The 57,671-nt window shown below is 72.2% G+C and carries 46 protein-coding genes (1 of these 46 running past the window's edge); 31 read left to right on the top strand and 15 right to left on the bottom strand.

What is annotated here, in order from left to right:
* The 5 genes in view from ACIBG4_RS34570 to ACIBG4_RS34550 are tightly spaced (each overlapping or abutting the next) and all read left to right on the top strand, a layout consistent with a single transcriptional unit that may run on beyond the window.
* A protein-coding gene (locus ACIBG4_RS34570; RefSeq protein ID WP_397205800.1) for an ABC transporter ATP-binding protein crosses the window boundary here: on the top strand, window positions 1–1,236 show its 3' portion. It extends 450 nt beyond the left edge of the window; the window shows 1,236 of its 1,686 coding nt (coding positions 451–1,686); the start codon falls outside the window, past its left edge; it ends in the stop codon at window positions 1,234–1,236.
* On the top strand, window positions 1,236–2,375 hold the full coding sequence (locus ACIBG4_RS34565; RefSeq protein WP_397205798.1) for an ABC transporter permease: 1,140 nt from the start codon (window positions 1,236–1,238) through the stop codon (window positions 2,373–2,375). The genes ACIBG4_RS34570 and ACIBG4_RS34565 overlap by 1 nt, the downstream gene beginning before the upstream one ends.
* Complete coding sequence (locus ACIBG4_RS34560) at window positions 2,372–3,670, top strand: ABC transporter permease (RefSeq protein ID WP_397205796.1); 1,299 nt, start codon at window positions 2,372–2,374, stop codon at window positions 3,668–3,670. Before ACIBG4_RS34565 ends, ACIBG4_RS34560 begins: the two co-directional genes overlap by 4 nt.
* Window positions 3,670–4,077: a cytidine deaminase gene (locus ACIBG4_RS34555; protein ID WP_397205794.1), complete on the top strand. Its 408-nt coding sequence runs from the start codon at window positions 3,670–3,672 to the stop codon at window positions 4,075–4,077. Before ACIBG4_RS34560 ends, ACIBG4_RS34555 begins: the two co-directional genes overlap by 1 nt.
* Window positions 4,077–5,351, top strand: a complete 1,275-nt coding sequence (locus ACIBG4_RS34550) for a thymidine phosphorylase (protein WP_397205792.1) — start codon at window positions 4,077–4,079, stop codon at window positions 5,349–5,351. Before ACIBG4_RS34555 ends, ACIBG4_RS34550 begins: the two co-directional genes overlap by 1 nt.
* A gap of 43 nt (window positions 5,352–5,394) precedes the next feature.
* Here ACIBG4_RS34550 and ACIBG4_RS34545 read toward each other — a convergent pair whose 3' ends face one another.
* Window positions 5,395–5,781 (bottom strand): MarR family winged helix-turn-helix transcriptional regulator, encoded by a 387-nt coding sequence (locus tag ACIBG4_RS34545; protein ID WP_397205790.1) that lies wholly within the window; start codon window positions 5,779–5,781, stop codon window positions 5,395–5,397.
* Window positions 5,782–5,916: 135 nt separating this feature from the next.
* Between ACIBG4_RS34545 and ACIBG4_RS34540 the strand changes: the two genes are divergently transcribed.
* The 10 genes from ACIBG4_RS34540 (at window position 5,917) to ACIBG4_RS34495 (ending at window position 15,043) form a co-directional block, all read left to right on the top strand.
* The gene (locus ACIBG4_RS34540; protein ID WP_310708332.1) at window positions 5,917–7,278 is read left to right on the top strand and encodes an MFS transporter; all 1,362 of its coding nucleotides are present in this window, start codon (window positions 5,917–5,919) and stop codon (window positions 7,276–7,278) included.
* Window positions 7,279–7,333: 55 nt separating this feature from the next.
* Window positions 7,334–8,140, top strand: coding sequence for a hypothetical protein (locus ACIBG4_RS34535; RefSeq protein WP_397205788.1), 807 nt, complete (start codon window positions 7,334–7,336; stop codon window positions 8,138–8,140).
* A gap of 4 nt (window positions 8,141–8,144) precedes the next feature.
* The gene (locus ACIBG4_RS34530; protein ID WP_397205786.1) at window positions 8,145–8,495 is read left to right on the top strand and encodes a cupin domain-containing protein; all 351 of its coding nucleotides are present in this window, start codon (window positions 8,145–8,147) and stop codon (window positions 8,493–8,495) included.
* Window positions 8,496–8,573: 78 nt separating this feature from the next.
* Entirely contained in the window at window positions 8,574–9,647 is a 1,074-nt protein-coding gene (locus ACIBG4_RS34525; protein ID WP_310708329.1) for an adenosine deaminase, read from the top strand.
* The gene (locus ACIBG4_RS34520) at window positions 9,644–10,252 is read left to right on the top strand and encodes a hypothetical protein (protein ID WP_397205784.1); all 609 of its coding nucleotides are present in this window, start codon (window positions 9,644–9,646) and stop codon (window positions 10,250–10,252) included. The genes ACIBG4_RS34525 and ACIBG4_RS34520 overlap by 4 nt, the downstream gene beginning before the upstream one ends.
* A 67-nt stretch (window positions 10,253–10,319) precedes the next feature.
* Window positions 10,320–11,177, top strand: coding sequence for a MerR family transcriptional regulator (locus tag ACIBG4_RS34515; RefSeq protein ID WP_397205782.1), 858 nt, complete (start codon window positions 10,320–10,322; stop codon window positions 11,175–11,177).
* A gap of 17 nt (window positions 11,178–11,194) precedes the next feature.
* On the top strand, window positions 11,195–12,085 hold the full coding sequence (locus ACIBG4_RS34510) for an RNA polymerase subunit sigma-70 (protein WP_397205913.1): 891 nt from the start codon (window positions 11,195–11,197) through the stop codon (window positions 12,083–12,085).
* Between the two features lie 29 nt (window positions 12,086–12,114).
* On the top strand, window positions 12,115–12,609 hold the full coding sequence (locus ACIBG4_RS34505; RefSeq protein WP_397205780.1) for a GyrI-like domain-containing protein: 495 nt from the start codon (window positions 12,115–12,117) through the stop codon (window positions 12,607–12,609).
* Window positions 12,610–12,811: 202 nt separating this feature from the next.
* Window positions 12,812–13,867 carry a protein kinase family protein gene (locus tag ACIBG4_RS34500; RefSeq protein WP_397205778.1) on the top strand — a complete coding sequence of 352 codons (1,056 nt, stop codon included), beginning with the start codon at window positions 12,812–12,814 and terminating at the stop codon, window positions 13,865–13,867.
* Between the two features lie 171 nt (window positions 13,868–14,038).
* The gene (locus tag ACIBG4_RS34495) at window positions 14,039–15,043 is read left to right on the top strand and encodes a tetratricopeptide repeat protein (protein ID WP_397205776.1); all 1,005 of its coding nucleotides are present in this window, start codon (window positions 14,039–14,041) and stop codon (window positions 15,041–15,043) included.
* An 85-nt stretch (window positions 15,044–15,128) separates the two neighbouring features.
* On the opposite strand, the gene ACIBG4_RS34490 is transcribed toward ACIBG4_RS34495, so the two are convergent.
* From ACIBG4_RS34490 to ACIBG4_RS34475, 4 genes are read right to left on the bottom strand one after another with little or no spacing between them, the layout of a single operon-like run.
* Window positions 15,129–16,883: a phospho-sugar mutase gene (locus ACIBG4_RS34490; RefSeq protein WP_397205774.1), complete on the bottom strand. Its 1,755-nt coding sequence runs from the start codon at window positions 16,881–16,883 to the stop codon at window positions 15,129–15,131.
* Window positions 16,880–17,683: a purine-nucleoside phosphorylase gene (locus ACIBG4_RS34485; RefSeq protein WP_310708322.1), complete on the bottom strand. Its 804-nt coding sequence runs from the start codon at window positions 17,681–17,683 to the stop codon at window positions 16,880–16,882. Before ACIBG4_RS34485 ends, ACIBG4_RS34490 begins: the two co-directional genes overlap by 4 nt.
* A gap of 1 nt (window position 17,684) precedes the next feature.
* Window positions 17,685–19,025 carry a M20/M25/M40 family metallo-hydrolase gene (locus tag ACIBG4_RS34480; protein WP_397205772.1) on the bottom strand — a complete coding sequence of 447 codons (1,341 nt, stop codon included), beginning with the start codon at window positions 19,023–19,025 and terminating at the stop codon, window positions 17,685–17,687.
* Window positions 19,022–20,002, bottom strand: coding sequence for an Lrp/AsnC family transcriptional regulator (locus ACIBG4_RS34475; RefSeq protein ID WP_397205770.1), 981 nt, complete (start codon window positions 20,000–20,002; stop codon window positions 19,022–19,024). Before ACIBG4_RS34475 ends, ACIBG4_RS34480 begins: the two co-directional genes overlap by 4 nt.
* Before the next feature lie 109 nt (window positions 20,003–20,111).
* Between ACIBG4_RS34475 and ACIBG4_RS34470 the strand changes: the two genes are divergently transcribed.
* On the top strand, window positions 20,112–21,413 hold the full coding sequence (locus ACIBG4_RS34470; RefSeq protein WP_397205768.1) for an MFS transporter: 1,302 nt from the start codon (window positions 20,112–20,114) through the stop codon (window positions 21,411–21,413).
* Window position 21,414: 1 nt separating this feature from the next.
* On the opposite strand, the gene ACIBG4_RS34465 is transcribed toward ACIBG4_RS34470, so the two are convergent.
* Window positions 21,415–21,867, bottom strand: coding sequence for a gamma-glutamylcyclotransferase (locus ACIBG4_RS34465; protein ID WP_310708318.1), 453 nt, complete (start codon window positions 21,865–21,867; stop codon window positions 21,415–21,417).
* 72 nt (window positions 21,868–21,939) lie between these two features.
* Between ACIBG4_RS34465 and ACIBG4_RS34460 the strand changes: the two genes are divergently transcribed.
* On the top strand, window positions 21,940–23,334 hold the full coding sequence (locus ACIBG4_RS34460) for an NAD(P)H-quinone dehydrogenase (protein ID WP_310708317.1): 1,395 nt from the start codon (window positions 21,940–21,942) through the stop codon (window positions 23,332–23,334).
* Here the strand turns inward: ACIBG4_RS34460 and ACIBG4_RS34455 are convergent.
* Window positions 23,331–24,506, bottom strand: coding sequence for a MalY/PatB family protein (locus tag ACIBG4_RS34455; RefSeq protein ID WP_397205766.1), 1,176 nt, complete (start codon window positions 24,504–24,506; stop codon window positions 23,331–23,333). The two genes, ACIBG4_RS34460 and ACIBG4_RS34455, sit on opposite strands and share 4 nt — an antisense overlap.
* A complete protein-coding gene (locus tag ACIBG4_RS34450; protein WP_397205764.1) occupies window positions 24,503–24,982 on the bottom strand; it encodes a DinB family protein in 480 nt (159 codons plus the stop codon). The genes ACIBG4_RS34455 and ACIBG4_RS34450 overlap by 4 nt, the downstream gene beginning before the upstream one ends.
* 83 nt (window positions 24,983–25,065) lie before the next feature.
* Between ACIBG4_RS34450 and ACIBG4_RS34445 the strand changes: the two genes are divergently transcribed.
* The 7 genes from ACIBG4_RS34445 to ACIBG4_RS34415 all read left to right on the top strand — a co-directional run bounded on the left by ACIBG4_RS34445 (window position 25,066) and on the right by ACIBG4_RS34415 (window position 36,809).
* Window positions 25,066–25,617, top strand: coding sequence for a CGNR zinc finger domain-containing protein (locus ACIBG4_RS34445; protein ID WP_397205762.1), 552 nt, complete (start codon window positions 25,066–25,068; stop codon window positions 25,615–25,617).
* 129 nt (window positions 25,618–25,746) lie between these two features.
* Window positions 25,747–28,044: a TIM-barrel domain-containing protein gene (locus ACIBG4_RS34440; RefSeq protein ID WP_397205760.1), complete on the top strand. Its 2,298-nt coding sequence runs from the start codon at window positions 25,747–25,749 to the stop codon at window positions 28,042–28,044.
* Entirely contained in the window at window positions 28,041–29,354 is a 1,314-nt protein-coding gene (locus tag ACIBG4_RS34435) for an ABC transporter substrate-binding protein (protein ID WP_397205758.1), read from the top strand. Before ACIBG4_RS34440 ends, ACIBG4_RS34435 begins: the two co-directional genes overlap by 4 nt.
* Complete coding sequence (locus ACIBG4_RS34430; protein ID WP_397205756.1) at window positions 29,355–30,218, top strand: carbohydrate ABC transporter permease; 864 nt, start codon at window positions 29,355–29,357, stop codon at window positions 30,216–30,218.
* Window positions 30,215–31,039, top strand: coding sequence for a carbohydrate ABC transporter permease (locus ACIBG4_RS34425; protein ID WP_310708310.1), 825 nt, complete (start codon window positions 30,215–30,217; stop codon window positions 31,037–31,039). The genes ACIBG4_RS34430 and ACIBG4_RS34425 overlap by 4 nt, the downstream gene beginning before the upstream one ends.
* Window positions 31,040–31,060: 21 nt before the next feature.
* Entirely contained in the window at window positions 31,061–33,952 is a 2,892-nt protein-coding gene (locus ACIBG4_RS34420; RefSeq protein WP_397205754.1) for a glycoside hydrolase family 3 C-terminal domain-containing protein, read from the top strand.
* Window positions 33,953–34,124: 172 nt separating this feature from the next.
* Entirely contained in the window at window positions 34,125–36,809 is a 2,685-nt protein-coding gene (locus tag ACIBG4_RS34415) for a cellulose binding domain-containing protein (protein WP_397205752.1), read from the top strand.
* A gap of 28 nt (window positions 36,810–36,837) precedes the next feature.
* On the opposite strand, the gene ACIBG4_RS34410 is transcribed toward ACIBG4_RS34415, so the two are convergent.
* Genes ACIBG4_RS34410 through ACIBG4_RS34400 form a run of 3 tightly spaced genes read right to left on the bottom strand, consistent with a single transcriptional unit; the run spans window position 36,838 to window position 40,410 of the window.
* Window positions 36,838–37,734, bottom strand: a complete 897-nt coding sequence (locus tag ACIBG4_RS34410; protein ID WP_397205750.1) for a carbohydrate ABC transporter permease — start codon at window positions 37,732–37,734, stop codon at window positions 36,838–36,840.
* Window positions 37,731–38,738: an ABC transporter permease gene (locus ACIBG4_RS34405; RefSeq protein WP_397205748.1), complete on the bottom strand. Its 1,008-nt coding sequence runs from the start codon at window positions 38,736–38,738 to the stop codon at window positions 37,731–37,733. The genes ACIBG4_RS34410 and ACIBG4_RS34405 overlap by 4 nt, the downstream gene beginning before the upstream one ends.
* Window positions 38,731–40,410, bottom strand: a complete 1,680-nt coding sequence (locus ACIBG4_RS34400) for an extracellular solute-binding protein (RefSeq protein ID WP_397205746.1) — start codon at window positions 40,408–40,410, stop codon at window positions 38,731–38,733. The genes ACIBG4_RS34405 and ACIBG4_RS34400 overlap by 8 nt, the downstream gene beginning before the upstream one ends.
* Window positions 40,411–40,602: 192 nt before the next feature.
* Here ACIBG4_RS34400 and ACIBG4_RS34395 point away from each other — a divergent pair, with 192 nt between their 5' ends.
* From ACIBG4_RS34395 to ACIBG4_RS34385, 3 genes are all read left to right on the top strand, one after another.
* Complete coding sequence (locus ACIBG4_RS34395) at window positions 40,603–41,814, top strand: ROK family protein (protein ID WP_397205744.1); 1,212 nt, start codon at window positions 40,603–40,605, stop codon at window positions 41,812–41,814.
* Window positions 41,815–41,929: 115 nt separating this feature from the next.
* A complete protein-coding gene (locus ACIBG4_RS34390) occupies window positions 41,930–44,791 on the top strand; it encodes a glycoside hydrolase family 3 C-terminal domain-containing protein (protein WP_397205742.1) in 2,862 nt (953 codons plus the stop codon).
* Window positions 44,788–45,792, top strand: a complete 1,005-nt coding sequence (locus ACIBG4_RS34385; RefSeq protein WP_397205740.1) for a LacI family DNA-binding transcriptional regulator — start codon at window positions 44,788–44,790, stop codon at window positions 45,790–45,792. Before ACIBG4_RS34390 ends, ACIBG4_RS34385 begins: the two co-directional genes overlap by 4 nt.
* A 67-nt stretch (window positions 45,793–45,859) precedes the next feature.
* On the opposite strand, the gene abc-f is transcribed toward ACIBG4_RS34385, so the two are convergent.
* Together abc-f and ACIBG4_RS34375 are read right to left on the bottom strand one after the other, a co-directional pair.
* Entirely contained in the window at window positions 45,860–47,596 is a 1,737-nt protein-coding gene (gene abc-f / locus ACIBG4_RS34380; RefSeq protein WP_397205738.1) for a ribosomal protection-like ABC-F family protein, read from the bottom strand.
* A 74-nt stretch (window positions 47,597–47,670) separates the two neighbouring features.
* On the bottom strand, window positions 47,671–48,492 hold the full coding sequence (locus ACIBG4_RS34375) for an SDR family NAD(P)-dependent oxidoreductase (protein ID WP_397205736.1): 822 nt from the start codon (window positions 48,490–48,492) through the stop codon (window positions 47,671–47,673).
* 117 nt (window positions 48,493–48,609) lie between these two features.
* Between ACIBG4_RS34375 and ACIBG4_RS34370 the strand changes: the two genes are divergently transcribed.
* Window positions 48,610–49,206 carry a TetR/AcrR family transcriptional regulator gene (locus tag ACIBG4_RS34370; protein ID WP_397205734.1) on the top strand — a complete coding sequence of 199 codons (597 nt, stop codon included), beginning with the start codon at window positions 48,610–48,612 and terminating at the stop codon, window positions 49,204–49,206.
* A gap of 218 nt (window positions 49,207–49,424) precedes the next feature.
* Window positions 49,425–51,149 (top strand): sensor histidine kinase, encoded by a 1,725-nt coding sequence (locus tag ACIBG4_RS34365; RefSeq protein ID WP_397205732.1) that lies wholly within the window; start codon window positions 49,425–49,427, stop codon window positions 51,147–51,149.
* Between the two features lie 119 nt (window positions 51,150–51,268).
* On the opposite strand, the gene ACIBG4_RS34360 is transcribed toward ACIBG4_RS34365, so the two are convergent.
* Together ACIBG4_RS34360 and ACIBG4_RS34355 are read right to left on the bottom strand one after the other, a co-directional pair.
* Window positions 51,269–52,660 carry a hypothetical protein gene (locus ACIBG4_RS34360; protein WP_397205730.1) on the bottom strand — a complete coding sequence of 464 codons (1,392 nt, stop codon included), beginning with the start codon at window positions 52,658–52,660 and terminating at the stop codon, window positions 51,269–51,271.
* 139 nt (window positions 52,661–52,799) lie between these two features.
* A complete protein-coding gene (locus ACIBG4_RS34355; protein ID WP_397205728.1) occupies window positions 52,800–54,548 on the bottom strand; it encodes an acetyl/propionyl/methylcrotonyl-CoA carboxylase subunit alpha in 1,749 nt (582 codons plus the stop codon).
* A gap of 194 nt (window positions 54,549–54,742) precedes the next feature.
* On the opposite strand from ACIBG4_RS34355, the gene ACIBG4_RS34350 reads away from it, so the two are divergent.
* On the top strand, window positions 54,743–55,015 hold the full coding sequence (locus tag ACIBG4_RS34350; RefSeq protein ID WP_397205726.1) for a WXG100 family type VII secretion target: 273 nt from the start codon (window positions 54,743–54,745) through the stop codon (window positions 55,013–55,015).
* 352 nt (window positions 55,016–55,367) lie between these two features.
* The gene (locus ACIBG4_RS34345) at window positions 55,368–57,566 is read left to right on the top strand and encodes a serine/threonine protein kinase (protein ID WP_397205724.1); all 2,199 of its coding nucleotides are present in this window, start codon (window positions 55,368–55,370) and stop codon (window positions 57,564–57,566) included.
* The last annotated feature ends 105 nt before the right edge of the window (window positions 57,567–57,671 follow it).

Here is a 57,671-nt window from a genome sequence, read left to right as displayed (position 1 = left end):
GTCGGCGACCGGCAGCGCGTGGAGATCCTCAAGGTGCTCTACCGGGGCGCCCGCATCCTCATCCTCGACGAGCCCACCGCGGTCCTCGTGCCGCAGGAGGTGGACGAGCTCTTCGAGAACCTGCGCGAGCTCAAGGCCGGCGGGCTGACCGTCCTGTTCATCTCGCACAAGCTCGACGAGGTGCTGAGCATCGCCGACGCGATCACCGTGATCCGGCGCGGCACCACGGTCGCCAGCGCCGACCCGCGCGAGGTGACCGCCCGGCAGCTGGCCGAGCTGATGGTCGGCAGCGAGCTGCCCACGCCCGAGACGCGCGAGTCCACGGTGACCGACACCGTCGCCCTGAGCGTGTCGGAGCTGACCATGGAGGCCGACGGGTTCCGGCCCCTGCCGAAGGGCGCCTCGGTCGCCGACTACACCGCGCTCCTTCGCGCGGAGGGCCGCCGGCTGCTCCTCGACGACGTGTCGTTCGACATCCACCGGGGCGAGATCCTCGGCATCGCGGGCGTGGAGGGCAACGGCCAGACGGAGCTGATCGAGGCCGTCATGGGCATGCGGGCCGTGCACGGCACGGTCGAGCTGACCGGCCGTGACATCAGCTCCTGGAGCACGCTGAAGCGGCGCGAGGCCGGCATCGGCTACATCCCCGAGGACCGCCACCGGCAGGGTCTGCTGCTGGAGGCGTCGCTGTGGGAGAACCGGGTGCTGGGCCACCAGACGCGCAAGCCCGCCCGCAGGGGCGTCTGGATCGACCGGCGCGCCGCCAAGGCCGACACCCGGCGCATCATCGACGACTACGACGTCCGCACACCCGGCGTGGACACGCTGGCCCTAGCCCTGTCGGGCGGCAACCAGCAGAAGCTGATCGTCGGCCGCGAGATGAGCGGCGAGCCGGTGTTCCTCATCGCCGCGCACCCCACGCGGGGCGTGGACGTGGGCGCCCAGGCCGCCATCTGGGACCACCTGCGCGCCGCCCGCGCCGCCGGACTGGCCGTGCTGCTGATCTCGGCCGACCTCGACGAGCTGATCGGCCTGTCCGACACGCTGCACGTGATCTACCGCGGGCGGCTCGTCGCCCGGCTCGACCCGTCCGACGTCACCCCCGAGCGGCTGGGCGGCTACATGACCGGCGCGATCAGCGGTGAGACGCGGACCGCCGGGGCCGAGAACGACATCGAGACGCGTACCGACGCGCGTACTGACGCCGGCACCCTTGCCGGCGCTGAGGAGGCGTGATGCCCGCGGGGCTCTACCGGGCGCTGCTCACCGTCGTCGGCGCCGTCGCCGCGATCGTGCTGGCGGTGGCCATCTCCAGCGTCGCGATCATCGCGGCGGGCGCGAGCCCGGAGGCGGCGTTCGCGGCGTTCTTCAACTTCGGCGAGACCGAGCGCGCGGTGGTGAACGGCATCACCACCATGATCAACCGCTCGGTGCCGCTGTTCATCGCCGGCCTGGCCGTGGCGGTCGGCTTCCGGATGAACCTTTTCAACATCGGCGTCGAGGGCCAGTACCGGATCGCGGCCATCTGCGCCGCGTTCGTCGGCTCCCAGTTCGCCGCGCCCGCCCCGATCCAGATCCTCGTGATCATCGTGGTCGCGGCGGCCGTCGGCGGCCTGTACGCGCTGATCCCGGCCGTGATGAAGGTCACCCGCGGCGTGAACGAGGTCATCTCGACCATCATGCTCAACTACATCGCCATCAACCTGGCGGCGTTCCTCGTCCGCGGCCCGTTCACCGGCGAGCGCGCCAAGGGGCAGCTCACGACGAGCACGCCCACACTGCCGGAATCGGCCTGGTTCCCCAACCTCAACGGGATCTTCGAGCTGCTCGGGCTGCCCGCGCCGCGCGGCGGCGGCCTGTGGGGCTTCCTGATCGTGGCGATCCTGCTCGGCGTGGCCGTCTGGGTGGTGCTGGAGCGGACCGGGTTCGGCTTCGACGTCAAGGCGAGCGGCCTCAACCCGTCGGCCGCGCTGGCCTCGGGCGTCAATCCGAAGAAGATGGTCATCGCCGCGATGGTGCTGTCCGGCGCGATCGCGGGCCTGATCGGGCTGCCGGAGATCCTCGGCGACAAGCACAACTTCGGCTCGAACTTCACCCCCGGCCTCGGCTTCCTCGGCATCGCCGTCGCCCTGCTCGGCCGTAACCGGCCTGTGGGCATCGCGGTCGCCGCGCTGCTGTTCGGCTTCCTCGACCGGGCGCAGGGGCCGCTGCAGTTCGCCGACGTGCCGCCCTCGGTCATCGCGATCATGCAGGGCGCGATCGTGCTCCTGGTGGTCGTCGCCAACGAGATCACCAGCAGGATGGCGCTGCGGCGCGAGGAACGGCGGGCCGCGCGGCAGCTCGGCAGGAACACTCCGGTTGAGGTGGCAGCATGACGACCGTCGCGGGCTCGACCCGGATCCGCAAGTACCACCTGGCGCTCATCGGCGTCGCCGTCCTCGTCCTGCTCATGTCGCTCGTCCGGGTGATCTCCGGGCAGAACGACCTCACCTCCTCCGGCACGTTCGCCGCCGCGCTGATGCTGGCGGTGCCGATCGGGCTGGCCGGCCTCGGCGGACTGTGGGCCGAGCGGGCCGGCGTGGTCAACATCGGCCTCGAAGGCATGATGGTGCTCGGCACCTGGTTCGCCGGCTGGGCGGGCTACCAGTGGGGGCCGTGGGCCGCACTGGTAGCCGGTCTGCTCGCGGGCGCGCTCGGCGGGCTCATCCACGCGGTCGCGACCGTGACCTTCGGCGTCGACCACATCATCAGCGGCGTCGCCATCAACCTGCTCGGCCCCGGCATCACCCGCTTCCTGTCGGAGGTCTTCTTCAAGGAGGGCACCCTGGCGGCCGCGGCGGGTGCCGGCATCACCACCTCGCCGCCGCTGTCGTCGCAGGCGCCCACTCCGAGCCTGCCGCTGCTGTCCTCCGGCCCCGACTGGCTGGGCGGTCTGGAGCGCACCCACTGGTTCCTCGTGTCGGACGTGGCGGGGATCCTGCGCGGCCTGACGCACAATGTGAACGTGCTGGTCATCCTGGCCGTGCTGCTGCTGCCGCTGACGTTCTTCGTGCTCTGGCGCACGGCGTTCGGCCTGCGCCTGCGCTCGGCGGGCGAGAACCCGTGGGCCGCCGAGTCGCTGGGCGTCAACGTCTACCTCATCAAGTACGTCGCGGTCGTCATCTCCGGTGCCTTCGCCGGGCTCGGCGGCGTGTTCCTGGTCTTCATCAGCACCAAGTACGTCGAGGGGCAGACCCAGGGCCGCGGCTTCATCGGCCTGGCCGCCATGATCTTCGGCAACTGGCGGCCCGGCGGGCTCGCGGCCGGCGCCGCGCTGTTCGGCTACGCCGAGGGCCTGAAGCTGCGCAGCTCGGATGCCGTCACCTCGATCCTGCTGTTCGGCGCCATCCTGCTGCTGATCTACATCGGCATGCGGATCCGGGCCATGCTCGCACCTGTCCAGGCCGAGGTGGTCGTCACCCGGACGCCCAAGGACTACACGGTGCTGGCCGGTGCCGCGGTGGCGGCGGTCGTGCTCCTGTGGCTCTGGATCGTGGTCGACAAGCTGCCGAACGAGTTCGTCTTCATCACGCCACACGTGCTCACGCTGCTCGTGCTCCTGGTCGCCTCGCAGCGCCTGCGGATGCCCAAGGCAGACGGCGTGCGCTACCGCCGGGGGGAGCAACACTGATGGGTACCGACACGAGTTTCGACTGGGACGGGCTGCGGGCCGCCGCCACGGAGGCCATGCACCGGGCCTACGCCCCGTACTCCAAATTCCCCGTCGGGGCCGCGGCCCTGGTGGACGACGGCCGCGTCGTGACGGGCTGCAACGTGGAGAACGCCTCGTACGGGGTCGGCCTGTGCGCCGAGTGCGGCCTGGTGTCGGCGCTGCACGCCTCGGGCGGCGGCAGGCTGGTGGCCTTCACCTGCGTGGACGGCCACGGCGAGCTGCTGATGCCGTGCGGGCGCTGCCGGCAGCTACTGTTCGAATTCGGCGGCGAGAGCCTGCTGGTGGAGACCGTGGACGGACCGAAGCGGATGGACGAGATCCTGCCCTACGCGTTCGGCCCCGACGACCTGTCGCGCAGCTCCTGATGGACGCCATCGAGGTCATCGTCGCCAAGCGGGACGGCCGCGAGCTGACGACCGCGCAGATCGACTGGGTGATCGACGCCTACACCCGGGGCGAGGTCGCCGACGAGCAGATGTCGGCGCTGGCCATGGCGATCCTGCTCAACGGCATGGACCGCGGGGAGATCGCCGCCTGGACCCAGGCCATGATCCGCTCCGGCGAGCGCATGGACTGGTCCGGGCTCGACCGGCCGACCGCCGACAAGCACTCGACCGGCGGCGTCGGCGACAAGATCACGCTGCCACTGGCGCCGCTCGTGGCCGCGTGCGGCGCGTACGTGCCGCAGCTCTCGGGCCGCGGCCTCGGCCACACCGGCGGCACGCTCGACAAGCTGGAGTCGATCCCCGGCTGGCGGGCCTCGCTGTCCAACGACGAGATGCTGGCGGTCCTGCGCTCCGCCGGCGCGGTGGTGTGCGCGGCGGGCTCCGGCCTGGCGCCCGCCGACAAGAAGCTGTACGCGCTGCGCGACGTCACCGGCACGGTCGAGTCGATCCCGCTCATCGCCTCGTCCATCATGTCCAAGAAGATCGCCGAAGGCACGGGCTCGCTGGTGCTCGACGTGAAGGTCGGCTCCGGGGCGTTCATGAAGACCACGGAGCGGGCCCGCGAGCTGGCCGAGACGATGGTCGCGCTCGGCACCGGCGCGGGCGTGCGCACGGTGGCGCTGCTGACCGCCATGGACCGGCCGCTCGGCCTGGCCGTGGGCAACGCGCTGGAGGTCGAGGAGTCGGTCGAGGTGCTCGCAGGGGGCGGGCCGGCCGACGTCGTCGAGCTCACCGTACGGCTGGCGCGGGAGATGCTGGAGGGCGCCGGGATCGCCGGCAAGGACCCCGAGCAGGCGCTCAAGGACGGCTCGGCGATGGACCACTGGCGCCGCATGATCGTCGCCCAGGGCGGCGACCCCGACGCGCCGCTGCCCCGGGCGGCCGAGACCATGACCGTCGCGGCCCCCGCGTCAGGCGTGCTGGCCGGCCTCGACGCCTACGCGGTGGGTCTGGCCGCCTGGCGGCTCGGGGCGGGCCGGGCCCGCAAGGAGGACCCGGTGTCGGCCGGCGCCGGCGTCACCCTGCACGCCAAGCCGGGCGACGTGGTCCGTGAGGGGCAGCCGCTCATGACCCTGCACGCGGACGAGACCGCCCGCTTCGAGCGGGCCCTGGCGGCCCTGGAGGGCGGCTACGCGGTCGGTCCGGCGGCGGGGGAGCACCTGCCGCTGGTCATCGACCGCATCACGGCCTGACGCGACGCCCGCACGGGGTAGGCCCCGTCAGGGCCGCGGCGGCTCAGGCGACGGGGACGGCCGTGCCGGCGAAGACCTCGGCGAGGACCGCGCGGTGGGTCGGCAGCGCCGCCGCGTGGCGGGTGCGCCCCTCGTCGGTCAGGCACACGAACACGCCGCGCCGGTCGATGTCGCAGGCGCCGCGCAGGACGAGCCCGGCCTTCTCCAGCCGGGCGACCACGCGTGACAGCGCGCTCTGGCTGAGGTGGACCTCGTCGCACAGCTCCTGGAGCCGCAGCTTGCGCTCGTGACCGGCGAGCCGGTCGAGCACCTCGAACTCGCTGGCGCCGAGCCCGTGCTTGTCGCCCAGTGCGCGCTCCAGCATGCACATGGTCCTGGCGTGCTTGGCCAGGACGTCGTGCCAGATCCCGACGACGAACTCCTCGTCCATGACGCGGAGGTTACCACTTCGCTAAATCGTATGCAACGGAATTAAATTCCCTTGCATTAGATGCGGATGCATGTAATGTTCTGGCTCATGTCGTCTTCCTCATCTCGTTGGGGCGCGCTCGCCGTGCTCTGTGCTGTGATCTTCCTTGACGCTCTTGACGTGTCGATGGTCGGCGTGGCGTTGCCCTCCATCCAGCACGATCTGAACTTGTCCACGTCCTCGCTGCAGTGGGTGGTCAGCGGCTACGTGCTCGGCTACGGCGGGTTGCTGCTGCTCGGCGGCAGGACCGCCGACCTGCTCGGGCGGCGCAGGGTGTTCCTGGTCGCCCTGGGCGTCTTCGCCGTGGCCTCGCTGCTCGGCGGACTCGTGGACGACGGGACCTTGCTGATCGCGGCCCGGTTCGTGAAGGGCGTGGCCGCCGCCTTCACCGCCCCGGCCGCCTTGTCGATCATCACGACGACGTTCCCCGAGGGACCGGAGCGCAACAGGGCGTTGAGCATCTTCACCGCCTGCGGCGCCAGCGGCTACTCCCTCGGGCTGGTGATCTCCGGCCTGCTCACCGAGATCGGCTGGCGCTGGACCCTGCTGATGCCCGTGCCGATCGCGATCATCGCGCTCGTCGCGGCGTTGAAGCTGCTGCCCCGCGTCGCCGAGGACCGCGCCGAGGGCGGCCACGACCTGGTCGGCGCCGTGCTGATCACCGCCTCGATGCTGCTGCTCGTCTTCACCGTCGTGCAGGCGCCCGAGGCCGGCTGGGCCTCCGTCCGCACCATCGGCTCGCTCGTGGCCAGCGCCGCGCTGCTCGGCCTGTTCGTCCTCGCCGAGCTGCGGATGCGCCACCCGCTGGTGCGTCTCGGCATCCTGCGCTCCGGCTCGCTCGTCCGCGCCAACCTCGGCCTGCTCATCCTCATGGGCTCGTACGTGGCCTTCCAGTTCGTCGCCATGCAGTACTTCCAGAACCTGCTCGGCTGGTCCGCCCTCGGCACGGCCCTCGCCTTCCTGCCCGCCGGGCTGCTGGTCGCGGTGACCTCCACCAAGATGGGGGACTTCGCCGACCGGTTCGGCACCGGCAAGCTCATCGTCATCGGCGCCGCCGCGCTGGCCGGCGGCTACGCGATGTTCCTCGGCATCGACGAGCGGCCCAGCCTGGGCGGCCTGGTCATCCCGGGCATGCTGCTGCTGGGCGTGGCGTTCGCGCTGTCGTTCCCGTCGCTGAACATCCAGGCCACCAACGGCGTGGACGACGACGAGCAGGGCCTGGCCTCCGGCCTGCTCAACACCTCCGGCCAGGTCGGCGGCGCCATCGTGCTGGCCGTGGTCACCGCTGTCCTCACCTCCGGCCCGGCCGGCGGCCTGTCGATCGGGGCGCTGCGGTCCGCGATCGTGGTGTCGCTGGTCCTGGCCGTGATCGGGCTCGGGATCTCCGCCTTCGGACTGCGCCCCGCCAGGCCGGCCCTGGTGGAGGAGCCCGAGGTCAAGGCGTACGAGACGGTCTGACGGCCGAAGTGGCCCGGTGGGCTTCGCGGGGGCGCGGGCCGGGCATCCCCACGGTATGAGCACGTCATCCCCGGCCCGGCCGCGCCCGGCGGGAGAGCGCCGCCTGCCGGGTGTCCCCGGGCGGCTCCTCCCGCACCCCGTCCTGCGGCTCCTCCGGCGGCCCCTGCCGCGGCTCCTCCCGCGGTCCTCCCCACGGCCCCTCCTGCGGGTCCTCGGGGGGCTCGCGGTCCTGGCCGCCGTGGCGTCCTCGGCCGCCTGCGGCGCCGGCCCCGGAGGCGTCGCGACCGCGACCGTCTCGCCCGAGCCCGGCGCCCCCGTACGGCCCGGTGGGACCACCACGACCCCCGGCCGGGCCACCACCGGTGGCCCGGCGGCGGCCACCCCCGGCGCGTCCGCCGCCTCCGCGCGCCCCGACGAGCTCGCCGCCACGGCCCGCCCGACCGGCACCGCCCCCGTGGAGGTCGAGCGCGACCGGGGCGAGCCCACCCTGGTGACCGGCGTCCGCACCGGGCGCCACGACGGGTTCGACCGCGTCGTGGTGGACGTCAAGGGCGGCCTGCCCGGCTACACCGTCCGCTGGGTGGACGAGCTGCAGCAGGACGGCTCCGGCAAGCCGCTCGCCCTGCGCGGCCACCCCTGCCTGTACGTCCTGCTCACCCCCGCCGAGGCGCACACCGAGGACGGCGCCCCCACCTGGACCGGCACCCCGATCGACCAGCCGCTCGGCAACGTCACCGGAATCCTCAAGGCGGGCGACTTCGAGGGCCGGGTGAGCATCGGGATCGTCGCCGCGTCGAAGACCCCCTTCCGGGTACGCGAGTACACCCGTCCCGACCGCCTGGTCATCGACGTGGCACACTGACACGGTGGTGAGAAGGATCGAAGGACCCACGCGGATCCCGGTGCCCGGCGGCAAGCTCATCGACGAGCACGTCGGCCGGGTCAACAGCGGCGACGAGGCGGTCTCCATCGCCCACATGGTCGCCCCGCCCGGCTGGGAGGAGCCCGCGCAGACCCCGTCGTTCACCGAGTACACCGTCGTGCTGCGCGGCACCGTCCTCGTCGAGCACGCCGGGGGCGTCATCGAGGTGGCGGCCGGGCAGAGCCTGGTGTCGGAGCCGGGCGAGAAGATCCGCTACAGCGCCGGGCCCGAGGGCGCGGAGTACATCGCGGTCTGCCTGCCCGCCTTCAGCCCCGAGACGGCCGGCCGCGACTGAGGCCCGTGTCCCGCCCGCGTGGCGGGGCACGCCGTACGTGCTCCCTGAGGCGGGGGAGAGGCCACATATCATGGCCTGATGAGCCCCACGATTGACGAGATCCGCAGGGCGCCCAAGGTGCTGCTCCACGACCACCTCGACGGCGGCCTGCGGGCCGAGACGATCGTGGAGCTGGCGCGCGAGGCCGGTTACGGCGGGCTGCCCACGACCGACCCCGGCGAGCTGCGGCAGTGGTTCGAGGAGGCGTCCGACTCCGGTTCGCTGGAGCGCTACCTCACGACGTTCGACCACACGGTGGGCGTCATGCAGACCCGCGAGGCGCTGGTCCGCGTGGCCGCCGAGTGCGCCGAGGACCTGGCCGCCGACGGCGTCGTCTACGCCGAGGTGCGCTTCGCGCCCGAGCAGCACACCACCGCCGGGCTCAGCCTCGACCAGGTGGTGGAGGCGGTGCTGGAGGGGTTCCGGGAGGGCTCGCGGGGCCGCGGCATCCGCGTCGGCACGCTGCTGACCGCGATGCGCCACGCCGCCCGCTCGATGGAGATCGCCGAGCTGGCCGTGCGCTACCGCGACGTCGGCGTGGTCGGCTTCGACATCGCCGGCGCCGAGGCCGGCTACCCGCCCACCCGCCACCTCGACGCCTTCGAGTACCTCCAGCGGGAGAACGCCCACTTCACCATCCACGCCGGCGAGGCGTTCGGGCTGCCGTCGATCTGGCAGGCCATCCAGTGGTGCGGCGCCGACCGGCTGGGGCACGGCGTGCGGATCATCGACGACATCTCCGTGGCCGAGGACGGCACCGCCAAGCTGGGCCGCCTCGCCGCGTACGTGCGCGACAAGCGCATCCCGCTGGAGATGTGCCCCACCTCCAACCTGCAGACCGGCGCCGCCCGCTCGATCGCCGAGCACCCCATCGGGCTGCTGCGCCGCCTCTACTTCCGCGTCACCGTCAACACCGACAACCGGCTGATGAGCTCGACCTGCCTGTCCCAGGAGTTCGCCAAGCTGGCCGAGGCGTTCGGCTACGGCTGGGACGACCTCCAGTGGTTCACGGTCAACGCCATGAAGTCGGCGTTCCTGCCGTTCGACGAGCGGCTGGCGCTGATCAACGGCGTCATCAAGCCCGGCTTCGCGCGGCTGAAGTGGCAGCCGTGAGGCAGGCGTACCGGTCGAGGTCCGCGTTCATCCTCGGGTGGGTGTGGGTGGCGTTCGCCGCGCTGAACGTCTTCGACCTGATCGTCCGCTACAACGGCAAGGCGTCGCTGGTCGCGCTGGCCGTGCTCGCGGTGCTGACGGCGCTCGTGTACCTGGCCGCGCTCAGGCCGGTCACCCTCTTCACCGAGACCGCGCTCGTCGGCCGCAACCCGCTGCGCACGACCTCCCTGCCGTGGGCGTCGATCGAGGAGGCCACCGTCTCCCACTCCATCAACGTCCGCTACGACGGCCGGCTGCTGCGCCTGTGGACGCCGATCAGCGGCGCCCGCGAGCGGGCCAAGGCGCAGCGCCGGGGCGCGGCGCCGCCGCGGCGGGGCCGCTTCAGCACCGAGCCGGTGCTGAGCCCGGCGGAGCAGGCCGCGGCGCAGGCATTGGCCGGCAAGACCCACGCCGACTGGGTGGGGGAGCAGATCGCCGAGCGCGCCGAGTCCGCCAGACGGCGCGAGCAGGACGCGGGGCAGGTGCGCGTGTCGTGGGCGTTCGACTCGTTCGCGGCCCTCGCCGTCGCCCTGGTCATGGTGGTCGTCGCCGTGGTCGCGGGCTGACGGACCGCCCCACGGCCGCCCCGGCGTTGACCCTGACACCGTGTGAGGCCCTACACCTGGGGAGGTCATGTTCGGCATCGGAGACTTCGCCAGGCTCGGGCTCGTGTCGGTGCGCATGCTGCGCCACTACGACGCCCTCGGCCTGCTGCGGCCCGCGCACGTGGACCCGGTCACGGGCTACCGCTCCTACGAGGCGGTCCAGCTCTCCCGCCTCAACCGCGTCGTCGCGCTCAAGGACCTCGGCTTCACGCTGGAGCAGGTCAGGACGATCCTCGACGACGCGGTGAGCTCGGAGGAGTTGCACGGCATGGTGCGGTTGCGCCGCGCCGAGCTGGAGGCGCGCATCAGCGCCGACCGGGCCCGGCTGCGCGGCGTCGAGGCTAGGCTCCGCGCGATCGAGAAGGAGGGCGGCATGGGAGCCGTCGACGTGGTGGTCAAGAAGGTGCCCGCGACCAGGGTGGCGGAGCTGAGCGCGATCGCCGCGAGCTACGAGCCGGAGCACATCGGGCCGGTCATCAAGCCGCTCTACCGCGAGCTGGGCGCGCGGCTGGAGGCGGCGGGCGTCCCGGCGGCCGGCCCGGGCATCGCGTACTACCTCCCGGAGGAGGACGGCACGGTGCGGGTCCACGCCACGGTGCCCGTCGCGGCCGGGACCCCGACCGGTCATGATCTGCGGGTCGTCACCCTGCCGGGCGTCGGGACGGCGGCCACGGTCATCCACCACGGGTCCATGGACGGCGTGGGAGCGACGTTCCAGGCGCTGGCGCACTGGATCGAGGAGAACGGCTACCGGTCCCTGTCACTCGGCAGGGAGGTGTACCTGGACTGCCCGGAGGAGGAGGACGCGTGGGTGACGGAGCTCCAGATCGAGGTGACGGCGGCGGGCACGGCCCCGCGGACCTCGAACGCCACCGCGCCGAGCTGACCGGCCACTGCTACCGCATGCTCGGCTCCGGGTTCGAGGCCGAGGACGCGGTGCAGGAGACCCTGGTCAAGGCGTGGCGAAGCCTCGACCGCTACGACCCGGGCCGCGCCTCCCTGCGGTCCTGGCTGTTCGGCATCGCCACGAACGTCTGCCTCGACATGCTCCGCGGCCCCCAGCGGCGGGCTCGCGCCATGGACCTCGCCCCGGCGGCCGCGCCCGGCACGGGCCTGGGCGCGCCGCTGCCCGAGGAGCGGTGGGTCCTGCCCGTCCCCGACGGCCGCGTGCTGCCCGCCGACCCGGCCGAGCAGGCCGTCGCCAGGGAGACGGTGCGGCTGGCGTTCGTGGCCGCGCTGCAGCGCCTGCCGCCGCGGCAGCGGGCCGTGCTGATCCTGCGCGACGTGCTGCGCTGGCGCGCCGCGGAGGTGTCCGTCCTGCTCGGCGTGAGCGTCGCCGCGGTCAACAGCGCGCTGCAACGCGCCAGGGCCGTCCTGCCCGCCCCGCCGGACGGCTCGTCCGGGGAGGCGGACGGGGAGGTGGACGAGGAGCTGCTCGGCCGGTACGTGGACGCGTTCGAGCGGTACGACGTCGAGGCCCTCGTCGCGCTGCTGCACGAGGACGCCACGATGTCGATGCCGCCGTACACGTGGTGGCTGCGCGGCCGGGAGAGCGTCCGGGCGGTCATGCAGGCCGCGGGCGCGCCCTGCGGCGGCTCCCGGCTGGTCCCGGCGGGACGGGCCAACGGGGCGGCGGCCTTCGGCCAGTACCAGGAGGGGCGGCCGTTCGCGCTCCTTCTCGTCGAGACGTCGGGCGGCCTGGTCACGGGCACGACCACCTACCTCGGGGACAGGCTGTTCCCGCTTTTCGCGCTGCCGATGAGTTCGGCGCCTCCGCTCCGTACCAGTGGGTGAGAGCGACGAACAGCTGATAAGGAGCGACCATGCCCCATGTCGTGGAACACCCGGACCGTCCCTACGTCGGCGTGCGCAAGACCATCACCATGACGACCTTCGGCGAGGTGGCCGACCGCATCCCGGGGCTGTTCGCCTGGCTGGAGCGTCGCGGCGTCGCGCCGGCCGGCGGCCCGTTCCTCAGGTACCGCGCCATCGACCTGGCCGCGGACCGCCTGGAGGTCGAGGCCGGGGTTCCGGTGGCCCGGCCGCCGGCGGCCGACGGGACGGAGGGGGAGATCTTCGCCGCCGTGCTCCCCGCCGGCCGTTACGCCACCGTCTCCCACCACGGCCACCCCGACCGCCTGGCCGGCGTCATCGACGACCTGCTGGCCTGGGCGGCCAAGGAGAACCTGACGTGGGACCTCACGGAGCGGGACGGCGCCGAGCTCTGGGGCTGCCGCCTGGAGCACTACCCGACCGACCCCCGGATCGAGCCCGACCCGAACAACTGGGACATCGACCTGGAGTTCCGCCTGGCCTGACGCGCCACGAAGCCCGGCCTGACGTGCCGCGCCGCCAGACGTCGAGCACCTCCTCATGAGTGACGTGCCTGACCCCGGGCCGCGCGGCACAGGTGGATCCTGGCCTGCCAAGAGGTCGACGACCACCTTGCCGAACTCCGCAAGCGGTGCGGCAAGGTGGCCGCCAGGCAAAGGGACACCGTCATCGTCCGGTAGGGTGATCATGATGACCGACTCGCGGCTGACCACCCACTGTGACGTCTCCACGGCCATGGCCCGCTACGACGACCGGGAGTTGGCCGAGCTGCTGGAGCGCGAGGCCGTGCCCCTCGGCACCGGCATCGGCGGGGCGTCCGCGCGGCTCGAGGTCGGCGGCACCTCGGTCTTCGTCAAACGCGTGCCCCTCACCGAGCCCGAACTGCGCCACCCGCACTCGACGGCCGACCTGTTCGGGCTGCCGCCTTTCTGCCACTACGGCATCGGCTCGCCCGGCTTCGGCGCCTGGCGCGAGCTGGCCGCGCACACGATGACCACCGAGTGGGTGCTGACCGGCCGGTTCCCCGGCTTCCCGCTGCTGTATCACTGGCGGGTGCTGCCCAACGCCGAGCCCGCCTCGCTGTACGGAGAGCTGGCCGACATCGATGGGGCGGTCACTTTCTGGGAGGGCGCGCCCGGCGTACGCCGCCGCCTCGAAGCGCTGGCAGGGGCTCCGGCGAGCCTGACGCTCTTCCTGGAGTACTTTCCCTACAACCTGCACCAGTGGCTGGACGAGCGGGTACGCGCGGGCGACGCCGACCGCGCCTGCGCCCTGGCGGACCAGGGGCTGCGTGCGGCCATGTCCTTCATGAACGCGAACGGCCTCCTGCACTTCGACGCACATTTCGAGAACATCCTCACCGACGGGCGCCGCTTCTACCCGACCGACTTCGGGCTGGCCGTGTCGACCCAGTTCGACCTGTCAGAGGAGGAACAGGCCTTTTATCGCCGGCACCGGACCTATGACCGCACCTACACACTGACGTACCTGGTGAACTGGCTGGCCCGCGCCTTCCACGGCGCCGACTCGCCGGGGCGTCGCGAACTGGTGCGGGAATGGGCGGCGGGAGAGCGGCCGGCCGGCGTGCCCGCGGGGGTCGCGGTCCTGCTGTCGCGGCACAGCCCGCTGGCCACCGTGCTGAACGACTTCTACCACGATCTGCAGAGTGAGAGCAGGAAGACGCCGTACCCGCTGGAGGAGATCCGCCGGGTTGCCGGACGGCACGCCCTGCCGCTCGACTGAAGGTCACCTCCTGACGGGGCGCACGCCTGTCCGGCGGTGGCCATCCAGCGCGCCGGAACCATTCATTCCGATGACGCGTCTTCTCTTTCGAAGATCACGTGACGGGGCGAAAGCCGCCGTCCCGGAAAAGGGGGAGCCGGCGTGAGTGACGCGGTCGCTGCCGATCTGGCCATGGAGGCGGGCGAGCTGTCGGACGAGGGGCGGCACGCGGAGGCCGCCCGAACCGGGGCGGAAGCGGTGGCGCTCTACCGTGCGCTCGCCACGTCCGACCCCGAGATGTACCGGCCATTCCTCGCCCTCACCCTGGACAACCTGAGCCTCTACCTCGCGGAGTGCGGGCGCGAAGACGAAGCGGCCGAGAGCGCCACCGAGGCCCTGGCGCTCTACCGCGTGCTCGCCGAGTCCGATCCCGGCACGTACCTGCCCCAGCTCGCGAACGGCCTCGTGGACCAGGCCGACCGGCTGGGTGACGAGGACGACGCGGCCCTGGACGTCCTGACCGAAGCCGCCGCCATCTACCGTGCCGTCGGTGACGCCGATCCCGAGATGTACCGGTCACGCCTGGCGCTCGCCCTGTACAAGCAGGTTCGCTTTCACGCGCTGCGCGAGGATGACGAGGAGGCCGCAGACGTTCTGGCCGAGATCGTCGGCGTCTTCCGCGCCCTGGTCGAGTCCGGCTCACGGTTGTTCCGCGATGAGCTCGCCAGTGCGCTCTACTGGCAGGCCACCTACCTCGAGAAGGTTCCGCAGCCGTCGGACGCGCTGGAGGCCGTGGACGAGGCCGTCGGACGCTATCGCGAGCTGGTCGAGGAGGCCGATTCGAAAGACGATCGAACCGGCCTCGCGCGCAGCCTCCGTCTGCGGGCCGCGATGGTGAGCTTCTGGTACGGCCGTGAAGGAGATGCGCTGAACGACATCACGCAAGCCGTCGCCCTGTTGCGCCGCCTGATCGAGGACGACCCCGAGTCGACCGAGTTCCAGGCCGACCTGGGCGCGGCTCTCCACGTACACGCCGGCCGGCTGAGCGATCTGGGCCGGCATGAGGAGGCGCTGACGGCCGTCACCGAAGCCATCACCGTCTACCGCGCCCTCCCAGAGGACGAGCTGAGCCTTCACGAGGACTCTTTGGAGCTGTCCGAGGGACTGCTGCTCCGGCTGCTGTCCGCGTACAACTGACAAATTACCGAAGGCCCAACGACCTGCGGATGCAACCCTTTCGCCGGTTTTGGCCAACTCGCCGGCCAGAAGCCTGTGCCGGAGTTCACGGGTGCCGGGGGAGGTCCAATGCCTTGGTGAGGTCGGACTTGAGGGCGTCGAGGGCGTGGGCGGCTTCGGTGCGGGCCGTCGGTACGTCGTCCGTGACCGGGACCACCACCTCCAGGTAGCACTTGAGCTTGGGCTCCGTGCCGGAGGGGCGCACCACGACGCGGGCGCCGCCCGACAGCGTGTAGCGCAGGCCGTCGGTCGGCGGCAGGCCGCCGTCGCCGCGGCTCAGGTCGTCGGCCCGCTCGACCGTGCGTCCGCCCAGCGTGGCCGGAGGGTGGGTCCGGAGGCGGGCCATGGCGCCGGCGATCAGCGACAGGTCCTCGACCCGGGCCGAGAGCTGGGCCGTGGCGTGCAGGCCGTAGCGGCGGGCCTGGTCGTCCAGGAGGTCGAGGAGCGTGCGGCCGTCGCGCCGGGCCGCCGCGGCGATGGCCGCGACCGTGAGCGCGGCGCCGATGCCGTCCTTGTCGCGCACCGGCAGCCCCGAGCCGGACCCGACGCTGTAGCCGATGGCCTCCTCGTAGCCGAAGACCAGTCCCGGCCCCGCCTTGATGATCCACTTGAAGCCGGTCAGGGTCTCGCCGTAGCGGACGCCGTGGGCGCGGGCGATCTTGCTCAGCAGGGTGGAGGAGACGATCGTGGTGGCCACCATGCGGTCGCCCGTGGTGTGGGTGATCACGTGTTCGGCCAGCAGCCCGCCCACCTCGTCGCCCGTCAGCATGCGCACCGAGCCGCCGGGCAGCGGGACGCCCACCGCGCACCGGTCGGCGTCGGGGTCGTTGGCCAGCACCAGGTCGGCCTCCATGCGCGCCGCCAGCGCGGACGCGAGGTCCATCGCGCCGGGCTCCTCCGGGTTGGGGAAGGCGACCGTGGGGAAGCCGGGGTCGGGGTTGCGCTGCTCCTCGACGGCCGTCGGGCTCTCGAACCCCGCCCGCAGGAACGCGTCGGTCAGCGTGCCGCCGCCGACCCCGTGCAGCGGCGTGTACGCCACCCGCAGCTCACGGGCGTCGCCGAGGGGCAGGGCGGTGATCGCGTCGATGTAGTCGTCGACGATGTCCTCGCCCAGCTCCGTCAGCGTGCCCGGCGAGCCGAGCGGCAGCTCGTCGACGCGGCCCACGGCGTCGATCGCGGCGGAGATCTCGCTGTCGATCGGCGGGGTGATCTGCGAGCCGTCGCCCCAGTAGACCTTGTAGCCGTTGTCGCGGGGCGGGTTGTGGCTGGCCGTGACCATGACGCCGGCGTCGGCCTCCAGGTGGAGCACGGAGAAGGCGAGCACCGGGGTGGGCAGCGGGCAGGGCAGGATCGAGGCGTGCACGCCCGCGCCGGTCAGCACGGCCGCCGTGTCGCGGGCGAACACGTCGGAGTTGTGCCGGGCGTCGTAGCCGATGACCACGTGCCTGCCGGGGCCGAGCACGGCGGCCAGGCCGGCGGCGGCGCGCATGACGGTGACCCGGTTCATGCGGTTGGGGCCCGCGCCGAGCTCGCCCCGCAGCCCCGCCGTGCCGAACTCCAGCTTGCGCCCGAACCGGTCGAGCAGCGCCTCGGAGTCGCCCGAGTCGAGGAGGGCCGACAGCTCGGCCCGGGTCTCGGGGTCGGGGTCCTGGAGCAGCCACGCGCGGGCGGCCGCCACGAGGTCCTGGCCGGCGACCGGATCCGGCCCGGCGGCGGGACCCGGGGCCGTGCCCGGCTCCGGGGTGGGGCGGGGGTCCGGGGTCGGACGGGGGCCGGGTGTCATACGCGGGTCGGATGTCATAGCCGGTCGACGACCTTGGCGAGCAGGACGCCCATGCGGGCGGCCGTGGCGCGGCCGACCTCCAGGACCTCCTTGTGGTCGAGCACCTGGTCCGACAGGCCCGCGGCCGGGTTGGTGACCAGGGAGACGCCGAGCACCTCCAGCCCGGCCTCCCGCGCGGCGATGGCCTCCAGCACCGTGGACATGCCGATGAGGTCGCCACCGAGCGTGCGCAGCATGCGGATCTCGGCCGGCGTCTCGTAGGTGGGGCCGCGGAAGGCGACGTAGACGCCCTCCGCGATGGACGGGTCCACCTCGTGGACGAGCGCCCGCAGCCGCCTGGAGTAGACCTCGGACAGGTCGATGAAGGTGGTGCCGGTGATCGGGTTGGCGCCGGTCAGGTTGATGTGGTCGCTGATCAGCACCGGGTCGCCCACCTGCTGCGTCTCGGGGCGCAGGCCGCCGGCGGCGTTGGTGAGGACCACCGTCCGGACGCCCGCCGCGGCGGCGGTGCGCACGCCGTGGACCACCGCGTCGACCGGCCGCCCCTCGTAGAGGTGGGTGCGGCCGAGGAGGACGAGCGCGTGCCGGCCGGCGCCGGTGCGGACGACGCGGATCCTGCCGCCGTGTCCGGCCACGGCCGGGGCCGCGAAACCGGGCAGGTCGGTGAGCGGGATCTCCGCCACGACCTCCCCGAGCGCGTCGGCGGCCGGGACCCAGCCGGAGCCCATCACGAGGGCCACGTCGAAGCTGTCGAGGCCGCTCGCCGCCTTCAGCGCCGCGGCGGCCTCACCGGCCAGTTTGTACGGGTCGTTGGTCACCTCAGTAGTTTAGGAGCAGCCTGTCGAGCACCCGCACGCCGAACTGGAGCGCGTCCACCGGCACCCGCTCGTCCACGCCGTGGAACATCGACGCGAAGTCCATGTCGCCGGGCAGCCGCAGCGGCACGAAGCCGAAGCCGCGCACCCCCAGGTCGGCGAAGAAGGTCTTGTTGTCGGTGCCGCCCGACATGCAGTACGGCACCGCCCGCGCCGTCGGGTCCTCGGCCTTCAGGGCCGCGATCATCGACTCGACCAGGGCGCCGTCGAACGACGTCTCCAGCGCGATGTCGTGGTGGACGAACTCCCGGCGCACCTTCGGGCCGATGAGCTCGTCGATGGTCTTGAAGAACTCGTCCTCATGGCCGGGCAGGAAGCGGCCGTCGATGACGGCGCTCGCCTGGCCGGGGATCACGTTGGACTTGTAGCCGGCGTCGAGCTGGGTGGGGTTGGCGGTGTGGTTGAGAGTGGCGCCGACGAAGCGGACCAGTGGCCCGATCTTGTCGAGGACGGGCGCGGGGTCGTTCTCGTCGAAGGAGATGCCGAAGGCGGCGGCGACCTCGGTGAGGAACGTGCGGACGGTCGGGGTGAGCGTGATGGGCCACTCGTGGGCGCCGACCCGGGCGACGGCCTTGGCGATCTCGGTGACGGCGTTGTCGGAGTTGAGCATGGAGCCGTGCCCGGCGGTGCCGTCGGCGATCAGCCGCATCCAGCCGAGGCCCTTCTGGGCCGTCTCGATGAGGTAGAGCCGCAGCGACGGGTCCACTTCCAGGGAGTAGCCGCCGACCTCGCTGATGGCCTCGGTGACGCCCTCGAACAGCTCGGGGTGGTGCTTGGTGAGGTGCTTGGCGCCGTACACGCCGCCGGCCTCCTCGTCGGCGACCCAGGCGAAGACCAGGTCGCGGCGCGGGCGGCGCCCGTCGCGGGTGAGCTGGCGCAGGACGGCGAGCATCATCGCGTCCATGTCCTTCATGTCCACGGCGCCGCGGCCCCAGATGTAGCCGTCGCGGACCTCGCCGCCGAAGGGGTCCACGGACCAGTCGGCCGCGTTGGCGGGCACCACGTCGAGGTGGCCGTGCACGAGCAGCGCGGGCAGCGACGGGTCGGTGCCCTCCACGCGGGTGATCACGTTGCCGCGGCCGGGCTCGCTCTCGATGTAGGCGGCCTCGATGCCGACCTCGGCGAGCCGGGCCATGACCGCCTCGGCGGCCGCGCGCTCCCCGGGACCGCTGCCGTCGCCGTAGTTGCTGCTGTCGATCCGGATCAGCTCGGAGCAGAGCTCGGCGACCTCGTTCTCGGCGGGAGTGGCGGCAGAAGTGGCGGCGGGAGTCTCGGCGGGAGTCATGGTGTCCTTTCCAGGGTGAGAAGGCCGGACTTGCGGAGGTGGCCGCGCTTGTGGGCGCGGGTGATGAGGGTGACGTCGGTGCCGGTGACCTCGTCGAGGCCGCCGACGACACCCGTGAGCAGACGGTAGAGGGCGGCCTCGTGGGCCACCGCCACCTGCACGATGAGGGAGTGGGTGCCCGCCGTCGCGGCGCAGTAACGCACGTGGGGGTGGGCGGCCAGGGTGCGGCCGACCGCGTCCAGCCCGCCGGGGCGGACCTTGAGCCAGAGCTGGGCCTCCACCTCCAGGTCGAGCAGGGCCGGCTCGGCCTCGGCGCGCAGCAGCAGGAGCCGGCGTTCGAGGAGCGAGGCGACGCGCCGCCGGGCGGTGGGGACGGAGACGTCGAGCCGTTCGGCGATGGCGGTGAAGGCGATGCGGCCGTCGGTGACGAGCAGCGCGGCGATCTCCTGCTCCAGGGGCGACATGCCGTCCTCGTCGGGCAGGGGGTGGCTCGCGGCGGCCGGGCGCAGCTCGGCCACCTCCTGCTCGGTGAGGTACGGCGCGTGCCACTCGGCCACGGTCCGGAACGTGTGCAGCACGACCTGGGTCTGCGTCTGGAGGACGCCGTCGATCTCGGGCACCTGCGCGGAGATGATGTCGTGCAGCGCCTCGCGCGACGGCGACACGAGCTCGCAGCCGATGTCGGCGACGCCGGTGAGCGAGTAGACCGAGCGGGTGTCGGGCCGGTCGGCCAGGGACTTGGCGACGGACGCGGCCGTGCCGGGACGGACCTGGACGTGCAGGTGGACGGGGCGCCCGTGGCCGGAGCGGAGGTCGTCGTAGATCGCGGTGACGCGTATCGCGCCGTCGGAGATCAGGCGTTGCAGCCGGCGCGCGACCGTGCGCTCGTGCTCGCCGACCGCCCTGCCGATCTCACCCCACGTGGCGCGCGGGCTGACCTGGAGGGCGGCGACCAGCCTTCGGTCGAGAACGTCCACTCAGAGCCGTTTCTGTGTCGGGTTTGTAAATATATGCCTTGCTATTTGACTGTTTCGGTCGTCCAATTGCACAGTAAGCCATACCGCACCTTTCAGCAAAGGAGCCCCTGTGGCGACCTCCCCCGTTGCGCCGTCCCCTGTCGGCATCCCCCGAAGCCGCGTCCGTCAGCTCATGGCGGCCAGCGTCGGGAACGTCGTCGAGTGGTTCGACTGGTACACCTACAGCTTCCTGGCGATCTACTTCTCCAAGCAGATCTTCCCGGACACGGGCGACTCGCTCGTCCCCCTGCTCAGCAGCTTCGCCGTCTTCGCCGTCGGCTTCTTCATGCGCCCGCTGGGCGGGCTGGTCGTGGGCGCCTTCGCCGACCGGTTCGGCCGCAAGGCGGCCATGACGTTCACGATCATCCTGATGGGCGCCGGGTCGCTGCTGCTGGCGGTCACGCCGACGTACGCCGCGGCCGGACTGCTCGCGCCGATCATCCTGGTGCTCGCGCGGCTCATCCAGGGCCTGTCGGTCGGCGGCGAGTTCGCCGCCGCCACCACGTTCCTGGTGGAGTCGGCGCCTCCCGGCCGCCGCGGCCTGTTCTCCAGCTTCCAGTACGTCAGCACCACGATCGGCCAGCTCCTGGCCTCCGGTCTGGCCGCCGTGCTCGCCAACGTGCTCAGCGACGGCGACATGAACTCGTACGGCTGGCGCATCCCGTTCGTGATCGGCGCCGTCATCAGCCTCGTGGGCCTGTGGATCCGCAAGGGCGCCGAGGAGACCAGCACGGTCGCCGAGGACATCCGCCAGGGCAGGGTCGAGCGGCCGAAGATGTTCGAGTTCCTGCTCCGTTACCCGACCAAGGCGGCGCTGATCGTCGGCATCACGGTCGCGGGAACCGTCTCCTACTACACCTGGACGACGTTCCTGCCCACCTACGCCCAGCTCACCGTGAAGTTCGACAAGGCGGCATCGCTGGAGGTCGGCACGATCTCGCTGCTCTTCTTCATGATCCTGCAGCCGCTGCTCGGCATGCTGTCGGACAAGGTCGGCCGCAGGCCGATGCTCATCGCCTTCGGCCTGGGCTTCCTCATCCTGCCGGTGCCGCTGCTCGGCATGCTGTCGAACTCGTTCGCCAGCCTGCTGCTCATCCAGTGCCTCGGGATGGTCTTCCTCGCCTGCTACACGTCGATCGCGGCCGCGATCAACTCCGAGCTCTTCCCGACCCGGGTGCGCGCGGCCGGCGTGGGCTTCCCGTACTCGCTGACCGTCGCGATCTTCGGTGGCACGGCGCCGCTGATCGGCACGGCGCTGCAGGACGCCAAGGCGATGTACCTCTTCCCGTGGTACGTCTCGGCGCTGGCGCTGGTCTCCACCTGCGTGTACGTGTTCGCGCTGAAGGAGACGAAGGACCAGCCGCTCGCCTAGCTCAGGTGCCGAGGGACTTGCAGGGGCGGCCGCGGAGCCCCTTGACGTAGTCGTCGGGGGCGCCCGCCCGCTCCGCCGCGTCGGCCAGGATGCCGAGGTAGCGGGCGGAGGGCAGGCCGCCCTCGTAGCCGTTGAGGACGTAGAACCAGGGCACCAGGTCGCCGTCCAGGGTCTGCACCCGCAGCCGTACCTTGTGGTACAGGCCACGGACCGCGCCCTCCCACTGGTCGAGCGAGGTCTCGTCCACCTCGGGCACGTCGTACAGGACGACGAAGACGTGCTCGTCGGGGTCCTCGACGATGGTGGACAGCGCGCCTTCCCAGCCGATGTCCTCACCGCCGAACGTCAGTCGCCAGCCCTGCAGCCAGCCGACGCCCCGGATCGGAGAGTGCGGGGCGCGCATGGCCATCTGCTCGGGGTCCATGTTGCTGCCGTAGGCGGCGTAGACAGGCACAGCTGACAAGGGTAGCGCGGTGAGGACCGCCCCGTTCGTCGGCGGGCCGGACGATGCGGAAGAATGGTACACGTGACGAAGATCGTGATCATCGGCGGCGGTCCAGGCGGATACGAGTCGGCCCTCGTGGCCGCGCAACTAGGCGCGCAGGTCACGATGGTCGAGCAGGACGGCCCGGGCGGCGCCTGCGTGCTGACCGACTGCGTGCCGTCCAAGACGCTGATCGCGACCTCCGTCCGCAAACAGGCCCTGCTCGACGCCCCGTCGCTGGGCGTCGGCTTCTCCGGCGGCGGCGACGGCGACATCGGCGCGGCGACCGTGGACCTGCCGCTGGTCAACAAACGCGTCAAGGAGCTGGCCCAGGCACAGTCGGCCGACATCGCGGCGCGCGTCGCCGCCGAGGGCGTCGAGATCGTCAAAGCGCGCGGCAGGCTCGTCGACCCGCAGGTGGTCAAGGCGGGCGACCGCACGATCCGGGCCGACGTGGTGCTCGTCGCCACCGGCGCCACCCCGCGCGTCCTGCCGGGCGCCGAGCCCGACGGCGAGCGCATTCTCACCTGGCGCCAGCTCTACGACCTGGAGGAGCTGCCCGAGCATCTCATCGTGGTCGGCTCCGGCGTCACCGGCGCGGAGTTCGCGGGCGCCTACCGCTCGCTCGGCGCCGAGGTCACGCTCGTCTCCAGCCGCGACCGCATGATGCCCAACGAGGACGCCGACGGCGCCGAGGTGCTCGAAGAGGTCTACCGCCGCCGCGGCATGAACGTCATGGGCCGCTCGCGCGCCGCCTCCGTCAAGCGCACGGCCGACGGCGTCGTGGTGACGCTGGAGGACGGCCGCACCGCCGAGGGCTCCCACGCGCTCATGACGGTCGGCATGGTGCCCAACACGGGCGGCATGGGCCTGGAGGAGGCCGGGGTGCAGCTCGACCGGGGCGGCTTCGTCAAGGTCGACAAGGTCTCGCGCACCTCCGCGCCCGGCGTCTACGCCGCGGGCGACTGCACCGGCGTGCTCATGCTCGCCTCGGTGGCGGCCATGCAGGGGCGCATCGCCGTTTGGCACGCGCTCGGCGAGGCCGTCCAGCCGCTGCGGCTGGCCACCGTGGCCTCCAACATCTTCACCGACCCCGAGATCGCGGCCGTCGGCGTGGCGCAGCGGGCCATCGAGGCCGGCGAGATCGAGGCCAACGTCGTCAAGCTGCCGCTCGCGACCAACGCGCGGGCCAAGATGTCGGGCTTCAACGACGGCTTCGTCAAGCTGTTCTGCCGGCCGCACACCGGCATCGTGCTGGGCGGCGTGGTGGTGGCGCCGCGCGCGTCGGAGCTGATCCTCGCCGTGTCGGTGGCGGTCCAGCAGCGGCTGACCGTGGACCAGCTCGCGCACACGTTCGCGGTCTACCCGTCGCTGTCGGGCTCGATCACGGAGGCGGCCCGCCGGCTCATGCAGCCCGAGGCCGCCATCGGCATCTAGGCCCACAGCGAGGCGACGCGGGACAGGATCTCCTGGAGGTTGGCGGGGCTGGTCGCGAAGTTGAGCCGGGCGAACGTGGCCGTGTCGACCCCGGTGTGCTCGGAGAACTCGGCCCCCTCGCTGAGCTTCACCCCGGCCCGGCGCTCCAGCAGGGCGGCGGGGCCGCCGTCGGCCGGCGGCGTGCCGGCGAAGTCGAGCCAGGAGAGGTACGTCGCCTCCGGAGTGTGGTGGCGCAGGTCCCACGGCGAGGCCGCCGCCCACCGCGCGACCGCGCGCCGGTTGTCGTCGAGGGTCAGCATGAGCTGCTCCAGCCAGGCCTCCCCCTCCCGCCAGGCGGCCACGGTGGCGACCCGGCTGAGGACGCTCGGCGTGCCGAAGTAGTCCAGCGGGGCCTCGGCCAGCGACTTCCAGACGCGGTCCGGCCCGATGTGGGCGACGGCGCACCGCAGGCCGGCGATGTTGAACGCCTTGGTGGCCGACGTCGCGGTGATCGTCCGCGCCGCGGCGTCCGCGCCGAGCGAGGCGAACGGCACATGGCGGTGCGGCGAGAAGACCAGGTCGGCGTGGATCTCGTCGGCCAGGACCACCAGGTCCAGCTCCTCGGCCGCCTCGGCCAGCGGGGCGAGCTCCGCGCGCGTGAACACGCGGCCGGTCGGGTTGTGCGGGTCGACCAGGACGATCATCCTGCAGCCCTGCTCGCGCAGCCGGGCGGTCAGCCCCTCGGCCGCGAAGCCCCAGCCCGTCTCGCTCCACACCATCGGCAGGGGCACGATCCGGCGGCCCGAGCGGGCGATGCTCGCCAGGAACGGCGGGTAGGACGGCACATGGATCGCGACGCCGTCGCCCGGCTCGGTGGCGTGCTCGATCATGACCTGGAGGATCTGGATGAGGTCGGTGAACACGCGGGTCCGGCCGGGCCGCGGGGTCCATCCGTGCCGGCCGGCCATCCGCTCCTCGAACGCCTCGACCACCGGATCCTGTCCGGGCCAGAACGGATACCCGAAGTCCTCGCGCTCGGTGACGCGGACGATGCTCTCGCGCACGGCGGGCGGGACCCCGAAGTCCATGTCGGCCACCCACGCGCCGATGGTGGCGGCGGGCAGCGATCCCCACTTCACGCCGTGCCCCGAGCGCAGGCGGGCGACGTCGACGGTCTCGAACGGCCCGCTCATCGGGGGAGTCCCGCCGGCTCGCCGGCCAGGAGGGCGTCGCGCAGGATCTCCATCTGGCCGTGGTGCTGCGCCAGCTCCTCGTAGACGTGGAGCAGGGCCGCGCCCTGGGTGAGCTCCCGGTCGGGGCCGAGGAAGGCGGCCGGCGGGGCGGCCCGCAGCGGCGCGTCCGGCTCGGCGGAGCGCACGTCCTCGGCGAGCTGCGCGCGCACCGCCGCCGCCTGGTCGAGCAGCGGGCGCACCGGGCCCGCGCTGCCGAACTCGGCGTCGCGGTCGCGGTCGACCGCACGCCCCGCGACCAGCGCGCCGGCCCAGTAGGAGACCACTCCGAGGCAGTGGGTGAGCAGCGCGTACGGCGAGTTGGCCCCCGGGAGGGCGGGCCGGGTGTTGGCCAGCTCGTCGCCCAGGCCGGCCACGATGCCGGTCATGCCGTCGAGCGCCCGGCCGGTGAAGTACAGGTAGTCGTCATCGGTGATCAAAGTGGCTCCTGGTCCGTGCGTCACCTGCTTGACAGGTGACGCCAACCTTGCGCCCCTTCGCCGTCACCTGTCAAGATGGTGACGTGAGCTTCGTCTTCGTCAGCGGCGACCTCGCGCTCGACCTGGCCGGCACGCTGAAGTGGCGGCGGAGCGAGCCCGAGGAGCTCCTGCGGACCCCCGCCGACCTGGCGCGATGGGCCGTCGAGGCGGGCGTGCTCACCGAGGTGCCCGCCCTCGACGTCGCGGACCTGCGCCGGCTGCGCGCGCTGCGCGAGGCGGTCTACCGGCTCGCCACCCACGGCATGCAGGGGCTGCCCTGGCCCGGCGACGACCTGCGCCTGGTCAACGAGGAGGCGGGCGGCACGCCGGCCCGGATGTCGCTGACCCCCTCCGGCGTCGCGCGGACCGGGGACGCCGGGGCCGTCGCCGCCGACGTGGCCCGCTCGGCGGTCCGGCTGCTGGGCGGGATCGACGCGCTGCGGGTCCGCGAGTGCGGCCGCGAGGCGTGCACCCGGGTCTTCGTCGACCGCTCCCGCGCCGGCAACCGGCAGTGGTGCGGCATGGAGGAGTGCGGCAACCGCGTCAAGGCGGCGAACTACCGCTCCCGCAAGAGCCGGGCGTCCACGGCCCGCTGATTCCAGCAGCGCGGCGCGCCCGGTAGTCATCCGGCGAACCGTACATTCCGGGCCCCCGAATCGTTGACGTTTGTTGGTATGGACAGCAAACTAATCCACGAGCTGGCGCAAGCCGTGGAAGGAGCCTCCATGCCGTACCGCCCCCCGCTGGTCGCGCACGAGTACTTTGTCGCCGACCCGCCCGAGCTGCCGGTGCGCGAGCACGGAGAGGGCGGCCTGTCCGCGGTGACCGCCGCCGAGCCGGTCGCCGTGGGCGAGGCGGGCGTCATGCTGAAGGCGACCACCAGCGCCGAGGAGACCCTGGTCGTGCAGGTCGGCGTCGCCGGTGAGGGCGTGATCCGGGTACGGCTGAGCGAGGACGCCGACGCCCGCCCCCGCTCCGAACGGGCCATCACGCTCGTCACCCCCGGCACGTACGAGGGGGCCCGGGCCGAGGCGGTTCCCGGCGGCCCGATCGTCGTGGACGCCGGCTCGCTGCGGGCCGAGATCAGCCTGTCGCCGTGGCACCTGCGCTTCACCGACGCCTCCGGCCGGACCCTCGTCGAGCAGGACCGGGGCCACACCGACATCAGCGGGCGGATGCGCACGCTGCCGTTCGGCCGCTCCGCCGCGGGCGGCGCGCCGGCCGCCTATCACGAGAGCTTCGGCGCGGCCCCCGACGAGGCGTTCGCCGGGTTCGGCGAGTCGTTCACGCCGCTGGACAAGCGCGGGCAGCGCCCGGTCATGTGGAACTTCGACGCCTTCGGCGCCGAGTCGCAGCGCGCGTACAAGAACGTGCCCCTGTACGTGTCGAGCAGGGGGTACGGCGTGCTGCTCGACAGCGGCGCCCCGGCGGAGTTCGACGTGTGCCAGTCCACCCACAGCGTCGTGCAGGTCCTCGTGCCCGACGACGTCCTCGACTACTACGTGCTGGCCGGGCCGACCCCGCCGGAGGTGCTCGACCGGTACGACCGGCTGACCTGCCGGCCCGCGCTGCCGCCGAAGTGGGCGTTCGGCACCTGGATCTCCTCGGGGTTCTTCGTGGACAGCCAGGAGCGGGTGCTCGCCCGGGCACGCACCATCCGGGAGCGGGGCATCCCGTGCGACGTGCTCCACCTGGACACGTACTGGCAGGCCGAGGGCCACTGGTCGGACCTGCGCTGGGACCCGGAGACGTTCCCGGACCCGGAGGCGATGCTCGCGGAGCTGGACGGCATGGGGTTCAAGGTCTGCCTCTGGATGAACCCCTACATCTCCCACCTCAGTCCCGCCTTCCTGGAAGCGGCCGACGCCGGATATTTCCTGAAAACGGCGGCGGGGGAGGCGTACGTCGCCGACTGCTGGCACGGCTCGTTCCCGCCCTGCGGCATCGTCGACTTCACCAACCCCGAGGCCGTCGCCTGGTTCCAGGGCCTGCTGCGCCCGCTCCTGCGGCAGGGCGTGCAGGCGTTCAAGACCGACTTCGCCGAGGGCGTGCCGCGCGACGCCGTCGCCTTCAACGGCATGACCGGCACCGACCTGCACAACGTCTACACGCTGCTGTTCAACGACGCCGTCGCCGAGGTCACCCGCGAGGTCCACGGGCACGGCCTGGTCTGGGCGCGCTCGTCGTTCCTCGGCGGCCAGCGGCACAGCGCCCAGTGGGGCGGCGACACCTACACCAGCTACGCGGCCATGGGCAGCACGCTGCGCGGCGGTCTGGCGCACGGCCTGTCGGGCGTGCCGTTCTGGAGCCACGACGCGGGCGGCTTCACCGGCCGCCCCACCGACGACCTGTACGTGCGCTGGACCCAGTTCGGCGCGCTGTCGCCGCTGCTGCGCCTGCACGGCACGACCAGCCGCGAGCCGTGGGAGTTCCCGGCGGTCGAGAAGCACGCGGTCGAGGCGCTGCGGCTGCGCTACCGGCTCATGCCGTACCTGTACTCGGCGGCCGTCGAGGCGGCCAGGACCGGCGCGCCGATGATGCGCGCCCTGTGCGTGGACCACCCGGACGATCCGGTCGCCTGGCAGGCCGACCTGGAGTACCTGCTGGGGCGGGACCTCCTCGTCGCCCCCATGACGTCGCCGGACGGCACGCGCCAGGTCTACCTGCCGCGCGGCGAGTGGGTCGACTACTGGACCGGCGAGGTGCTGGCCGGCCCCCGATACGTCCCCGTCGCCAAGCCGCTGGAGCAGGTCCCGCTGTTCGTCCGGCACGGCGCGCTCATCCCGGTCACCGTCCCCGGTGACACGGTCGGCACGCCGGCCGAGCTCACCCTGGTCGCCTTCGGGGGCGGCGACAGCCGTACAGAGATCCACGACACCGATGGCGAGACCGTCGTCGTGGCCACCCGGGACGGCGACACGCTGCGCGTGGCCGTCACCGGACCGAAACGGATCGCCACGGTCGAGTTCGCCCCGGTGGAGGGCGCGCCCGGTCGGGCCGTCATCACTCAGGAGAGATCATGAACAAGTCGATGGGCGTCGCGGCGCTGGCCGCCGTGGCGCTGGTGCTCGCGGCCTGCGGAGGCTCGGGCGGCTCGGGCGACGGCGGCAAGAGCGCCGCGAGCGGCCAGCCGCGCGTGCTCAAGCTCTGGCACTACGAGACCGCCGACAGCGCCATGGGCAAGGCGTGGGCCGAGGCGGTCAAGCGGTTCGAGGCGTCGCACCCCGGCGTGACCGTGAAGTTCGAGGAGAAGGGCTTCGAGCAGATCCAGAAGACCGCCAGCATGGTGCTCAACTCCGACGAGGCGCCCGACGTCATGGAGTACAACAAGGGCAACGCCACGGCCGGCCTGCTGTCCAAGCAGGGGCTGCTGGCCGACCTGAGCGAGCAGGCCACCAAGCGCGGCTGGGACAAGCTGCTGCCGGGCGGCCTCCAGGTGACCGCGAAGTACGACGACCGGGGCGTCATGGGCTCCGGCAAGTGGTACGGCGTGCCGAACTACGGCGAGTTCGTGATGGTCTACTACAACAAGGAGCTGTTCGACAAGCACGGCGTCAAGGTGCCCACCACGTTCGACGAGCTCACGGCGGCCCTGGACACGTTCGTCAAGGCCGGCGTGACGCCCGTCGCCACGGCCGGCGCCGAGTACCCCGCCCAGCAGATCTTCTACCAGCTCGCGCTGACCAAGGCGCAGCGGCCGTGGGTGGACGCCTTCCAGTCGTACAAGGGCAAGGTGGACTTCCACGGGCCCGAGCTCACCTACGGCGCCCAGACCCTGGCCGACTGGGTGAAGAAGGGCTACCTCGACAAGAACTCGGCCGGGCTCAAGGCCGAGGACATGGGCGTGGCCTTCATGAAGGGCACGTACCCCATGATGATCAGCGGGAGCTGGTGGTACGGCCGGTTCGCCTCCGAGATCAAGAAGTTCGAGTGGGGCCACTTCCTGTTCCCCGGCGCCACCATGTCGCCCGGCTCCAGCGGCAACGTGTGGGTCGTGCCCGAGAAGTCGGAGAACAAGGACCTCGCCTACGACTTCATCGACATCACGATGAGCAAGGACATCCAGAACCTGCTCGGCAACTCCGGCGGCGTCCCGGTGGCCGCCGACCCGGCCGCGATCACCGACCCGAAGAGCAAGGAGCTCATCGAGAGCTTCAACAAGCTCACCTCCGCCGACGGGCTGGCCTTCTACCCCGACTGGCCGGCGCCCGGCTACTACGACGTGATGGTGGCCGGCGTGCAGAACCTCGTCAACGGCAGCAAGACGCCCGCCCAGGTGCTGGACGAGCTCGCCAAGCCGTACGAGGACAACCTCGCCGACATCGGCAACTAGATGCGTGCTCGCACCAAGGGCTACTGGTGGTACCTGGTCCCCAGTCTGGTCCTGTTCCTCGCCGTGATCGTGGCGCCGTTCCTCATGAACGTCGCCACGAGCTTCACCCGCTGGTCCGGCGTGGGCACGCCGCGCTGGATCGGCCTGGACAACTACACGCGGCTGCTGGGCGACGAGCGCTTCTGGCAGTCGTTCCAGCACAACGTAGGCCTCATCGTGGCCATGGCGGTCGTCCCGACGGCGCTCGGCCTGGTGCTGGCGGCCGTCCTGTTCGACTACATCGGGCGCAGGTTCGGCTCCCGTACGGCGGCCGCGCTGCGGGCCGCGTACTACCTGCCGCAGGTGCTGCCCGTGGCGGTGGCCGGAGTGGTGTGGGGGTGGATGCTGCACCCGTCGTACGGCGCGGTCAACCAGATCTTCGGCCTCGAGCTGGACTGGCTCGGCGACCCCGACCTCGCGCTGGCCACGGTGATGGCCGTCATGGTGTGGTTCCAGCTCGGCTACCCCGTGGTCATCTTCATGGCCGGGCTCCAGCGGGTGGACCCGGCCCTGCACGAGGCGGCGCAGATCGACGGGGCGTCGTGGTGGCGCAGGTTCTGGCACATCACGATCCCGCAGATCCGGCCGGAGACGTTCGTGGTGCTGCTGACCTGCACGATCGCGGCGCTCAAGGTGTTCGGGCCGATCTACGTGCTCACGCGCGGCGGGCCGGGCAACGCCACGATGGTGCCCTCGTACTTCTCGTACCTGAACTTCTTCCAGAAGAGCAACGTCGGGTACGGCTCGGCCATCGCCACGGTGCTGGCCCTGATCATCATCGTGGTGACGTTCCTGTTCCTGCGCGTGCAGGAGCGTGAGCGATGAGGGCGGGGCCGGGCCGGTGGGCCGTGCTGGCGGCGCTCGTCCTGCTGGCCGCGGTCATGCTGTTCCCGTTCCTCATCGTGGCGGTCAACGCGGTCAAGTCGCCGGCGGAGTACGGCGCGGAGGGGCCGCTGAGCCTGCCGGGCGAGCTGTACCTCCAGGGCATCGCCGACTTCTGGCAGCGCGTGAACTTCGGCGGCAAGCTCTGGAACAGCTTCGTCATCAGCGCCTCGGTGGCGGTGCTCGCCGTCGTGCTGTCGGTGCTCAACGCGTACGCGCTGGGCATCGGGCGGGTGCGCGGCCGGCTGTGGATCCTCGTGCTGTTCCTCGTGGGCAACACCCTGCCGCAGGAGGCGCTGGCCTACCCCCTCTACTACCTGTCGAAGGAGGTGGGCCTCTACGACTCCAAGCTCGCGGTGATCATCGTGTTCACCGCGATCCAGGCGGCGTTCGGCACCTACCTGCTCAGCGCCGTGCTCGGCCAGTTCCCCAGGGAGATCCTGGAGGCGGCGGCCATCGACGGCGCGGGCCGCTTCCGGGCCCTGTGGCGGATCGTGGTGCCCATCAGCCGCCCCACGCTCAGCGTCCTGGTGATCTTCTTCTTCATCTGGACGTGGAACGAGTTCTTCCTGCCACTGATCTTCCTCATCTCCAACGACAACCAGACGGTGCCCGTCGCCCTCGGCGTCCTGCAGGGCGAGAAGTACATGGACGCCACCATGTCCAGCGCCTCGGCGCTGCTCGGCATCGTCCCGGCGGTCGCGTTCTTCCTGATCTTCCAACGAACGCTCACCCGAGGCGTCACGGTCGGCGCCGTCAAGTGAGCCTCCCGCTCTGGAGAATCCATGCCCCTACGCTTACGCCGCACCCCCCTGCTGGCCGCCCTCGCGCTGGCGGCGTCGTTCCTCTCCGCGCCCGCGCAGGCGGCCGACGAGCCGCCCTTCCGTGATCCGGCCCTGCCGCTGGAGCAGCGCGTCGACGACCTGCTCGGCCGGCTCACCCTGCCCGAGAAGCTGGGCCTGCTGCACCAGTCGCAGCAGGCGATCCCGCGCCTCGGCATCCCGTACCACAAGAACGGCACCGAGGCGCTGCACGGCGTCGGCTGGTCCAACGACCTCGACGACGGCTGGAAGCAGAAGTTCGCGAGCGGCACCGTCTTCCCGCAGGCCGTCGGGCTGGCCAGCACGTGGGACCCGGAGCTGGTCAAGCGGGTCGGCGCGGCCGTGGGCGACGAGGCGCGCGGCTACAACGCCGTCAACCCGACGCTGTGGGGGCTCCAGGTGTGGGCTCCGGTCGTGGACCTGCTGCGCGACCCGCGGGCCGGCCGCAACGAGGAGGGCTACTCCGAGGACCCGCTGCTGACCGGCGCCATCTCCACCGCGTACGGCAAGGGCCTGCAGGGCGACGACCCGTTCTACCTGAAGACCGCGCCGGTGCTGAAGCACTACCTCGCCTACAACAACGAGACCAACCGCGGCGTCACCTCCTCCAACCTGACGCCCAAGCTGAGGAACGAGTACTACCAGAAGGCGTTCCGGGCCGCGATCTCGGCCGACGCCGCGACCGGCGTGATGGCCTCCTACAACCTGGTCAACGGCCGGCCCAACCACGTCAACCCCGACCTGGACGAGGCCGTCCGGTCGTGGACGGGCAAGACGCTCTACAACGTCAGCGACGCCTGGGGCCCGTACGCGCTGACCGAGCAGGAGAAGTACTACGACGACAAGGCCGAGGCGTTCGCCGCCGTGCTCAAGGCCGGCCTCGACAGCTACACCGTGGACGACAGCAACGCGGGGCCGACCGCCCAGCTCCTCTCGACCGCCCTGGACCGCGGCCTCATCACCCAGGCCGACGTGGACGACGCCGTGCGGCACGTGCTGTCGATCAGGTTCCGGCTCGGCCACTTCGACCCGGACGGCGGGCCGTACAAGAAGATCACCAAGGACGTGATCGACAGCCCCGCGCACCGGAAGCTGAACCGCGAGACCGCCGGCAAGGCGGCCGTGCTGCTGCGCAACTCCGGTGTGCTGCCGCTGGCGAGCCCGAAGAGCGCCGCCGTCGTCGGCCCGCTGGCCGACCGCCTCTACCGCGACTGGTACGGCGGGCAGCCGCCCTACCAGGTGACCCCGCTCGACGGGATCAAGGAGCGCGTCGCCGACGTCACGAGTGGCGCCGGGCTGGAGCGGATCGCGCTCAAGCACCTCGGCTCCGGCAGGTACCTCACCGCCACCGGCTCCGGCCCGGACGACAACGTCGCGCTCACCGACACCGCCCCCACCCCCGCCTCGCAGTGGGACCTGACCGACTGGACCGGCGGCGTGTCCACGCTGCGCAACGCGGGCAACGGCAAGCTCCTCGGCGGCGACTGGCGCTCCCTCGACACCGACGACGCCGAGCCCGACGGCTGGTACGTCCAGCAGCAGTTCGCCCTGGAGCGGCAGGCCGACGGCTCCTACCTGGTCAGGTACGCCGGCTACGAGAGCGTCGAGAGCTGGTACGGCCTGCCCGACCCGTACGTGAGCGTGAACGCCGACGGCACCCCCGGCCTGGCCCCGAAGGCGCAGGCGGCCCGCTTCGCCAAGGAGGTCGTCTCCGACGGCGTCGCCGCGGCGGCCGAGCAGGCCCGCAAGGCCGAGGTGGCGGTCGTGGTGGTCGGCAGCCACCCGTTCGTGGCGGCCCGCGAGTTCCACGACCGGGACAATCTTCAGCTCGGCGAGGGGCAGCGGCGGCTGATCGAGGCGGTTCGCAAGGCCAACCCGCGGACCGTGGTCGTCCTGGAGACCAGCTACCCCGTCATCGTGGACGCGCCGACGCTGCTGTGGACCACCCACGCCGGCGCCGAGACCGGCCACGCGGTCGCCGACGTGCTCTTCGGCGACGTCAACCCGGCCGGGCGGCTCACCCAGACGTGGTACGCCACCGACAAGCTGCCGAGCATCCACGACTACGACCTGGTCAGGACCGGCATGACGTACCTGTACCAGCGGGGCCGGCCGCTCTACCCCTTCGGCCACGGCCTCAGCTACACCACCTTCGGCTACCAGGGCCTGCGCGTCCAGGGCGAGCAGGTCAGCGTCAAGGTCACCAACACCGGCAAGGTGAAGGGCGAGGAGGTCGTCCAGCTCTACACCCACCAGCGGCGCTCCCGCTTCCCGCAGCCGGTCGAGCAGTTGCGCGGCTTCCAGCGGGTCGCGCTGGGCCCCGGCGAGAGCAGGACGGTGACGTTCCCCCTGAAGCGGTCCGACCTGGCCGTGTGGGACCACACGCGCGGCCGGTGGGTCGTCGAGACGGCCGCGCACGACGTGCTCGTGGGGTCGTCGTCCGAGCAGGTCCGCGCCCGGACGACGCTCCAGGTGACCGGCGAGACCGTCCCGGTCCGGGACCTCACGCAGGCCACGCGCGCCATGGACTTCGACGGCTACTCCGGTGTGGAGTTCGCCGACGAGACGAAGGTCCGCGGCGAGGTCGTGGCCGGCTCCGCGGGGAACTGGATCTCCTTCACCGGCTCCTCCTGGGGGTCCCGCCTCACCGCGGGCGTCGCCTCGGTGAGCGGCGGCTCCGTCGAGCTGCGGCTCGGCTCGCCCACCGGCGCCCTGCTCGGCACCGTCCAGGCGCCGGCGACCGGCGACGTCTACCGGTACGGCACGGCGAGCGCCACGGTGAAGCCCGGCAAGGGTGACCTGTACGTCGTCTTCAAGGGCGACCTGCGGCTCAGGGACCTGCGCCTCACCCGATGATTGGTTGTGAGTCCAAACTATTGACCTGACGTGAGACGTGTGTGAGCCTCAAGGTCGAGGCTCATGCGCGAAGGCGAAGGCGACGGTCAGGGTCCCCCAGACCTGGTCGTGCATGGAGGCCATCCGGGCGGGCGGCACCTTTGGGCACGCGTGCCCGGAAAGGGTAACCCCCATGCCAAGACGGTTGTTCAGCACGCTCCTGATCGTCGCCGTCGCCCTCGCGGCGGTCGTCGTCAGGATGGCGCCGGTGTCCGCCGTCGCCGCCGATCCCTACGCGTTCAAGAACGTCAGGATCGACGGCGGCGGCTTCGTCCCCGGCATCGTCTTCAACCCCACCGAGCGCAACCTCGTCTACGCCCGCACCGACATCGGCGGCGCCTACCGCTGGAACCAGTCCACCAAGTCCTGGACGCCGCTCCTCGACTGGGCCGGATGGGACAAGTGGGGCTACAACGGCGTGGTCAGCCTCGCCACCGACCCCGTCGACACCAACCGCGTGTACGTCGCGGCCGGCATGTACACCAACTCCTGGGACCCGAACAACGGCGCGATCCTGCGCTCCACGGACAAGGGCGCGACCTGGCAGGCGACGCCGCTGCCGTTCAAGCTCGGCGGCAACATGCCGGGCCGCGGCATGGGCGAGGCGCTGTCCGTCGACCCGAACAAGAACAGCGTCCTCTACCTCGGCACCCCCAACGGCAACGGCCTGTGGCGCAGCACCGACTACGGCGCCACCTGGGCCAAGGTGACGAGCTTCCCCAACGCCGGCGACTACGCCCAGGACCCGAGCGACCCCAACGGCTACCTGAGCCACCGGCCGGGCGTGGTCTGGGTGACCTACGACCCGCGCTCCTCCGCCAAGGGCGCCGCCACCAAGACGATCTACGTGGGCGTGGCCGACAAGGCCAACAGCGTCTACCGCACCACCGACGCCGGCGCGACCTGGCAGCGGGTGCCCGGCCAGCCGACCGGCTACCTGGCGCACAAGGGCGTGCTCGACACCGCCAACGGCTACCTGTTCATCGCCACCAGCGACACCGGCGGGCCGTACGACGGGGCCAAGGGCGACGTGTGGCGCTACGCCACCGCCACCGGCGTCTGGACCCAGGTCAGCCCGATCCCGTCGTCCAGCTCCGACGACTACTTCGGCTACAGCGGCCTGACCCTGGACCGGCAGAAGCCGGGCACGCTCATGGTCGCCACCCAGATCTCCTGGTGGCCGGACGTGATCTTCTTCCGGTCCACCGACTCGGGCGCCACCTGGACCCGCGTGTGGGACTGGACCTCGTACCCCAGTCGCAGCTTCCGCTACAAGCAGGACATCTCCGAGAACCCGTGGCTGACCTTCGGCGCCAACCCGCAGCCGCCCGAGGTGGCGCCCAAGCTCGGCTGGATGACCGAGTCGCTGGAGATCGACCCGTTCGACTCCAACCGCATGATGTACGGCACCGGCGCGACGCTCTACGGCACCGAGGACCTCACCAAGTGGGACTCGGGCGGCCAGTTCACCATCCGGCCCATGGCCAGGGGCCTGGAGGAGACCGCGGTGCTCGACCTGATCAGCCCGCCCAGCGGCGCCCCGCTGGTCAGCGGCCTCGGTGACATCGGCGGCTTCCGGCACACCAACCTGGACGCCGTGCCGCCGATGATGTTCACCTCACCCGTCTTCACCACGACCACCAGCCTGGACTACGCGGAGAAGTCCCCGTCGATCATGGTGCGGGCGGGGAACTTCAAGGACTCCGACCGTCCCAACGACAGCCACGTGGCCTTCTCCACGGACGGCGGCGCGAACTGGTTCCAGGGCACCGAGCCCGGCGGGATCGACGAGGGCGGCACGGTGGCCGCCGCGGCCGACGGCTCCCGCTTCGTGTGGGCGCCCAAGGGCGTCACCCCGGTCTACTCGGTGGGCTACGGCAACTCGTGGCAGCAGGCGCAGGGCCTGCCCACGGGCGCGATCGTCGAGTCAGACCGGGTCAACCCGATGACGTTCTACGGCTACAGCGGCGGGCGCCTCTACCTCAGCACCAACGGCGGCGCCACGTTCACCGCCACGGCCGCGACCGGCCTGCCCGCCACCGGCACGGTCCACGTCAAGGCGCTGCCCGGCAAGGAGGGCGACGTGTGGCTGGCCGGCGAGACGGGCCTGTTCCACTCCACGAACGGCGGCGCGGCCTTCACCCGGCTCGGCAACGTCTCCGGCGCGACCAACGTCGGCTTCGGCAAGGCGGCCCCCGGCCAGAGCTACCCGGCGGTGTTCGCGGTGGCCACGATCGACGGCGTCGCCGGCCTGTTCCGGTCGGACGACGCGGGCTCGGCCTGGGTGCGGATCAACGACGACAAGCACCAGTACGGCAACATGGGCGAGGCCCTGACCGGTGACCCGAGGATCTACGGCCGGGTCTACCTGGGCACGAACGGCCGCGGGATCATCTACGGCGACCGCACCGGCCCGACCCCGACGGTCACGCCCACCGTCACCCCCACCGTCACCCCGACCGTCACCCCGACCGTGACTCCCACGGTCACCCCGACCGTGACCCCGACGACGGGGAACGGGTGCACCGCCACCTACACCGTCGGCAACCAGTGGCCCGGCGGTTTCGGGGCCGAGGTCACGGTCAAGAACACCGGCTCCGCGGCCACCACCGGCTGGAAGGTCACCTGGACGTACGGCGGCGACCAGAAGATCAGCCAGCTGTGGAGCGGCACGCTGAGCCAGTCCGGCGCCGCCGTCACCGTGACCAACGCGGGCTACAACGGCGCCCTCCAGCCGAACGCGACCACCTCGTTCGGCTTCAACGCCACCTTCACCGGCACCAACACCAACCCGGTCGTGACCTGCGCGGCGTCGTGACCTGACAGGGGTGACCGGGACGGCCCGGTCACCCCTTGACCGCTCCGATGAGCACGCCCTTGGTGAAGTGCCGCTGCACGAACGGGTAGACGAACAGCACCGGCACCAGCGCGATCACCACGATCGACATCTGGATCGCCAGGTTCGGCGGCGGGCTCTGCCCGGCGGCCACCACGTCGGCGCTCTGGCCCACGAACATCGACTGGCCCTGGTAGACGTACTGCCGCAGCACGAGCTGGAGCGGCCACTTGGCCGTGTCGTTCAGGTAGAGCACGGCGTCGAAGAACGCGTTCCAGTACCCGACGGCGTACAGCAGCCCGATCACCGCGATCACGCCCCGGGACATCGGCAGCACGATCCGCCGCAGGATCGTGAACTCGCTCGCCCCGTCGATGCGCGCGCTGTCGGTGACCTCGCCCGGGATGCTCATGAAGAACGCCCGCATCACCACCAGGTTGAACGCCGTGACCGCCACCGGCAGGATCAGCGACCAGTACGAGTCGATCAGCCCGAGCCCGCTGACCACCAGGTACTTCGGGATCAGCCCCGGCCCGAACAGGAACGTCAGCAGGACCAGGAACAGCAGCGGGCGGTGCAGCAGCGAGCCGGGCCGCGACAGCCCGTACGCGGCGAGCGTGGTGACGGCCAGGCTGAGCAGCGTGCCCACCACCGTCACGCCCAGGCTCACCAGCACGGCCCGCGTCACCACGCCGCCGGCGAACAGCTCCTCGTAGGCGGCGAACGACAGCTCGCCCGGCACGGTCACCAGGCCGCCCGCCCGGGTGACCTCCTCCTGTGTCGACAGGCTGGTCACCACCACCATGTACACGGGGAAGACGACGGCGACGACGATCGCGGCCAGCACGGCCGTCTTCCCCGTCCGGCCGATCACGGTGGGCCGCTCCGCCCAGGATGCCGCATTCATGATCTCTTGTAGATTCCCTGCTCGCCGAACCGGTGGGCGACCTTGTTGGCCACCAGGATGAGGATGAGCCCGACCACGCCCTTGACCAGGCCCGCCGCCGCGCCGTAGCTCCACTCGCCGGTCAGCAGCGTGCGCCAGTAGACGAACGTGTCGAGCACCTCGGCCGCGTCGCGGCCCACCGCGTCGCGCTGGATGAAGAACTGCTCGAAGCCGACGTTGAGCGCGTCGCCCAGCCGCAGGATGAGCAGCAGGATGACCACCGGGCGCAGGCCGGGCAGCGTGACGTGCCACATGCGCCGCAGGCGGCCGGCGCCGTCCACCGCCGCCGCCTCGTACAGGTTCTGGTCGATCGCGGCGAGCGCGGCCAGGAAGATGATGGCGCCCCAGCCGGCGTCCTTCCAGATGGTCTCGCTGGTGACGAGCAGCAAGAACGTATCCGGATTTGTCATGATGTCGAGGCCGGAGTGGCCGTGGTCGCGCAGGATCTGCGCCAGCAGCCCGGCCCCGCCGAACATCTGCTGGAACAGCGTCACGACCAGCACCCACGAGAAGAAGTGCGGCATGTACACGATGCTCTGGAGCAGCAGCCGCAGCCGGGGCCGGATCACGCTGTCCAGCAGGAGCGCCAGCACGATCGGCACCGGGAAGTAGAAGACGAGCTGGAAGGCGGTGATGGTCAGCGTGTTGAGCGTCGCGTCCCAGAAGCTCTCGTCCAGCATGAGCCACTGGAAGTTCGCGATCCCCACCCACGGGCTGTCCTTGACGCCCACGTACGGCGAGTAGTCCTGGAAGGCGATCACGTTGCCGAGCAGCGGCACGTAGTGGAAGACGATCAGCAGCCCGATCGCCGGGACCGTCATCAGCAGGAGCTGCCAGTCGCGCCGCAGCCGGGCCCGCAGGCTCGCCGGGCGGGCTGCGCCCGTGCCGCTCGCTGCTGTGGTGTCCGGGGCGGCGGGCGCGGTCAGGTCACCCGCCGCCCCGGAGTCTACGGAGTCCCTAAGCACGACCGTTGTCCTGCAGGACCTTCAGGTAGAACGCGCGGGCCTCGTCGCCGCCGTCGCGCCGCCACTCGGCCGCGATCTGCTTGACGTCGCTGACGGGCCGCCGCCCGCGCATGATGTCCGTGAACTTGTCCTCCGTCGGCACCTGCAGGCCCGCGAACTTGCCCGGCCGCTGGATCCGGATGCCGTCGAACGGGGTCTTCTCGATGTACGGGAACGAGGCGTTCTGCCAGGCCAGGTTGGCCCGCACCGCGTCCGGGAACGGCCAGTCCACGTACAGCGGGCGCCCGCCGAGGAAGCCGTAGGTGTAGGCGACCTCCTTGGTGCCGAGCTCGGTCGGCTTGGGCACGCCGTCGGAGCCGAGCTCGAAGTGCTTGCCCTTGACCCCGTAGGTGGACAGCTCGTACTCCTTGGTGCCGTACGGCGCCGCGCACCAGTCGAGGATCGACAGCAGCTCCTCCACCTGCGCCTCGGGCAGGCCCTTCTTGATGAAGGTGAAGATGCCGGCCGCGTTGTTGTGGTACATGATCGGCTTGCTGCCGTCGTGCGAGAAGAGGGGGAAGACGCCCATCGCGAAGCCGGGGTTCTTGGGCCGGTGCTGCTGGAGCAGCTCCTTCCAGCCGCCGAAGCCGTCCCGGTAGATCACGATCTGGCCCGCGCCGATGAGCTCCTTCTCGTTGGCGCCCTTGCTGCTGGTGACGCTCGGGTGGATCAGCTCCTCGGCGAACAGCTTGCGCATCCAGGCGAGCATGAGCTCGAACTCGGGCGTCTCGTACTTGTGGACCAGCTTGCCGCCCTCGTAGCGCCACTCCTGCGGCACCTTGAAGATCGGCCAGGCCATCTCGTGGATGTCGCCGAACGCCCACCGCTTGGCCTTCGCGTCGGTGATCTCCTTGCCGAGCTGGTAGAGCTCCTCGGCGTTCTTGGGATTCTGGTTCCAGCCGTTCTTGTCGAACAGGTCCTTGCGGTAGAGCAGCCCGTACGGGTACGGCTCGGTGGGGTACGGCACCGCCATCAGCTTGCCGTTCCACACCGACCACTGCCAGGCGGCCGTGGGCAGGTTGGCCAGCAGCGCGTACGTCTTGACCCGGTCGCCCTGGAGGTACGGCGTCAGGTCCTCGAAGGCCTGGTCGACGGCCTTGTTGAAGTCGGCCATCTTCTCGATCTCCCAGTTCGGGATGACCATGAGGTCCGGGATGTCGCGGGCCGCGAGCCGGGCGATGGCCTTGTCGACGTACGTGACGCCGTCGGTGATCTGGAACTCCACGGTGGCGCCGATGTCGGCGTTGACCGCCTGGAAGTAGGAGTTGCTCGCCAGGCCGGGCGGCGGAGGGCCCCACAGCGGGGTCATGGCCTTGTAGCTGCCGCCCTTGCCGGCCTTTCGGGCGAGCGCGGGCACCGGGTCGGCCGGGTAGGAGCTGAACCCGCCGCTGATGTCGGGGACGCCGGGCAGGTTGGACGTGGTGCCGGGCAGGTCGGGCTTGACGCCGGCGAAGGGCACGTAGGTGGGCGTGAGGGTCTTGAGCTTGTCCCCGGCGGCGGCGGTGGCGCCGCCGGAGCCGGGCCGGGGGGTGCTGGGCGCGCTGCAGGCCGACAGCATCCCCGCTGCCGTCAGGCCCACCAGTCCGAGGAATCCGCGCCGGGTGGTCGAAGCGCCTTGAGCGGGAAGTGTCACGGCGCGCTCCCTTCGCCTGTTCAGGGGTTGTCGAGGCAGGTGACATCGCGGTTAGAATTAGTTCGTCTTCCGACCAAACAAATTAGTGGAGTGTGACCGCGGCCACAAGGGAGCGCCCGGGTCACAGGTTGGTGAAGGGCGCCCGCGATACGGCATGCTGGGGACACCTCCTTGGCGGGAACGGGGCTGATTTTGATCACATCCACGACCGGCCCTCAGCCGGCCGACTTCGCCGATGTGCGCGCGACCAACCTCGCGGTGGTGCTGCGCTTCGTGCGCGAGCACGCGCCGTGCTCGCGCGCCGACATCGCGGCCTCGACCGGGCTGAACAAGGCGACGGTCTCCAGCCTCGTCGCCGACCTCATCGACCGCCGTCTGGTGCGGGAGACCGGCCTCACCGAGAACCGCGTCGGCCGCCCGGCCACGATGCTCGTCCTCGACGGCTCGCCGTACGCCGCCATCGGCATCGAGATCAACGTCGACCACGTCTCCGCGGTCGCCACCGGCCTCGCGGGGGAGCGGCTGCTCACCTGGCGCCGCGCCTTCGCCGCCGGCGGGTCCGCCAGCCAGGACGTGGCCGCCGTCGCCGCCATCGTCAGGCGCGTCGTCGCCCGCATGGCCCGCGAGGAGCGGCAGGTGCTCGGACTGGCCGTGGCCGTGCCCGGCCTGGTCGACGTGCAGGGCGTCGTGCGCATCGCGCCCAACCTCGGCTGGCGCGACGCCGACCTCGCCGGCGACCTGGCCAAGGCGCTCCGCGATCCCGGCTTCGCCGTCCAGGTGGACAACGACGCCAACCTCGCCGCCCTGGCCGAGCAGCGCTTCGGCGCCCGCGCCGGCGCCGCCGACCTCGTCTACCTGACCGGCGAGATCGGGGTGGGCGCCGGCATCATCCTCGACGGGCGGCTGCGCCGCGGCGGCCTCGGCTACAGCGGCGAGATCGGCCATGTGCAGCTCGACCCCGACGGCCCCGCGTGCCGCTGCGGGCGCCGCGGCTGCCTGGAGGCCGTCGCCGGCATCGGCGCCATCCTGCGCCGCGACCTGTCGCCGAGCCAGATCCCCGTCGAGATCGAGGACGCCGTACGCTCCGCCCGCGCCGGCCACCCCGGCACCCTGGCCGCCCTCGACGCCGCCGGCCGCGGCCTCGGCCGGGGCGTGTCCGTCCTGGCCAACCTGCTCAACCCCGAGGTCGTCGTCCTCGGCGGCTACTACGTGCCGCTCGCGCCGTGGCTGCTGCCGGCGGTGCGGGAGGAGGTGTCGGGCCGGGCGATCGCGCCGGGGGGAGGGGGCTGCGAGGTCGTGGCCTCGACGCTCGGCCTCGACGCGGCGGCGCTGGGCGGCGCGGCCCGGGTGCTCGACTCGGTCGACTCGGGCCGGCTGCCCGGCGCAATATCGCGAATCTCCTGACCTGACTCTTGACCTCGGTCACGGGGACGGGCACCCTTCAGGGAACCCCCCGAAATCCCCCCGTAACTTCCCCGGCCGGTCGTCGAAGCGCTTCGACAGTCTCAGAGGGATGGCCATGCACGAACCCTTCCGCGCCCCCTTGCGCGACCTCCCCCGCGACGTCTCCCACGACCTCCCTTCTGATCTCTCTGTTTTCCGGGACCCCGGCGCCCCGCTTCGGGAACGCGTCGCCGACCTGGCCCGTAGGCTCACCCTCGACGAGAAGCTCGGCCTGCTGCACCAGTACCAGGCACCCGTCGAGCGGCTCGGCCTCGGCCCGTTCCGCACCGGCACCGAGGCGCTGCACGGGCTCGCCTGGCTCGGCCCCGCCACCGTCTTCCCGCAGGCCATCGGCCTCGCCTCCACCTGGGACCCCGAGCTGGTGCGCCGGGTCGGCGAGGCCACCGGCGACGAGGTGCTCGCCTTCCACCACAAGGACCCGTCCGGCGCCGGGCGCAACGTCTGGGCGCCGGTGGTCAACCCGCTGCGCGACCCGCGCTGGGGCCGCAACGAGGAGGGCTACTCCGAGGACCCCTGGCTGACCGGCCTCATGGGCGAGGCGTATGCCCATGGGCTTCGTGGGAGCGATCCCACGGTGCTGCGCACCGCCCCCACCCTCAAGCACTTCCTCGCGTACAACAACGAGACCGACCGCTGCTCCACCTCCAGCAACCTGCCGCCGCGCGTCCTGCACGAGTACGAGCTGCCCGCCTTCCGGCCCGCCATCGAGAGCGGCGCCGCCGTCGCTGTCATGCCGTCGTACAACCTGGTCAACGGCCGGCCCGCGCACCTCAGCCCGCTGATCGAGCGGGTCCTGCGCGCCTGGGCGCCCGACGACCTCCTCGTGGTCAGCGACGCCTACGCCCCCGCCAACCTGACCGGCGTCCAGGGTTACCACGAGACCCTGCCCGAGGCGTACGCGCACGCCGTCAAGGCCGGGCTCGACAGCTTCACCCAGGACGACGACCGGCCCGAGGCCACGCTCGGCCACCTCCGGGAGGCGGTGCGCCGCGGCCTGCTCACCGAGGCCGACGTGGACCGGGCCGTCCGGCACGTCCTGTCGATCCGGTTCCGGCTCGGCGAGTTCGACCCCGCCACGCCGTACGACGACGTCACCGAGGAGGTCGTCAACTGCCCCGCGCACCAGGACCTCGCCCGGGAGGCCGCGCGGCGCTCCATCGTGCTGCTGGCCAACGACGGGCTGCTGCCCCTCGGACCCGTCACCAGGGTCGCGGTCATCGGACAGCTCGGCGACACGCTCATGGAGGACTGGTACAGCGGCACGCTGCCGTACTCCGTGACCGCCCGCGCCGGGCTGGCCGAGCGGTGCGCGATCGTGTTCTGCGAGGGCGTGGACCGGGTGACACTCACCGCCGAGGCCGGGCCCGTGACCGCCGACCCGGCCGGCGGGCCGCTGAGCGTCGCGGCCGGCTCCGGAGGCTCGGCGGACCTGTTCGACGTGTTCGACTGGGGCGGCGGCGCCTACGCGCTGCGGGCCGCCGCCACCGGCCGCTTCGTGTCGGCCGAGGACGGGGTGCTCGTCAACGACCAGCCCGGCCCCAACGGCTGGGAGGTGCGCCAGACGTTCCGCGTCGAGGACCGGCCACGCGGCCTGCTCGCCCTGCGGCACATCGCCACCGGCTGCTACGTCGGCCTCGGTGACGACGGCGTGCTCCGCCTCGTGGACGACGCCGACCGGGCCGCATGGCTGGCCATGGACGTGGTCAGGAGCGGCGCCCGGCAGGCGGCGGAGCTGGCCGCGGGCGCCGACGTCGCCGTCGTCGTGGTCGGCGACCACCCGCTGGTCAACGGCCGCGAGACCGAGGACCGCACGAGCCTCGCCCTCGCCCCGGCCCAGGACGCCGTCCTCGCCGCCGTCCGCGCCGCCAACCCGCGCACCGTCATGGTCGTCACCAGCGGCTACCCCCTCACCTGGACCACCCCGGACGTGCCCGCCGTGCTGTGGTCGGCCCACGGCGGCCAGGAGTACGGCCACGCCCTGGCCGAGGTGCTGTTCGGCGACGCCGACCCCGAGGGCCGGCTCACCCAGACGTGGTACCGCTCGGCCCAGGAGCTGCCCGACCTGCTCGACTACGACATCATCACGGCCGACGCCACCTACCTGTACTTCCGCGGCACCCCGCTCCACCCGTTCGGGCACGGCCTCAGCTACACCACCTTCGGCTTCGCCGACCTGGGCGTCCGGCTCGTGGACGGGGTGGTGACCGCCGAGGTCACGGTCACCAACACCGGCGCCCGCGAAGGCGTCGAGGTCGTCCAGTTCTACACGCGCCAGCGGCGCTCCCGCGTCAAACAGCCGCTGCGCCGGCTGCGCGGCTTCGAGAAGGTGCGGCTCGCGCCCGGCGAGAGCCGCACCGTGACGCTCCGCCTGCCGGTGGAGGAGCTGGCGTTCTGGGACGTGACGCGGGGCCGGCTCGTCGTGGAGGACGCGCCGCACCGGCTCATGGTCGGCCGCAGCGCCACCGACCTGCGGCTGTGCGCCGACTTCGAGGTGCCCGGCGAGACCGTACCGCCCCGCACCGGGCCGCTGCGGGCCGTGGACCACGACGAGTACGACGCGGTCGCGTTCGTGGACGCCGACCCGGTCGAGGGCGAGGCGGTCCGCTCGGAGGTCGAGGGCGCCTGGATCGCGTTCCGGCAGGTGGACCTGGCCGGCACCGCCTCGTGCGCGGTGACGGCCGGCTCGGCCGAGGGCGGAGTGATCACCCTGCGGCTCGGTGACCCCCTCTACGGCGAGGCGCTGGCCGCCTTCCCCGTGCCCCGCACCGGCCGCCACGCCCTCCAGACCCTCACCGCACCGCTTGCGGGTCCCGGCGGGGTCCACGATGTTTATGTCGTGTTCGAGAACGACGGCGTCACGCTCGCCGGCCTCACCTGGGGGCCGGCCGGCCCGTCCAACGGCGGAGCGGGCGATTGAGCGGGCGCGCCGTCACCATCGCCGAGGTCGCCCGGCACGCCGGCGTCGCCGTCAGCACCGTCTCGTACGTGCTCAGCGGCAAGCGGACCATCTCGGCCGACACCCGCAGGCGGGTGCTCGACAGCATCAGCACGCTCGGCTACCACCCGCACGCCGGAGCCCGCTCCCTGGCCAGCAAGCGGTCCAACGTGATCGCCCTGGTGCTGCCGTTACGAGCCGGCATGCACGTGCCGGTCCTCATGCGCTTCGCCACCGCCGTGGTGACGGCCGCCCGCAGCTTCGACCACGACGTGCTGCTGCTGACGGCCGACGAGGGCCCCGAGGGCATCCGGCGGGTGGCGGCCAGCGCGCTCGTCGACGCCCTCGTCCTCATGGACGTCGAGCTGCACGACCGCCGCGCGCCGCTGCTGAGGGAGCTGGCCGAGCCCAGCGTGCTCATCGGCTTCCCCGCCGAGCCCGCCGGCCTCACCTGCGTCGACCTGGACTTCGCCGCCGCCGGCGCCCGCTGCGTCGCCCACCTCGCGGAGCGGGGACACCGGCAGATCGCGCTGCTGGGCGCCCCGCACGTCGTCTACGACCGGGGCACGGGCTTCGCCCGCCGTACCAGGGAGGGCTTCACCGAGGCGGTCGCCGCGCACGGGCTGGACGGGCTCGCGCTGCCGTGCGAGGAGACGTTCGACGAGGTCCACACGACCATCACCCGCCTGCTCGCCGAACGGCCGGCGCTGTCGGGCCTGGTCGTCCACAACGAGTCGGCCGTCAACCACGTGCTCGGCGCGCTGCGCCAGCTCGGGCGGCGGGTGCCGGAGGACGTCGCCGTGGTCGCCATCTGCCCGGACGACGTGGCCGAACGCGCCAGCCCCCCGCTCACCTCGGTCCTGATCCCGGCGGAGGAGGTCGGCAGGGAGGCGGTGCGCCTGGTGATGGAGAAACTCGAAGGCCGCCAGGTCCCGGACGCCACCCTCCTCCCACCCCACCTCGCCATCCGCTCCAGCACCTGACCAGGCCGGGCACTCTTCGGGGTCGCGGGGCCGGCCGGGACGGCGGACCCGTGGCGGCCCCGGCCGGCTATGCCGCCACCCCCTCGTCCAGTTCCAGCCGGGAGCCGGTGAAGGAGGCCCGCAGGCGCCGATCGTGCGTCACGACGACCAGCGCGCCGTCGTAAGAGACGAGCGCCTCCTGCAGTTGCTCCACGAGCATCGGCGACAGGTGGTTGGTCGGCTCGTCCAGCAGCAGCACGTCCACGGGCTCGCTCACCAGCCGTGCCAGCTCGATCCGGCGCCGCTGCCCGTAGGACAGCTCTCCGACGCGCAGCCCCAGGTCCGACGGCCGGAACAGCCCCAGGGCGAGCAGCGCGTCCGCGTGCTCGTCCAGGCTCCCGAGCCGTCCATGCGCGTAGGCCCGCAGCACGGTCCACTCCGCCGCCCCGGCCGGCCCGTCCTGCCGAAGACCCTTGGCCCGGCCGGCCGGCCGCGTGTCGCCGGTGTCCGGCTCGTCCTGCCGGAAGAACCCGGCCCGGCCGGCCCGCCGTACCTCGCCCGCGTCCGGCCGCAGCTCTCCGGCGAGTACGCGCATCAGCGTGGTCTTGCCCGCCCCGTTCGGACCGGTGACGAGCAGCCGCTCACCGGCGTGGACGGCCAGGGACTCCAGGCGGAGCCGCCCCGCCACTTCCACGCCGTCGAGCGTGACCACTTCGGTCCCGGCGGCGGCTCCCGAGGTGGCGAGGGCGGCGGTGAAGCGCAGCGGCTCGGGCGGCGGCAGCGCCGGGCGCTCGGTGAGCCACCGTAGCCGCTGCTGCGACTGCCGGATGCGCCCGGCGGCCCCGTGTGTACGCGAGCGGGCCCGCCAGGTCCCGGTCCCCATGCCCGCCTTGGGCGTCTTGCGCGGGATGGCCGAGAGTCGCCCCGCGTTGGCCGCCACCAGCGTGGCATGCCGGTCCAACTCCGTCTTCCACTCCTCGTGGGCCCGCGCCTGTGCGGCGCGTTCGGCGGCCTTGGCCGCCAGGTATCCGGCGTACCCGTCGCCGTAGCGGCGCACCTGCCCGTCGGCGACCTCCAGGATGGCGGTGGTCACCCGCTCCAGGAACACCCGGTCGTGCGTGATCGCCACGACCGTGCCCCGGTGGGCGCGCAGGCGCTGTTCGAGCCAGGCCACCGCCCGGTCGTCCAGGTCGTTGGTCGGCTCGTCGAGCAGCAGCAGCTCAGGAGCGGATGCCAGCGTGGCGGCCAGGGCGAGCCTGGAGCGCTCGCCACCGGAGAGCGTGCCCAGCGGGCGGCTCCGGTCCAGCCGGGGCAGCCCCAGCCCGTGCAGCGCGACGTCCACACGAGCGTCGGCCTCGTAGCCGCCCCGCGCCTCGAACTCCGCCACCAGGCGCGCGTAGACGTCCAGCGCCGGCAGGCCCGAGCAGGCCTCCGCCCCCGGGTGGACATCCTGGCCGGCGCGCGCCTCCGTGCCGGTCTCCGCGAGTGACCGCTCGGCTGCCCGCATCCGGGCTTCGAGCTCTCGCAGGTCCGCCAGCGCCAGATCGACGGCATCGGCCACCGTCGCGTGCGGCGGCAGCGCGAGCGACTGCGGCAGGTAGCCGACGCCGCCGGGCGCGACGACCACGAGCTCGCCGTTGTCCGGCCGTTCGGCGTCCGCCATGAGCCTGATCAGCGTGGACTTTCCCGAACCGTTGTCGCCGATCACCCCGATCCGCTCGCCGGACTTGATGGTGAGTGACACACGGTCCAGGACGACGCGGGTGCCGTAACGCTTGGTGATCTCGGTCAGTGCCAGTTGGGCGGCGGTACGTATGGGGCCCATCTCCTCTTCTCGGCGCGGTTGACTCCTCGGGTCCACAACTCGGCTCGTTCCCGACGCGTGGACTGACGCCCGCCTCAGCCCGGAGCCTGCCGGCTGAGGTGCTCCCAGGCCCGGTACTCCTCCGCGCGGGCCTGGTCCATCTGCTGGACCATGTCGTAGGAGGCGCCGCCGACGATCAGCCGCAGCGGCGGCTCCGCCAGGCCGGCCAGCTCCATGACCACCGGCGCCGCGGTGCTCGGGTCGGGACCGGCGTCCTCGCCCCACATCTCGGCCAGCCTGGCGCGCAGCGCCTCGTACTCCGGGAGTGGCTCTGTCGTCGTGGTGCCCCGCGTGAACAGGTCCGTGCCGTACCCGCCCGGCTGCACGATCGTCACTTTGATCCCGAACGGCGCCACCTCCATGGCCAGCGCCTGGCTCACCGAGTCGAGCGCGCTCTTGCTCGCCGCGTAGAAACCGACGGACGCGAACCCGCCGCCGGTCCCCATCGAGGTGACCTGCAGGATGTGGCCGGACCCTTGCGCCCGCAGGTACGGCACGACGGCCTGGGCCACCCAGACGGCACCGAAGAAGTTGACCTCGAACTGGGCGCGGATCTGCTCCTCGGTGGCCTCCTCCACCATGCCGAACAGCATCGTGCCGGCGTTGTTGACCACGATGTCCAGCCGTCCGAACGCCTGCGCCGCCCGGTCCACCACGTCCCGCACGGCCGCGCGGTCGGAGACGTCCAGCGTCAGCCGTACGAGGCTGTCGGGGTGCGCGGCGGCGAGGTCGCCGAGCGGGCCGAGGTCGCGCGCGGCGGCCACGACGCGGTCCCCGGCGGCGAGCGCCGCCTCGGCGAAGGCCCGGCCCAGGCCTCTGGAAGCGCCGGTGATGAACCATACGCGGGGGGTTGTCACGTGGTCTCCTCGCATTCATGAGACGAGACGGTTCGCCTCGTGAAAGCAGAGTCTGCAGGCGCGACGCCCCGATGTCAAGACGAAACGTATCGTCTCGTTTGGTGGTATGCTTGGGGCGTGCCCAACCCCAGAACACCCAACCCCGCCCGCCGCAACGAGCGATCCCGGCGGGCCGTCCTCGACGCCGCGCGCGATCTGGTCTCCGAGCTCGGTTACGCCAAGGTGACGATCGAGGCCATCGCCGCCCGGGCGGGAGTCGGCAAGCAGACCATCTACCGCTGGTGGCCGTCCAAGGGGGCGGTGATCTTCGACTCGTTCCTGGTGCTCAGCGAGGGCGGGGAGGGCGTTCGGCTGCCCGACACGGGCGACCTCGAGGCCGACCTCAAGACGGTCATGCGGGCGACCGTCGCCGAGTTCGCGGACCCGGCGTTCGAAGCACCCGTCAGGGCGCTCAACATGGAGATCATCGGCGATCCCACCCTGGCCGCCATGTATCGCGAGAAGTTGGCCGGCCCCGTCGACGAAGCCAAGAAGGAACGGCTCCGCAGCGGCCGGCGAGCAGGCCAGCTGGCCGCGGACGCCGACCTCGATCTGGTGCTGGAAGTGCTGTACGCCCCTCTCTACCAGCGCTGGCTGCTCCGCTCCGGGCCGCTCACCCCGGAGTACGCCGACGCGCTCGTGGAGACCACCCTTCGCGCGTTCCGCCCCGAGTAGCCTGAGCGGCCATGCGGCCACCGACCCACCTGCACGACCTCCTGGTCGCGGCTCCGGTCCTTCCGCGGGGCGCGGGCACCTGACTTTGGTCAGGGCCAAGGGGTGCCGAAGGGAGGGTCACACCGGGCCGGCCGGCCTTCTACAGTCCCTGGGGAGCGGGATGACCAGGGGAGGGGCGGATGGCGGGCGGGCGGCGGCGGGCTGCAAGCATGCCTGATGTGCGTGATGTGCTCCCCCAGCCGCGGCAACCCGAGCCGGGGCTCCCTCGGACGGAACCTCCCCGGCTGCGGCGGCCCGCCCTGGCGGCCCGGCTCGTCAGGCGCCTGGTGTCCCGGCAGGTCAGTCGCGTGACGGGCCGGCTCGGAAGGCATCGGGGCGTCGTCCTGTGGCTGCTGCTCGCCATACCCGCCCTCGCGGGTGCCCTCGTCCTGGAGGGACGCGAGGCGCTCGTCTCGGCCGCCGGCCTGCCGCTGCTCGGCGTCGCCGTGACCGTGCGCCGGCGGTGGCCGCTCGTGGCGCTGGCCGTGCCCGTCGCGCTCGGGCTGGCGCTCGACGTGGAGCTGCTCGCCGCGCCGTACTGGCCGGCGCTCGCGGTCCTCGCCTTCCTGGCCGGCGGCCGGGTGGCGGCCCGGCCGGTGCTGTGGTTCTTCGCCGCCGTCGGGGCCGCGGGGCTGCCGTTGTGCGCGTTCCTGTCGCCGGACCGGCTGTGGGGCTGGTCATCGCTGCTGATCATCCTGCTGCTTGTCGTTGTGGTGCCGTGGCAGCTCGGCCGGTACCGCCGGCAGTACGCCGCCCTCGCCCGCGCCGGATGGCGGCTGGCCGACCGCATGGAGCGCGAGCAGCGGGCCGTCGCCGCGCAGGCCCGCATGCGCGAGCGGGCCCGCATCGCGGGCGACATGCACGACTCGCTCGGGCACGACCTGACCCTCATGGCCATGCGGGCCGCCGCGCTCCAGCTCGACCCCGCGCTGGACCCCCGGCACCAGGCCGTGGCGGCGGAGCTGCGTGCGGCCGCCGCCGAGGCGACCGAGCGCCTGCGCGACATCGTCGGAGTCCTGCGCACCGACGACGACCGGCCGGGCGACGATCAGCTTCACGATCAGCTTCACGACGGCGAGCAGGGGGACGATGGGAGTGGAGGTGGGCGGTCCGCCGCCGGGAGCCCGCTCGCGCTGGTCCGACGGGCCCGCGCCGCCGGTCTCGCCGTCGACCTGGAACGCCTGGACGACCTCGCCGGCCTGCCCCCCATGACCGCCCTGGCCGCGCACCGCGTCGTCCAGGAGGCCCTGACGAACGCCGCCAAGCACGCCCCCGGCGCGCCCGTGCGCGTCCGGGTGTCCCGCGAGGGCGGCACGCTGCTGGTGACCGTCGCCAACGGGCCCGCCGACGCCTCCGGTCCCGTGGCGCGCGCCGTGTCGGGCGGTGCCGGGCTGGTGGGCCTGGACGAGCGGGTACGGCTGGCGGGCGGCGCGCTGCGCGCGGGTCCCGTACCGGGAGGAGGGTTCGAGGTCGTGGCCGAGCTGCCCACCGAGGCGAACACGGCGGCGCGCCCGGCCAGCGAGCCCGTCCGCGGCACGTCCGCGACCGAGCTGGCCCGGGCGGAGCGGGAGGTGCGCCGCGGCCTGGCGCAGACCGTGATGGTGCCGCTGGCGGTGCTGGCCGGCATCCTGCTGCTAATGATCCCCGTCTGGCTGCTCAGCTCGTCGCTGTCCGTCCTGCCGCGCGACACGTACGACGGGCTGACGGTGGGCGCCACGCGCGGTGAGGTGGAGGCGCATCTGCCCGCGGTGACCATGGACGGCCCGCCCGACGGCGCCCCGCCGCCCCCGGCCGGTGAGAGCTGCGTGTACTACACCGTGCGGGCCTTCGACGACGACGCCTACCGGCTGTGCTTCGCGGGCGACCGGCTCCGTTCCAAGGCCGTGGTCGGCCAGCGGGAGTGAGGGCGGAGACGTGACGGCGGGAGTGAGGGCGGAGACGTGACGGCGGGAGTGAGGGCGGAGACGCGACGGGCGCGCCCTCCGGAGGGGACGCGCCCGATCATGCGGTGAGACGTGCCGGCTTACCAGTCGCCGCCGCCGCCGAAGTCGCCACCACCGAAGTCGCCGCCGCCGAAGTCGCTCCAGCCGCCGCCACCGCCGCCGAGGTCGCCGCCGCCACCGCCGCCGAAGTCGCCACCGCCGCCGCCGAAGTCACCGCCGCCGCCGTCGGAGTAGCCGGCGCCGTAGCCGCCGAAGCCGCCGTGGAACATGCTGCCCATCATGGTGCCGATGAACATGCCGGTCATGACGTCGCCGAAGCCGCCGTAGTAGCCGTAGGCGTACGGCTGGTAGGCGGGGCCGGCGTCGTAGTAGGGCCGGCGCTCGCCGTTGACCATGACCTCGCGCATCTGCGGGTCGAAGCCGCGCTCGACGGCCTCGGCGTCGGCCGCGCAGGCGGGCACGTCGCGCACCGCGCCGCCGGCCGGGGCCCAGCGGACGTCGCGCACCGACGGGCCGTGCTGCGGGTTGAAGAAGCAGGGCGCGCGCCGCTCGGGCACGGGCTGGTTGTTGACCCTGGCCTTCACCACGGCCAGCGCGTAGCGGCCGTCCTCCAGCGTCTGGGTGACCTCGCGCACCTGGTCGGCCCGCTGGACCGCGGCGAGCTGCGTCTTGGCCTTCTCGTAGGCGTCGAGCGCCTGCTGCCACTCGTGGATGTTGGTGCCGCCCTGACCGGCCAGGGTGACGTCCGTGTCGAGCCCGGTGATCTCCTCGCCGAACTTGGTGACGTCCTCCTCGACGGTCTGCTTGACCGCGGCCAGGTCCTTGGCGTCCTGGATGGCCTGCTTCTTCTTCTTGTTCTTGGAGTAGAGGAAGTAGCCGCCGCCGCCGACCAGCGCGATCGCGCCGAGGCCGACGAGCACGCCGGAGCCGCCGCCGTCGCCGCCCACCGGGCCGGAGTCGAGTGCGGACCTCTTGCCCTCGGCCATCAGGTTGACCCGGGAGACGAAGTCGTCGATGCCGGCGGCCATGTCGTCCTTGTGGTTGCGCACGGCCAGCTTGGACAGCCGGTCGGTGGCGCCGGACCCGCCGAAGTTGGACATGGCGAACATCGAGGTGCCGTCGAGCACGACCACGGTCACCTGACCGCCGCCCTTGGCCTGAACGGTGGCCTGGCCGAGCCCGCTGACGTACCCCTTGGGGTCGGTCACGGAGCCGTCGGGCAGCGCGGCGACGTAGACGTCGCTCTTGGAGTCCTTCAGCGTCTCGCGGATGGCGGACTGCTGGTCCGACGTCAGCGGCGAGCCGGACTCCACGTAGAGGGGGTCCTTCTTGTCCTTCCAGTAGGACACGACGGACTGCGCGTCAGGCGGCGCCGCCGCCGCGGTTGCCGCGGGGGAGAGTGCGAGAACGACGAGCAGACCGGCGAACAGAGCCGCGATCGCGGCCCCGGTTCGGCGCAGCGAATGCATCATGGGCAGCAAGCCTCCTTCGCCCTTGAGGACGAACGGGCGATCGGCGAAGTTCCTCACTGGGGCACGTTACTTGTTTCGTACGGACGGGTGCGCCGCGTGACGGCGCCTTCCCGGGACCCTCTACCCGGAGGTCCGCAGGTCAGGCGTCCTTGATCTCGCAGATTGTCGCGCCGGAGGTGACCGCCTGGCCGACTGCGGCGCCGAGGCCGGTGATCGTGCCGGACTTGTGGGCGGCCAGCGGCTGCTCCATCTTCATGGCCTCCAGCACCACGACGGTGTCGCCCTCGGCCACCGTGTCACCGTCGCTCGCGACGACCTTGACGATCGTGCCCTGCATGGGGCTGACCAGGGCGTCGCCGCCCGCCGCCGTCTTCTGCGCGCCGCCGCCGCGCTTGGGACGCCGTCCGGTGGCCGGGGAGGAGGCGGTGGTGGCCGCGCCGAGGCCGGCGGGGAGCACGACCTCCAGGCGCTTGCCGCCGACCTCGACCGTCACGCTCTCGCGGGCGGCGGGCTCGGCGGCTGCCTGCTCGCCGTCGTACGGCGCGATCGTGTTGTCGAACTCGGTCTCGATCCACCGCGTGTGGACGGAGAACGGCTCGGCGGTGAAGGCCGGGTCGGACACGATCGCCCGGTGGAACGGCAGGACGGTCGGCATGCCGCCGATCTCGAACTCGGCCAGGGCACGGCGGCTGCGCTCCAGCGCCTCCCGCCGGGTGCGTCCCGTGATGATCAGCTTGGCGATGAGCGAGTCGAACGTGCCGGGCACGGTCATCCCGGCCTCGTAGCCGGAGTCGAGCCGGACGCCCGGCCCGGACGGGGCGCGCAGCACGGTCAGCGTGCCGGGGGCGGGCAGGAAGCCGCGGCCGGCGTCCTCGGCGTTGATACGGAACTCGATCGAGTGGCCGCGCAGCACCGGGTCGTCGTAGCCGAGCGGCTCGCCGTCGGCGATGCGGAACATCTCGCGCACCAGGTCGATGCCCGACACCTCCTCGGTGACCGGGTGCTCGACCTGGAGGCGGGTGTTGACCTCCAGGAAGGAGATCGTGCCGTCCTGGCCGACGAGGAACTCGCAGGTGCCCGCGCCGACGTAGCCGGCCTCCCGCAGGATGGCCTTGGAGCTGGAGCGGAGGATCTCCATCTGCTCGTCGCTGAGGAACGGCGCGGGCGCCTCCTCGACGAGCTTCTGGTGGCGGCGCTGGAGAGAGCAGTCGCGGGTGCTGACGACGACCACGCCGCCGTGCCGGTCGGCCAGGCACTGGGTCTCGACGTGGCGGGGCCGGTCGAGGTAGCGCTCGACGAAGCACTCGCCGCGGCCGAAGGCGGCCACGGCCTCGCGCACGGCCGACTCGTACAGCTCGGCGACCTCCTCGATGCGGCGGGCCACCTTGATTCCGCGCCCGCCGCCGCCGTACGCGGCCTTGATGGCGATCGGCAGGCCGTGCTCCTCGGCGAACGCGACGACCTCGGCGGCGCCGGAGACGGGGTCCTTGGTGCCGGCGACCAGCGGGGCGCCGACCTTCTGCGCGATGTGCCTGGCCCGCACCTTGTCGCCGAGCGCGGCGATGGCGGCGGGCGGCGGGCCGATCCAGGTCAGGCCCGCGTCGATCACGGCCTGCGCGAAGTCGGCGTTCTCGGACAGGAATCCGTATCCGGGGTGGACGGCGTCGGCGCCGGAGCGGCGCGCGACGTCCAGCAGCTTGCCGATGTCGAGGTAGGTCTCGGCGGGGGACCGGCCGCCCAGCGCGTACGCCTCGTCGGCCGTTCTGGCGTGCAGGGAGTCGAGGTCCTGGTCGGCGTAGACGGCCACGCCGGCGATGCCGGCGTCCTTGCAGGCGCGGGCCACGCGCACGGCGATCTCGCCGCGGTTGGCGATGAGAACCTTCTGCACCGACGTTCGTCCTTCCTCGACGGGCACTCAACGGAGTCTAGGTGCCGGCCACCGGCTCCCCCCAGGTGCCCCGAGCCGCACGGGGAAACCGAATGATCCTCTGGACGACCATAGCCGCTCGGCATAACAGGGGCGATGGGCCCCCGCGGCGCGCCTATGGTGAGTGCGCTATCACGACGATCCAGGAGGTATGCATGGGCCAGAACCTGCTCGGTGGCGACCCCGCGGAAATGCAGTCGATGGCGACGCAGTTCACCCAGCAGTCGGAGGCGGTGCGCACCACGATGACCGCTCTCGACCGCGAGGCGGCGAAGGTCGGCACGGCCTGGACCGGCCAGGGTGCCATCCGTTTCCAGGGAGCCTGGCAGAACTACCGGACCGCCTTCCAGCGGATGACCGAGGAGCTGCAGGAGGCCGCCCGGGTCATCAATACCTACCGCGGCAACATCGAGTCCGCGACCCGCTGAACGAAGAGCTTCGCGAAGGCCCCGGCGCGAGCCGGGGCTTTTCGTTGTGTACGGAAGCATGCGTGAATGGGGCGCCGCCGTGAATCTGCGGTAACGAACCCGATGCCGCTGGATCACGAATTCATCAACGCCGGGCACCGGATCTCGCGGGAGGGCGGAGGGTCCGGGCACCGCCGGGCCCGTCACCTGGATGTCCGTGAAAGGTCGCCCGCGCGTGGCCTCGCGAAGGGCTTCTCGCCCACGGAAGCGTCGGCGGGCGATTGCCGGACGCCGGACCGAAACTACTGATACAAAAGTGACAGAATTCGGCTAAATATGCCTCACGTCATGCTTTGACCTGAAGGGAAGTAAGATGCACCCTCTGCGGCCGGGGGACCCTGAGCGGTTGGGCGAGTACGCCGTCATCGGGCGGCTCGACGGGAGCCCGCGAGGTACCACCTTCCTCGGTCAGGAGGCCGACGACGCGTCCCTGCGGGTGATCAAGCTGCTGCCCCCTGTGCCGGGGGCGGGACCGGAACAGGCGCAGCGGTTCACCGCCGTCCGGCGTATTTCCTCCGCGTCCGTGGCCAAGGTGCTGGACGCGGGCCTGCACGAGGAGCGGCCGTACGTCGTCCGGGAGCACATCGAGGGCCGCAGCCTCGCCGAGGCCGTCGCGGCCGACGGCCCGATCACCGGCGACGCCCTGGAGCGCATCGCGGTGGGCGTGCTCACCGCCCTGACCGCCGTCCACCTGGCCGGCATCACGCACCGCGGCCTCACCCCGCACAACGTGATCCTCGGCACGGACGGCCCGGCGGTGACCGACGTCGACCTCGGCGAGGCCGCCGGTGACATCGATTACCGCGCGCCCGAGCAGATCAGGGGCCTGGGGTACGGCCCGTACGCCGACGTGTTCGCCTGGGCGGCCGTCGTCGCCTTCGCGGCCACCGGCCGGCCTCCCTTCGGCCACGAGGAGGAGGCGGTGCTCAACGGCGCGCCGGACCTCGACGGCCTGCCGGAGCCGCTGCGCCGGGTGGTGCTGACGGCGCTGTCCAAGGAAGTGGCGCAGCGCCCGACCACCTACACCGCGCTGCTCCAGCTCCTCGGCGACAAGGGGAGCGAGGACGGCGCCGCCGTGCAGGCGGGCGGCATCGCCCCGGTCGCGCCGGTGCCGCCGCAGGAGCGGACCGAGCTCCTGCCGCCCGCGCAGCTGCCGCTCGAAGGGGTGCCCGTCCAGCAGCCCGGCGCGTGGGGTCCGCCCTCCGCGCATCAGCCGCCGCTGGAGGGCGTGCCCGTCCAGCAGCCGGGCGCGTGGGGTCCGCCGCCCGAGCAGCAGGCCGGACCCTCGTGGGGGCCGCCGCAGGACCAGCAGCAGGTGTGGCGCGTCCCGCAGCAGGGGGAGAGGACGACCGTCCGACGCAGGCCGTTCCCGGTCGGGCTCGCCGCGGCGGTCGCCGCCGTCGTGCTCGTGTCGGGTGTGGGCCTGTGGGGGGCGAGCCAGTACGCGGACGTGCGCCTTCAGACGGTCGCCGCGGGCTCCGCCACGCCGACCGGCGACAAGAACGTGCTGAGCGGCCTGGGCAAGGCGCTGGGGCCGCAGCAGGAGGTGGGGCAGCCCGGGCAGCCGGGGCAGCCCGACCCGCAGCAGTCGCAGCCGGAGGTGACGGTCCCCTGGGCCGACACGCCGAGTGCCGATCCGACGGGGATCGCGCCCATCGAGCTGACGACGGACTGGCCGTCGGACGGCGCGCCCACGCCGGAGCTGAGCTCGGTGCCGACGCCCGCGCCTGTCGTCACGCAGCCGGTCACGCCGCCGACGGGCCAGCCCACGGTCAGCCAGCCCACGGTCAGCCAGCCCACGGCGAGCGCGGAGCAGACCAGGTCGCGGTCCGCCAGGCCCACTCAGGAGCAGTCGCCGACCAAGGAGCCCGAGCGCAGCAAGGACCCCCAGCCGACGAAGGAGCCCGAGCCGAGCAAGGAGCCGACGAAGGAGCCGGAGCCGAGCAAGGAGCCCACCAAGGAGCCCGAGCCGAGCAAGGAGCCGACGAAGGAGCCCACCAAGGAGCCGACGAGGGAGCCGGAGCCGACGCCGACCAGGACGACCCAGGCTCCGAAGCCGACGCCCACGAAGACGACCCAGGCTCCGAAGCCGACGCCGACCAAGACGACCCAGGCTCCGAAGCCGACGCCGACCAAGACGACCCAGGCTCCGAAGCCGACGCCGACCAAGACCACCGAGGCTCCGAGGACGAACCCCCACAGCCCCACCTCGGTGTGCGGCTCCGGGTATTACGTCCAGCGGTCCAGCTCGTTCGCGGGCGGTACGACGTACCAGCTCTACAACAACAGCAGCGGTCAGAACTGTGTGGTCACGCTCAAGACCACGGATATCGGCAAGAAGACCCCCGTCAGCGCCACCTTGGACGTGCAGGGCGGCGGCAGCAAGACCGACAGCGGCAACTTCGACTACTACGCCGGCCCGGTGTATCTCCCGGCCAAGGGCAAGTGCGTGAAGTACTCGGGCAGCGCCGGCGGCGGCAGCACCAGCGCCGGCTGGGCCAACTGCGGCTGAGCCGCCCGTCCGGCACGCCGGGCGGGGGGGGGGGGGGGGGGGGGGGGGGGGGGGGGCCGGCGCGGGGGGGGGGGGGGGGGGCCCGCCCCCCCCCCCCCCCCAGGG

Source organism: Nonomuraea sp. NPDC050383 (assembly GCF_044459125.1).
Classification (GTDB): Bacteria; Actinomycetota; Actinomycetes; order Streptosporangiales; family Streptosporangiaceae; genus Nonomuraea.
The sequence above is the reverse complement of the archived record's forward strand: the minus strand, read 5'-3'. Positions and strand labels throughout refer to the sequence as shown.

Bases quoted from the DNA above. Each gene is read 5' to 3' on its own strand.
- ACIBG4_RS34565 (WP_397205798.1), top strand. From the start codon at position 1,236: ATGCCCGCGGGGCTCTACCGGGCGCTGCTCACCGTCGTCGGCGCCGTC.
- ACIBG4_RS34560 (WP_397205796.1), top strand. From the start codon at position 2,372: ATGACGACCGTCGCGGGCTCGACCCGGATCCGCAAGTACCACCTGGCG.
- ACIBG4_RS34555 (WP_397205794.1), top strand. From the start codon at position 3,670: ATGGGTACCGACACGAGTTTCGACTGGGACGGGCTGCGGGCCGCCGCC.
- ACIBG4_RS34550 (WP_397205792.1), top strand. From the start codon at position 4,077: ATGGACGCCATCGAGGTCATCGTCGCCAAGCGGGACGGCCGCGAGCTG.
- ACIBG4_RS34545 (WP_397205790.1), bottom strand. From the start codon at position 5,781: ATGGACGAGGAGTTCGTCGTCGGGATCTGGCACGACGTCCTGGCCAAG.
- ACIBG4_RS34535 (WP_397205788.1), top strand. From the start codon at position 7,334: ATGAGCACGTCATCCCCGGCCCGGCCGCGCCCGGCGGGAGAGCGCCGC.
- ACIBG4_RS34525 (WP_310708329.1), top strand. From the start codon at position 8,574: ATGAGCCCCACGATTGACGAGATCCGCAGGGCGCCCAAGGTGCTGCTC.
- ACIBG4_RS34515 (WP_397205782.1), top strand. From the start codon at position 10,320: ATGTTCGGCATCGGAGACTTCGCCAGGCTCGGGCTCGTGTCGGTGCGC.
- ACIBG4_RS34510 (WP_397205913.1), top strand. From the start codon at position 11,195: ATGCTCGGCTCCGGGTTCGAGGCCGAGGACGCGGTGCAGGAGACCCTG.
- ACIBG4_RS34505 (WP_397205780.1), top strand. From the start codon at position 12,115: ATGCCCCATGTCGTGGAACACCCGGACCGTCCCTACGTCGGCGTGCGC.
- ACIBG4_RS34500 (WP_397205778.1), top strand. From the start codon at position 12,812: ATGATGACCGACTCGCGGCTGACCACCCACTGTGACGTCTCCACGGCC.
- ACIBG4_RS34495 (WP_397205776.1), top strand. From the start codon at position 14,039: ATGGAGGCGGGCGAGCTGTCGGACGAGGGGCGGCACGCGGAGGCCGCC.
- ACIBG4_RS34490 (WP_397205774.1), bottom strand. From the start codon at position 16,883: ATGACATCCGACCCGCGTATGACACCCGGCCCCCGTCCGACCCCGGAC.
- ACIBG4_RS34480 (WP_397205772.1), bottom strand. From the start codon at position 19,025: ATGACTCCCGCCGAGACTCCCGCCGCCACTTCTGCCGCCACTCCCGCC.
- ACIBG4_RS34455 (WP_397205766.1), bottom strand. From the start codon at position 24,506: ATGAGCGGGCCGTTCGAGACCGTCGACGTCGCCCGCCTGCGCTCGGGG.
- ACIBG4_RS34440 (WP_397205760.1), top strand. From the start codon at position 25,747: ATGCCGTACCGCCCCCCGCTGGTCGCGCACGAGTACTTTGTCGCCGAC.
- ACIBG4_RS34435 (WP_397205758.1), top strand. From the start codon at position 28,041: ATGAACAAGTCGATGGGCGTCGCGGCGCTGGCCGCCGTGGCGCTGGTG.
- ACIBG4_RS34430 (WP_397205756.1), top strand. From the start codon at position 29,355: ATGCGTGCTCGCACCAAGGGCTACTGGTGGTACCTGGTCCCCAGTCTG.
- ACIBG4_RS34425 (WP_310708310.1), top strand. From the start codon at position 30,215: ATGAGGGCGGGGCCGGGCCGGTGGGCCGTGCTGGCGGCGCTCGTCCTG.
- ACIBG4_RS34420 (WP_397205754.1), top strand. From the start codon at position 31,061: ATGCCCCTACGCTTACGCCGCACCCCCCTGCTGGCCGCCCTCGCGCTG.
- ACIBG4_RS34415 (WP_397205752.1), top strand. From the start codon at position 34,125: ATGCCAAGACGGTTGTTCAGCACGCTCCTGATCGTCGCCGTCGCCCTC.
- ACIBG4_RS34410 (WP_397205750.1), bottom strand. From the start codon at position 37,734: ATGAATGCGGCATCCTGGGCGGAGCGGCCCACCGTGATCGGCCGGACG.
- ACIBG4_RS34390 (WP_397205742.1), top strand. From the start codon at position 41,930: ATGCACGAACCCTTCCGCGCCCCCTTGCGCGACCTCCCCCGCGACGTC.
- abc-f (WP_397205738.1), bottom strand. From the start codon at position 47,596: ATGGGCCCCATACGTACCGCCGCCCAACTGGCACTGACCGAGATCACC.
- ACIBG4_RS34360 (WP_397205730.1), bottom strand. From the start codon at position 52,660: ATGATGCATTCGCTGCGCCGAACCGGGGCCGCGATCGCGGCTCTGTTC.
- ACIBG4_RS34350 (WP_397205726.1), top strand. From the start codon at position 54,743: ATGGGCCAGAACCTGCTCGGTGGCGACCCCGCGGAAATGCAGTCGATG.
- ACIBG4_RS34345 (WP_397205724.1), top strand. From the start codon at position 55,368: ATGCACCCTCTGCGGCCGGGGGACCCTGAGCGGTTGGGCGAGTACGCC.